Genomic DNA, 57,671 nt, shown 5'->3' with positions numbered 1-57,671 from the left:
TGGGCCGACCAGGTAGAGGAAAGGACGGTTGTGCTTGCAGATCAAGCGGTTGATATGAGCGTAAACGAATGCGATGCCGGGGCAGGTACCCCAGTGACCGAGAAGACGGGGCTTGATGTCTTCATGCTGCAGGTCACGTTGCAGCAGGACGTTTTGCTTCAGGTAAATCTGAGCTACAGAGAGAAAATTGCTTGCGCGAACCAGTTTTTTCAGCGCACCAATTTCTTTAGCGGTTGCCATAATTACGTTGCTCCCTTACAAGTGATGCCTAAAGTTACATCGATATCCGAACGCGTTTTGTGACACGGACCCAACTTTTGTGAAATTAAATTACAAAAGAACGAAATTTAAAGACTGGTCGTCATTTCAAGGCGGCTGAATAAGGGTAGACCATCTGGTAGAGTGTGCGGACTTATCGAACCGGACCGTTTCAATGAAGTACAGCGACTTTGACCAGTACCCCTACCAATGGGTATTCAAGCGCCAGGATATGGCGGTGTCAGATCAGGATCTGACCCAGATCCGCCCCCTGACTCCCAGGGCCGCCGACGAGCTGTGGCAGGCGCAGATCAGCAAGAACAGCAACCACTGTACCGACCTGCGCAAAGGGGACTGGGCCCGTAACCAGCAAACCTGGCAGGAGACCCTGGGCTGGGAAGCCGCCTTCGACAGCGACAGCCGCGAGCTGCCCGACGGGGTGGAGTCCTTCCTGGGCTGGGATGACAACACCGTTATCTGGGTCTGCTACGGCAGCGACCATGTGGTGGAGAGCAACTGGGGCGTGTTTCGTCGCAACTGGAAGTGCTTCCTGTTTGCCGATGAAGCGGCGCTGATTATCGGCAAGCGCCGCCGCCAGGCCCTGTTCTTTGCCGATGAGCACAACCTCAAGCTGGGCATCCGGCCCCATTAGTCAGGGCGGCCCACCCCTGCGCAATACCCTGGCCCAGATGGCGAAGGCCCGATGCCAGTCCGGCCTGGCATACAGGTACAGCTGGTGGGCCAGCACCCGGTTCACCCTGGCGTCCCAGGGGGACAGCTCCAGCCAGTCGTAGCCCAGGGCGACCTGCTCAAAGCGGTCGCTGATGCCGCTGCCATCCACCCCGAAACTCATCAGCCCGGGGGGGCGATAGATCACCTCAGTCAAGGTGTTGGCCAGGCACTGGAGCTCTCGGCCAAGATCCGCCAGCCCCATCTGGTGCGCCAGCAGCAGGAACCCCACATCCAGGTGGCCGTGGTTGAGGTCCTCCGTCACCTCCCTGTCCGCCCCATTGGGATCGAACGCATAGCTCCAGCGGCAATGGCGCGGCGACTGCCGGCTGACGTTATCTCGCAGGAACCTCAGCAACTCCCCTGCCTTGGCGCGCAGATCGTCGCTGTCGCCGGCGTGCCGGTAGGCCAGCAGCATGGCGGTGCCCATGGCCAGGCTGTGGTTGTAGGGCAGCGGCCTGGTAAACAGGCCGTCGTCGCCGTAGCTGTCGTTCTTGTAGTTCACATAGTGGTAGCTGCCGGGAATGGCGCGGTTCTTGGTGTTGCTGTAGGAGCTGTCGTGACTGCGGATGATCAGCAGGGCCCGCTCCAGGAAGCGGTCCGCCGCCGCCATGAACCCCTGCTTGTGGTGGGTCTTGATGTGATCGACCACCCGCAGAATACCACTGAGGATCATGCCGTCGCTGAGCACCTCAGACCGCCAGCCCCGGAAGGCTCGGCGCCAGCCGGGCACCGCCGTTCCCGGATGGTTGAGGTAGTGCTTGGGCGCCACCTGGTAGGGCTCGGCGGTCAGGTCCAGCTCTCCCCTGGCCACGCGCTGTTCATCGGAGTAGGCCAGCATATGTTCCGCCAGCTCCACCGCATAGGTCAGGTAGCGGTCGTCGTCGAAGGCCGCCGCCATGTCCACATAGGCGCGCAACCAGTAGTGGCCCTCCCAGGCCAGGCGGTTATGATCATTGCCGTCGGAGAGAGTCATCAGTGGACGGGCATCCGGATACCGGGCGGCAAACTGGCTGTCCCACTCCTCCTGGGAGTCGATATGGGGCCTGGGCAGGGGCTGGGGCCGGGTCACCTCCAGCCAGCCGGACGGCACAGCGCCCACCAGCGTCAGGCTCCGAGACCGGGTACCGCGCTCAACCACCCCAAGATCGCCGTCAAAACTGTAACTGCGGGAGTTGTCCTTGTTGTGGCCGTCGAACAGCATCAGGGCCCGCAATCTTCCCGGCTGCGCCTCTCCGTCCAGCTGGTAGAGCCGGTCCCAGCGCAGCAGCTTGGGATCCAGTCGGCCCATCACCACCTCCCGCTCCGCCTGGGAGTCCGACACCCGCACCCGCCCCGATTGCAGCTCCACCAGCAGATAGCGGAATTGGTAGGGCGCCAGGCCGGTAACCGAGAAGGGCTGGCCCAGCAGGCGGCCGAACACCCGCCCCGGACCGTAGCCGATGAAATCGCCGCTGGCAGCGTCGCTGATCAGCACCGTGTCCACCTGCTGCTCCTTGGCCACCGGCTCAAGCCAAGCCAGGATGCGGTGCCACCCCTCGGGCGACCAGCGCTGCACCAGGCCGTAGTCCTCGATGCCGTCGAAGTGGACCGCCCGGCCATGGGCGCCGGTGAGCAGGTCGCTGTCCGGCACCGCCGGGAGGGATCCCGCCCACAGGGCGGCAACCGTCAGCCACCGGATCAGGATCCCTCCCCCGACTCTCCGCCCCATACCCCAGCCCAGCCCAGATGCCCATCGAAGTGACAAGTGTAGACAAGGGAGGGCCGCCCCCGCTGCGGTAAAGCCGTGTCTCTCCGGACTAGGCAATCCACCCTGCGGATTTCGGGCAAAAAAAATCCCCCGACCAGGCGGGGGATTCTCTCAGCGTGGCTTACAGGGCGTTGGCCGCCTCCACCACCTTGTCGACGGTGAAGCCAAACAACTTGAACAGCTCATCGGCAGGGGCAGACTCGCCGAAGCTGGTCATGCCGATCACCTTGCCGTTCAGGCCCACATACTTGTACCAGTAGTCGGCGATGCCGGCCTCGATGGCCACACGCTTGCTGATGGCGGCCGGCAATACCGACTCCTTGTACTCGGCGCTCTGGGCGTCGAAGGCATCGGTACAGGGCATGGACACCACGCGCACCGCCCTGCCCTGACCCTCCAGCACCTGGGCCGCTGCCATCGCCAGCTCCACCTCGGAGCCGGTGGCGATCAGGATCAGCTCGGGGATGCCGGCGCTGTCCTTGAGCACGTACCCCCCCTTGGCCACGTCGGCCAGCTGCTGGGCGTCACGGGCCATGGGCGCCAGCCCCTGACGGGAGAAGATCAGCGAGGTGGGGCCGTCGGTGCGCTCGACGGCGTGCTTCCAGGCCACCGCGGACTCCACGGAGTCACAGGGGCGCCAGGTGCTCATGTTGGGAGTCATGCGCAGGGAGGCGATCTGCTCCACCGGCTGGTGGGTCGGGCCATCTTCACCCAGGCCGATGGAGTCGTGGGTGTAAACGAAGATGGAGGGCTGCTTCATCAGTGCCGCCATGCGCACGGCGTTGCGGGCGTACTCCATGAACATCAGGAAAGTGGCGCCGTAAGGCTTGAAGCCGCCGTGCAGGGTGACGCCGTTCATGATGGCGCTCATGCCGAACTCACGCACACCGTAGTGGATGTAGTTGCCGGAGGCGTCAGCCGGGGTCACCGACTGGGAGCCGCTCCACAGAGTCAGGTTGGAGGGGGCCAGGTCGGCGGAGCCACCCAGCAGCTCGGGCAGCATGGGACCGAAAGCGTTCAGGCAGTTCTGGGACGCCTTGCGGGTAGCCACCTTGGTGGCGTTGGCCTGCAGGTCGGCGATGTAGGCGGCCGCCTTCTGTTGCCAGTCGGCGGGCAGGTCACCGGCCAGGCGACGCTTCAGTTCGGCGGCCAGCTCCGGGTAGGCGGCGGCGTAAGCGTCGAAGCGCTGGTTCCAGTCGCCCTCTCTGGCGGCGCCCACTTCGTTGGCGTCCCAGGCCTGCTTGACGTCGGCGGGGATCTCGAAGGGGGCGTGGGTCCAGTTCAGGAACTCTCGGGCGGCAGCGATTTCGGCGTCGCCCAGGGGGGCGCCGTGACAGTCGTGAGAGCCGGATTTGTTGGGGGAGCCGAAGCCGATGATGGTGCGGGTGCAGATCAGGGTGGGCTTGCCGGTTTCCGCCTTGGCGGCTTCGATGGCAGCCTTGATCTGCTCGGGGTTGTGACCATCGATGTCACGGATCACGTGCCAGCCGTAGGACTCGAAACGGGCCGGGGTGTCATCGGTGAACCAGCCCTCGACGTGACCGTCGATGGAGATGCCGTTGTCATCCCAGAAGGCGACCAACTTGCCCAGTTTCAGGGTGCCGGCCAGGGAGCAGGCTTCATGGGAGATCCCCTCCATCAGACAGCCGTCGCCCATGAACACATAGGTGTGGTGATCGACGATCTCGTGGCCGTCACGGTTGAACTGGGCCGCCAGCACCTTCTCGGCCAGGGCCATGCCCACGCCGTTGGTGATCCCCTGTCCCAGGGGGCCGGTGGTGGTCTCTACGCCGGGGGCGTAACCGTACTCGGGGTGGCCCGGAGTGCGGGAGTGCAGCTGGCGGAAGTTCTTCAGGTCGTCGATGCTCAGATCATAGCCGCTGAGGTGCAGCAGTGAGTACAGCAGCATGGAGCCATGGCCGTTGGACAGAATGAAGCGGTCGCGGTCTGCCCAGTCGGGATTGCCCGGATTATGCTTCAGAAAATCGCGCCACAGCACTTCGGCAATGTCCGCCATGCCCATGGGGGCGCCGGGGTGACCGGAGTTGGCTTTCTGGACAGCATCCATGGACAGGGCACGGATCGCATTGGCTAGCTCTTTGCGAGATGACATCTTGGCTCCAACTTGTATATGTAGGGGTTTTGCTCCGTAAATCTGGTGGCATATTTTCGCCATTTGTGACCCCCTTAGCAAATCATTCCCATAAAAAAACGGCCTTTCGGCCGTTTCAGATAGGGATACACTCTGAAAAAGCGCGTTTTTCCCTGTCAGGACTCCAGGTAGGTGTAACCCACCAGCCCCTGTTCCAGATCGATCAGCGCCTGCTCCCGGCGCCCCTCGTCCAGGTTGCAGCACTCCAGGCGGGCCCGATAGCGCTCCAGCATCCAGTCGGGATCCAGGTTGACGTACTCCAGCACCTCGTTGACCCGGGTTCCCGGCAGGTACTCCACCACCTCGATCTCGCCGTCGTCCTGCAGCTTGATGTCCACCACGTCGGTGTCGGCAAACAGGTTGTGCATGTCCCCCAGGATCTCCTGGTAGGCCCCCACCATGAAGAAGGCCACATGGTAGGGGTGCTCGGCACTCCAGGTGGGCATCGGCAGGGTGGTCTCGATCCCCTGGCCATCCACATACTGGTCGATGGTGCCGTCCGAGTCGCAGGTGATGTCCAGGATCACCGCCCGCCGGTCCGGCTTGCTGTCCAGGCCGGACAGGGGCAGCACCGGGAACACCTGATCGATGCCCCAGGCATCGGGCAGCGACTGAAACAGGGAGAAGTTCACGAAGAACTTGTCCGCCAGCTTCTCGTTCAGCTCATCGATGATGGGCCGGTGGGAGCGGTTCTTGGGTGACAGCTCCTTGGACACCTCGTAGCACACCTGCAGGTGCACCTGCTCCGCCCAGGCGCGCTGGGACAGGTCCAGCAGGCCATAGTTATACTTGGCGTGCACATCCGCCAGGTCGTTGACCGTGTCGTGGTAGGTCTCCCCCAGGGCGCGGGCATCGGTGTGCTCACGCACCTCCTGCAGGGTCTGCCACATGTTCTTCAGCACCAGCGGCGCGCCGCCTCCGGGCGGGGGCAGGGTCTCGGGCTCGTAGGCCTCCACCCCGATCACGTCACCGATCAGCACCGCGTGGTGGGCGGTCATCGCCCGGCCCGACTCGGAGATCAGCCGGGGGTGGGGCAGGTGGTACTGACGGCACACGTCGCCGATGGCGTACACCACGTTGTTGGCGTACTCCTGCAGCGAGTAGTTCACCGAGCAGTTGCTCTGGCTGCGGGTGCCCTCGTAGTCCACCCCGAGACCGCCGCCTACGTCCACCGTAGTGATGGGCGCGCCCAGCTTGCGCAGCTCCATGTAGAAGCGGCCGCACTCGGTCAGCCCCTTCTGAATGTCACGGATGTTGGCGATCTGGCTGCCCAGGTGGAAGTGCAGCAGCTGCAGGCACTCCAGCCGGCCGGCCGCCCTCAGGGTCTCCACCAGCTTGAGGATCTGGGCGGCGGAGAGGCCAAACTTGGACTTCTCGCCGCCCGAGGCCTGCCACTTGCCCTTGCCCTGGGAGGCCAGGCGGGCCCGCACCCCCAGCAGCGGCGACACGCCCAGAGCCTCGGCCTCCTCCAGCACCAGCTGCAGTTCGGACATCTTCTCGATCACCAGGAACACCTGATAACCCAGCTGCTGACCTCGCAGGGCCAGGCGCACATACTCCCGGTCCTTATAGCCGTTACAGACGATCACCTGGGCACTGTCCTGGGCCATGGCCAGCACCGCCAGCAGTTCCGGCTTGGACCCCGCCTCCAGCCCCAGGGACTGGCCGCCGCCCGCCAGCAGCTCCTGCACCACGGTGCGCTGCTGGTTCACCTTGATCGGGTACACCGCCAGGTATTGCCCTTGGTAACCGTACTCGCTGATGGCGGTGGTAAAGGCGCTGCACAACCCCTGAACCTGGGAGTGCAGGATCTGGGGAAAGCGCACCAGCATCGGCAACTGGGCACCCCGGTCCTGGACCAGCTGTTCGGTCAGCCTGGACAGCGACAGGCTGATCTCCGGGTTGGCCGGGTTGGGGCGCACCTCCACCTGGCCTTCACTGTTTACCCCATAGTATCCCCGCCCCCAGTAGGGGACGTTGTACAGCTGATGGGCGTCGCGACTACTCCAGCTCAATGGCCTCTCCTCCGTCAGCTCACCTTGGCCAGGCGATCCACCAGGTATTGCGGCAGGGCGAAGCTGCCCAGGTGGATGCCGGGGTTGTAGTACCTGGTGGCGATGCCGGCCTCGGCAAAGCGGGCAGAGAGGGTCTCCAGGTCCACCTTGCGGGCCTCGGCGTTGTCGGTCGCCCAGGCGAAGCTCATCACACCGCCGATGTAGGTGGGCACCGCCGCCACGTAGAAGTGGCGGTCACCGAAGTAGGGAGCGAGCCGCTGGTAGGTGGTCTCGGCCTCACCCTGCTGCATGAAGGGTACGCCATTCTGCGCCACGAAGATGCCGCCGTCGGTCAGGCACTGCTTGCAGCCCCTGTAGAAGTCGGACTCGAACAGGGCCTCTCCGGGGCCGATGGGATCGGTGCAGTCGGAGATGATCACATCGAACTTCTCCTGGCAGTTCAGCACGAACTCCTTGCCATCATTGATGACGATCTCCACCCGGGCATCGTCGAAGGCTCCCTGGCTGTGGTTGGGCAGGTGCTCCTTGCACATCTCGATGACGGTGTTGTCGATCTCCACCTGCACCACTCGCTCCACACCCCGATGCTTGATCACCTCACGCAGCATGCCACCGTCACCGCCGCCGATGATCAGCACCTTCTTGGCGCTGCCGTGGGCCAGCAGAGGCACGTGGGTCAGCATCTCGTGGTAGATGAACTCATCGGCTTCGGTGGTCTGGATGATGCCATCCAGGGCCATCACCCGGCCAAACCGCTCATTCTCGAAGATGATCAGTTCCTGGTGCTCGGTCGGCGCGCGAAACAGCACCTTATCCATGCCGAACTCCTGGCCATAACCAGGGTAGAGAGTTTCTTTGTAGTGCTTGTCGCTCATTGCGCTGTCTCCGAACCAATTCGTGACTGCCCCGGTTGCCGGGCAGGCTCATGTAGAAAGAGTGTAGATAAAACGGAGATTGAGGGTCGCGACCCGGACCCGAAGGGTCCGCAAGAGGGGGATATCATCATAGTTGTGCTAAATCCTACCGGGTGCCGCTTCAACAGGGTGTATCACGTTGAGCGGCTTATGCCACGAGAACCATAAAACCTCAGTTTATTGAAATCTGTTTGGGGCCAGTTGCCTCCGAGCGCTTTATACCCCCTTTGCCGGGATTGCGCCAGAGAAACCGATGAAGAAATTTTGGGCTGAGGAGTTTCTCACCACTATAGCCGTCAGCCGCATGGAATCGGTGCTGGCGGAGAGCGGATGTAACGCTCATTTCACGGCCAAGGCAAAAAAATACCCCCGACATCACTGGATTTTGGGTGGCAAATACATAAAATAGCCGTCTAGATGTAGATGCGTCCAACCAACCGTTCCAGAGCGTTGTGTGCTTAATGGTTGAAATTCCGCATCTTTCCCCTATTTCCAATGTGAGAGTTGATTGCCATGGCACGTCATCTGTTTACCTCTGAGTCCGTCTCTGAAGGCCATCCCGATAAGATCGCCGACCAGATCTCCGACGCCGTCCTGGATGCCATCCTGGCCCAGGACCCCAAGGCCCGTGTGGCCTGCGAAACCTATGTGAAGACCGGCATGGTGATGGTCGGTGGTGAGATCACCACCTCCGCCTGGGTGGATATTGAAGAGATCACCCGCCAGACTGTCCGTGACATCGGCTACATCCACTCCGACATGGGCTTCGATGCCAACTCCTGTGCGGTCCTGTCCGCCATCGGTAAACAGTCCCCCGACATCAACCAGGGTGTGGACAAGACCGATCCCCGCGAGCAAGGCGCCGGTGACCAGGGCCTGATGTTCGGCTACGCCAGCAACGAAACCGACGTGCTGATGCCCGCCCCCATCACCTACTCCCACCGTCTGGTGAAGCGTCAGGCGGAAGTGCGCAAGAACGGCACCCTGCCCTGGCTGCGCCCCGACGCCAAGTCCCAGGTGACCTTCGCCTATGAAAACGGCAAGATTGCCGGTATCGACGCCGTGGTCCTATCCACCCAGCACTGCGACAGCGTCTCCACCGAGGATCTGCGCGAAGCGGTGATGGAAAACATCATCAAGCCGGTGCTGCCCACCGAGTGGATTAACAAGGACACCAAGTTCTTCATCAACCCAACCGGTCGCTTCGTGATTGGCGGCCCCATGGGCGACTGCGGCCTGACCGGTCGTAAGATCATCGTGGACACCTACGGCGGCATGGCCCGTCACGGTGGCGGCGCCTTCTCCGGTAAGGATCCGTCCAAGGTTGACCGCTCCGCCGCCTACGCCGCCCGCTACGTGGCCAAGAACATCGTGGCCGCTGGCCTGGCCGAGCGCTGTGAAATTCAGGTGTCCTACGCCATCGGCGTGGCCGAGCCGACCTCCATCAGCATCGAAACCTTCGGCACCGGCAAACTGCCGGAAGAGAAGCTGATCGAGCTGGTACGTCGCCACTTCGACCTGCGCCCCTATGGCCTGATCGAGATGCTGAAGCTGGAGCGCCCCATCTACGCGCCCACCGCCGCCTACGGTCACTTCGGCCGCGTCGAGTTCCCCTGGGAGCAGACCGACAAGGCGGAAGTCCTGCGCGCCGACGCCGGCCTGTAATCCGGACGGCTCAGCCAGACCGAAGAGGTGCCCAAGGGCACCTCTTTTTATTCGGCCGTGCCGGCCTTGCGGTTGATTTCAGCCAACCCCCAAAGAGAAGCGGCCCTAGCCGCCCCCGACCCCTTCTGTGATACCCTGACTGCCAAAAGCGAGAGATAGGGAGATCCCGATGCGACTTTTTGCCCTGCTGGCCACCCTCAGCCTGACCCTCAACGCCGCCACCCTGGATCCGGAGGAGCTCAGGGTCGCCCGGGTCGAAGCCGAGCTACCCCGACTGCTGGCCCCCCTGGCCCCCATTAGCCGGGGCACCATCGACCAGCACCGCCTCGCCGCCGACGAGCAGCAGCACACCGCGGCCATCACCGACGCCGGCACCCGCCTGTGGCGCCACGCCGTGGCCAGGGTGCAATCTGGCGACCTGGATGACCGCCCGCTCTACTGGAACCGGTTGCTGGTGCGCCGGGAGATGAAACGGCAGGCCGCCGGCTATCCCCAGGCCCAGTGGCAGCGGCAGGTGAGCCTCGACAGTTTCGAACGGGCCTCCCGCGGCATGGGCGACATCCGCTTCAACAAGGGGACGGACCTGAAGATCCTGGTGACCGGTTTCGACCCCTTCTTTCTCGATCGCCACCTGAACCAGTCCAACCCCTCCGGCCTGGCGGCCCTGGCCCTGGACGGCCAGGTACTGAACCTGGATGGCCGCACCGCCCAGGTGGAAGCGGCGATGATCCCAGTCCGTTTCGAGGATTTCGACCGGGGGCTGATCGAGGCCCTGCTGACCCCCTACCTGGAACAGAACCGGGTGGACATGCTGGTCACCCTCTCCATGGGCCGGCGCGATTTCGACCTGGAACGCTTCCCCGCCCTCAACCGCAGCGCCCAGGCACCGGGCAACCGCAACCGTCTCACCGGCGCCACCAGGGAGGCCCCCCTGCCCCCCAGGCTGATGGACCAGGCCCTGACCGGTCCCCAGTTCGTCGAGTTCTCCCTGCCGGTGGCCACCATGCAGCGCGCCAGGGGCCCCTGGAAGATCAACGACAACCACCGGGTCGCCACCCTGGAAAGGGGGGAATTCGAACCTGTCACCCTGGCGGATCTGACGGGACAGACCTCGGTCTCCGGCTCCGGCGGCGGCTACCTCTCCAACGAGATCAGCTACCGCAGCCTGCGCCTGCGTCATCAGTTGAACTCCGGCGTACCAACGGGACACATTCACACCCCGAGCATCGCCCAGTATGACGCCGACACCGAAGAGGCGATCGTCGCCCAGATCCGCGCCATGCTGACCCAGGCTATCGCCGCCCTCTGACAGCGACAGTGACAGTGACACCATGAGATACCACACCCACAAAGAGCGCATCTTCGACATCATTTTTGGCACCGACACCCCGGCAGGCAAGGCGTTCGATCTGTTCCTGCTGGCGATGATCCTGCTCAGCGTGCTGGTGGTGATGCTGGATTCCATCGACGCCTTTCACAGCCAGTACGGCCAGCTGTTCTGGTACGCCGAGTGGGGCTTCACCCTGCTGTTTTCCACCGAGTACCTGGTGCGGCTGTGGGCCTCGCCCAAGCCCGGCCACTACGCCCGCAGCTTCTACGGCATCATCGACCTGCTGGCGATCCTGCCCACCTACCTGCAGCTGCTGCTTCCGGGGACCCAGTACCTGCTGGTGCTCAGGCTATTGCGGGTGATGCGGGTATTCCGGATCGTCAAGGCGATCCGCTACCTGGCGGAAGCCAACCTGCTGTGGCGATCCATCAAGGGGTCGCTGCGCAAGATCACCGTGTTCTTCACCTTCATACTGCTGCTGGCCTGCATCATGGGATCGGTGATGTACATCCTCGAGGGGCCGGTGCACGGCTTTACCAGCATCCCCAAAGGGATCTATTGGGCAATCGTCACCATCACCACCGTCGGCTATGGCGACATCAGCCCCCAGACCCCCCTGGGGCAGCTGGTGGCCTCGGTCACCATGATCCTCGGTTACTCGGTGCTGGCGGTCCCCACCGGCATCTTCACCGCCACCATTCACCGGGAGATGAGCCTGCGCCGGGATCTGCGCCGCTGTGAAAACTGCGATCGCAGTGGCCACGACCACGACGCCCGCTTCTGCAACCACTGCGGTACCGAGCTGGAGGAGCAGGTGTGACCGGAGTACCGCCGGCGCTGAGAGAGCGGGTGGAAGCCTGCTACCGCACCGCCGAGCAGGCCCTGGCTCGGCGCTTCCCCCGTCCGGAGATTAGCCTGAGGCTGAGGGGACAGAGCGCCGGCGCCGCCCACCTGCAGGAGAACCGCCTGCGCTTCAATCCGGTGCTGCTGGCGGAAAACCCGGACGCCTTCCTGGCCGAGGTGGTGCCCCACGAGGTGGCTCACCTACTGGCCTGGCAGATCCATGGCCGGGTGCGCCCTCACGGCCACGAGTGGCAAGCCCTGATGAGCCGGGTGTTCGGCTGTGATCCCCGGGCCCTCCACAGCTTCGACGTCAGCTCGGTGGCCCCGGCGACGTTCCCCTACCGCTGCGGCTGCCAGGAACACGCCCTGACGGTGCGCCGTCACAACAAGGTGCGCCGGGGTCAGGCCCGCTACCTGTGCCGTCATTGCAACCAGCCGCTGATCCCCTTGTGAGTCACCCCCGGTCGGCAGTACCCTAGGCCGGCACAGGTTTTACGACTCAATTAAATGAAATCACTACTGTTTTTACTAATGGCTTCCGCCTCCGTGGCGGCGGCCCCCTCCAGCTTCAACGCCGCCAAGAAACAACTGGTCTCGGTCTACGACCAGTTGCCCGGCGCCACCACCTTCTACTGCGGCTGTGATTACCGCCGCAAAGGCAAAAAGCTGTTACCGGATCTGCACAGCTGCGGCTACCGGGTGCGCAAACAGAAGACCCGAGCCGACCGCATCGAGTGGGAGCACGTGGTGCCCGCCTGGGCCTTCGGTCACCAACTGCAGTGCTGGCAGGAAGGAGGCCGGAAAAACTGCCGAAAAGACCAAAGATTTAAAGTGATGGAAGCGGATATGCACAACCTGGTGCCCGCCCTGGGTGAAGTCAACGGCGACCGCGCCCACTACCGCTTCTCCGACATGGGCCAGACCCCGTTCCAGTACGGTCGCTGCGAGATGGTGGTGGACTTCAAGGGGCGCCGGGTCCAGCCCCCGGAGCGAGCCCGGGGCGCCATCGCCCGCACCTACCTCTATATGCAGGAGCAATATCGGGTTAAGCTATCGGGATCTCAACTGAAGCTGATGCAGAGCTGGGACAACCTCTACCCGGTGACCACCCAGGAGTGCGAACGCCACCGCAGGGTCAGTCAACGACAGGGGTGGCCCAATCCCCATGTTGCCCAGCAATGCCAACAACTGGAAGCCAATGCGAATCCCTAGAATCTATCAACCCGGTCCCCTCACCCCAGGCAGCCTGGTGGCGCTGGAGGAGGATGGGGCCAACCACGTCGGCCGGGTGCTGCGGATGCAGCCCGGCCAGGCCCTGGAACTGTTTAACGGCGACGGTCACCAGTACCCCGCCGAGATCACCCAAGCCAGCAAGAAGCAGGTGGAGGTTCGGGTGCTGGATCGGCAGCAGGTGGAGCGAGAGTCTCCCCTGAACCTGCACCTGGGCCAGGTGATCTCCCGCGGCGACAAGATGGAGTTCACCATCCAGAAGTCGGTGGAGCTGGGGGTCAACACCATCACCCCGCTGTGGTCCGAACGCTGCGGCGTCAAGCTCCAGGGGGACCGCCTGGAGAAGAAGCTGGCCCAGTGGCAGAAGATCGTCATCAGCGCCTGCGAACAGTGCGGTCGCAACACCGTGCCCGAGGTGCGCCCGGTGATGAAGCTGCAGGAGTGGCTGGCGGAGGAGACCGGCGCCACCAAGCTGAACCTGCACCCCAGGGCCCCCTACAGCATCCAGACCCTGCCTGCCCCCATGACTCGGGCCCGGTTGCTGATCGGCCCCGAGGGGGGACTGAGCTCGGAGGAGATCGAGGCCGCCAGCCAACACCAGTTTATCGACATTCTACTCGGCCCCAGGGTTCTGCGAACGGAAACCGCCGCCCTGACCGCCATTACCGCCCTGCAGACCCGCTTCGGCGATCTGGGCTAGAAGGAGCACAGCGTGATCAAACTCGGCATAGTGATGGACCCCATCGCGGAGATTAACCTGAAGAAGGACAGCAGCTTTGCCATGCTGATGGAGGCCCAGGAGCGGGGCTACGAGCTGCACTACATGGAGATGGCCGACCTCTACCTGGAGCAGGGGGAGGCCAAGGCCAGCATGCATCCGCTGACCGTACGCAATGAGCAGGGTAACCACTTCGATCTGGGGCAGGCGGTGGAGCGCCCCCTGGCGGAGCTGGAGGTAATCCTGATGCGCAAGGATCCGCCGTTCGACACCGAATTCATCTACGCCACCTACATGCTGGAGCGGGCCGAGGAGCAGGGCACCCTGATCGTCAACAAACCCTCCAGCCTGAGGGACTGCAACGAGAAGCTGTTCACCGCCTGGTTCAGCGAATACACCGCCGACACCCTGGTGACCCGTAGCGCCGAGCGCATACGTCGCTTCCACGCCAAGCACCAGGACATCATCATCAAGCCCCTGGACGGCATGGGCGGCGCCTCCATCTTCCGCATCAAACCGGAGGGGGACAACATGGGGGTGATCATCGAGACCCTCACCGCCCACGGCAGCCGCTACACCATGGTGCAGAACTACCTGCCGGAGATTAAGGACGGCGACAAGCGAATCCTGATCATCGATGGCGAGCCGGTGCCCTACTGCCTGGCGCGCATCCCCCAGGGAGGCGAAACCCGGGGCAACCTGGCCGCCGGCGGTCGCGGCGAGGCCCGTCCCCTCTCCGACAGCGACTGGGCCATCGCCCGGGCCATCGGCCCCGAGCTGAAGCGCCGCGGCCTGATCTTCGTTGGCCTGGATGTGATTGGCGACAAGGTCACCGAGATCAACGTCACCAGCCCCACCTGCATTCGCGAGATCGAGGCAGCCTTCGAGGTGGAGATCACCGGCCGGCTGTTCGATGCCATCGAAGCCAGGCTGGCCCAGGACTGAGCGCCGCTCCCATCATCGACAAGCCCCCGCAGTGCCGGTGCTTTCTCTCTCCGCCCCCTGACGGACGCTAACCGCGGCTGCCACTCAGGGGGTGAAACACCGCCTGCAGCGACTCGATATGCTGCCACTCCAGGGTACAGCCCAGCTGGCGGATCAGCTCCACCACCTGCTGCTCATCCAGGGCCGGCGAAAACAGATAGCCCTGGGCGTGATCACAGCCCGCCCTCAGCAGGTACTGCAGCTGGTCGTGACTCTCCACCCCCTCGGCGATCACCGTCCTGCCCAGGTTGTGGGCCAGATCGATCACCGAGCTGACGATATTGCGGTCCACGTCTGAACTGTCCAGATCCCGCACGAAGCTGCGGTCAATCTTGAGGATATCGAAGGGCAGCTGCTTCAGGTAGCTCAGGGAGGAGTAGCCGGTACCGAAATCATCGATGCCGATGCGCACCCCCATCCCCTTGAGGCGCTCCATGGTGGCCAGAGCCTGCTCCAGGTTTCTGATCAGGCTCTCCTCGGTGACCTCCAGCAGCAGGCGGCCGGGCGTCACCTGCAGCTCCTGCAGCAACTGCTCGATGCGTTGCCCCAGCCCGGCGTGCAGGTACTGATGGGGTGACAGGTTTACCGCAATGTAGAACTCACGGTTGCCGGAGAGCCGGGTCAGCTTGAGCAGCAGCTTGAGGCTGCGCTTGAGCACCCAGTCACTCAGAGCCAGGATCTCGCTGCTGTCCTCCAGATCCTGCATGAACTCCGAGGGCATCAACAGGCCGCGACTGGGGTGATACCAGCGCACCAGCGACTCGAACCCCACCACCCGCTGCTCGCGGATGGAGAGGATCGGTTGCAGGCAAAGGGCCATCTGCCCCTCCTCCAGCGCCCGCCTCAGGTCCCCCTCCAGCATCAGCTTGCGGCTGGCCAGCTCCAGCATCTGGTCGTCGAACACCCGGTAGTTGGAACGGCCCGCCTGCTTGGCCTGGTACATGGCCAGATCCGCCCGCTTGAGCAGCTCCTCGGGGCGCTCCATCGGGTTGTCGCAGAACACCACGCCGATGCTGGTGGTGACGATCAGGGTGTGGCGCCCCAGTTGCACCGGCTGCTGCAGGGAAACGAAGATCTGGTGGATGATACGGTGGATGTTAGCCCCCTCCCCCAGGCCGCGGATGATCACCGTAAACTCATCGCCGCCGAGACGACAGACGGTGTCCATGGAGCGAACGCTCTTCTTCAGGCGGTTGGCCACGGTCTTCAGCAACTCGTCCCCCACATCGTGTCCCAGGGTGTCGTTGATCCGCTTAAACTCGTCCAGATCCAGGAACAGCAGGGCGATCTTCTCGTCGGTCCGGCCCAGGCTGCTCAGGGATTTGCTCAACTCGTGGTGCATCATGGTGCGGTTGGGCAGGCCGGTGAGAGTGTCCATCATCGCCAGCCGCTCCAGCTCGTGGGTGTACCTGTCCACCTCCTCGTGCAGCTGCTCCAGCTGATCGGCGGTCTCCCCCACCGCCTCCTCCAGCCGGTCCACCTCGTCCCTGAAGCCCATGCCGGCGGGGGCCAGCCGCTCACGGAACCGCTTGTAATCCCGACTGGGCAGCAGCGGCAGCAGCCGTTGCAACGCCTGAATCCGGCTGAGAGGACGCCACAACAGCCAGCCCCCCAGGAGCGTGGTCGCCACCACACAGAGCAGCATCAGTCCAACCAGGTCGGTCAGGTAGGCCCGCTGTCCCAGCTCCAGTTCACTGACGTCGGAGAACAGCAGCAGGTGGCCGCCGTCGATGGGCCAGCGGGACAGGCTCCATTGACGGCCACCCTGCGCCACCATCCGGGGGCGATCGGTCAGCTGCTCCAGCGGGAACTCGGCGGCGGCTGCGATCAGCACCGGATAGTTCCTCTCCCGGTTGGTCAGGCTGAGGATGGCGCGGTTCCAGGGGTTGAGGCTGTTCTGCTGGGGCGGGCCCAGGATCGCCAGCTCGGTGGCATGATGTTCACTCAGGACCTCCATCACCCGCTCCAGCGGGGTGGAGAGCACCAGCAGGTGCAGCTTGCCCCGGAGGGTGATGGGGGTGGCCAGCTCCAGGATGCAGCCCGGACGGCAGCGAGTGCGGCTGAGCTGCTGATCTTTGGACTCGATACCGGCGAGCCAATGATCGTCCGGCGGTGGGTAACCGCCCAGAGAGAGCAGGTTCCCTCCCTGGATCTGGTGCAGGTGCAACCCGGACAACTGCCACAGGGAGCGCAGCTCTCGCCATTGGCCCCTGAGCTCCGACTGGGGATCGAGCAGTGAACCCAGGCGCAGGTTCAGCTCCCTGGCCACCGAGGCCAGCTGCTCCACCAGCATCTCCCTGGTCTGCAGGTAGTCCCGCCGCAGGAATTCCGACTGCTGCGTCAGAACCAGCGACCGCTGCTGGCCGAAATGGCGCAGCGCCAGATGACCCAGCGACAGGGTCAGCAGGGTCATGATCACCGCCAGCACCAGCAGAAACTTCCAGCGAAGGCTGACGAACGGAAGGGCCCATGAACGGCTCATCGTCTCTCCTGAAGGACAGCGGGCCCGGCCCCCTCGGGGCAGGCCAACTCACTGTGTATCCATTACCCAACCTGCTCCGAAGAACATCCCTTTAGCCTCAAGTGTAGATCAGCGAGGAAGCCCCACTGGAAGAGACTGAAAAATTTGTTGAACACTCCTCCTGGCAGTCAGCTGCCCGGTGCAGTGCTATACTGGCGCCCCATTTAACCGGCAAGTAGCACCATGACCCTGACCAACCCCAGCCGCCTGATAGACAAGTACGCCGACGAGCTCGGCCCCCGCCTGCTGATGCTGAACCCCATGGCAGACGGACTGATCCCCCGGTTGCAGCGCCAGGGCATGACGGTGACCACCCTGACCCATGACTACCTGGTGTATCGCCAGTTGCGGGGGCAGGGGGCCACCGATCTGCATTTCGGCTGCGACCTGACCACAGACCTGCCGGAGGTGGACGCCGCCATCATGGTGCTGCCCGGTGCCAAAGCCCTGGCCAGCCACCTGATGCAGTGGCTGGCCGCCCGACTCCCCGAGGGCACTCCCTGCTTCCTGGTGGGCGACAACAAGGGGGGGATCAGGAGCGCCCCCAAGCTGATGAAGGCCCACTTCGACCCGGTGAACAAGTACGCCACCGGCGCCCACTGCCAGATGCTGCAGGGACTGAGTCGCCAAGCCGACCGGCCGCCACTGGCCGCCACCGAAAGCTACCGTGCCGGTGAGCCCCCTGTGAGCGTCTGTGCCCTGCCTGGGGTGTTCAGCCAGGGGGAGCTGGATGCGGGCACAGCGCTGCTGCTTGAGCACCTGCCGCCCCTCAAGGGCCGGGTACTGGACTTCGGTTGCGGCGCCGGCGTCATCGGCAGCGCCATCAAGGCGGCGGCTCCCGACTGCCAGGTAGAGATGGTGGACATCAACGCCTTCGCCCTGGCCTGCAGCCGCGCCACCCTGGCGGCGAACGGCCTGGATGCTCGAGTCTACCCCTCCGACGGATTCAGTGATGTGAAGGGCGAGTTTGATCTCATCATCTCCAATCCCCCCTTCCATCACGCAGGCAAACAAACCTTCTCCACCGCCGAAGCCTTCATTGCCGACGCCCGCAAACATCTGAAGCCCGGAGGCCAGCTGCTGTTTGTCGCCAATCACCATCTGCCCTACGGTGACGCCCTGGAGAAGGCCTTCGGCAGGGTCAACATCGCCGCACAGGATAAAAGGTTCAAAATCTACGCTGATCTCAGAGTTTCGGATTAAAATTTGCGCGAACAAAAAACTATTTGAATAATGGTGTTGACGGAGCGCGGAATCTCTCTATAATGCGCCTCCGTACCGATGAGGAAACGCAGAGCAGAAGTGGCGGAATTGGTAGACGCGCTAGCTTCAGGTGCTAGTGTCCGCAAGGACGTGAGAGTTCAAGTCTCTCCTTCTGCACCACTCATCGATACCACGGCTATACGCAGAAGTGGCGGAATTGGTAGACGCGCTAGCTTCAGGTGCTAGTGTCCGTTAGGACGTGAGAGTTCAAGTCTCTCCTTCTGCACCACTCTTGTTGAGTGGTGAGCCGAGAAAAAATAAGACCTGAATCGATTATTCGATATTTGCAGAAGTGGCGGAATTGGTAGACGCGCTAGCTTCAGGTGCTAGTGTCCGTTAGGACGTGAGAGTTCAAGTCTCTCCTTCTGCACCAAATTTTTGAGCCCTGACCTATGGTCGGGGCTTTTTGCTATTCCCCCTTGTCAACAATCCGGTATACTCCCTAAACTCGCCTGATAAGCATAAGTAATGGCGCCATGATAGGACCGGACCTCCTCTTTTTCGACGAAGAACACCAGACCCTCTGCGTGGATCTGATCCCCGAACAACACGCACAAGTGGATTTGGGACAGATCAGGCACCTGGTGGACTGCTCCCCCTATCGGCAATGCGCCTTCCTGGACAACGACGTCCGCAAGGCGCTGCAGTTGCTGAAGCATCAGGCCAAGGGCACCAACAAGGCCCAGGTTCAGCGCATCCCCCTGGCAATGAGGGTGGATGGCCAGTGCCAACTCCAGCTCTCCTCCGACAAGATGGAGGTCACCGCCACCCTCACCGCCCCTCAGGGCGGCCGTCCCATCGGCTTCCAGGAGCTGGTGCAACAGCTGCAATCCCTCGCCATCCGCAACGGTCTGCTGAAAAACGCCATTCACACCCTGCTGCTCAAGCTGGAGAAAGCCCCGCCTGGCGAGAGCGTCAGCGCCACCATTGCCAGGGGCAGGCCCGCCCGCCATGGCCGCGACGCCCGACTGGAGCGGCTGGTCAAGCTCAACCGCGAGCGGCTGTTGCAACCCCGGGTACTGGACAACGGCAAGGTGGACATGAGGGATCTTGGCGAGATCGTCACCGTCAGCTGCGGTGACGAGGTAATGCGCAAGCATGAGGCGGAACCCGGCGTCGACGGCTACAACGTCGTCGGCGAGGTGCTCAAGGCCAAATCAGGCAAGGACAGCAAACTGAAGGCGGGCAAGGGCACGGTCGTCTCCGACACCGACCCCAACCTGCTGCTGGCCTGTGCCGACGGCCAGCCGATGGAGGCCAAGGACGGGTTGGAGATTGTCGAGGTGCTCACCCTCAAGGACGTCAACGTCGGTACCGGCCACATCAACTACCACGGCAACGTGGTGATCAACGGCAACGTGGATGAGGAGATGCGGGTCACCGCCGGTGGCGATATCACCATCAACGGCTTCGTGGACGGCGAACAGCTCAAGGCCGGCGGCGACATCGTCGTGGGCAAGGGGGTGATTGGCCACCTGGTGGACAATCGCAAACTCAGCACCTCGCTGGAGGCGGAGGGGGAGATCCACGTCGCCTTCGCCCAGTACGCCCACCTTAAGGCGGGGGGTGACATCCTGGTGCAGACCCAGATGGTTCACTGCCAGACCCAGTGTGGCAACAACCTCACCGTCGGCGTCCCCAACGGCAAGAAGGGGGACATCGTCGGCGGCGTGACCCAGGTGGTCCACTCCATCAACTGCATCAATCTGGGTTCCCGGGCCGCCACCCAGAGCCGAATCCGTGCCGGGCTGGGGATTCGGCAGCTGCGCGCCCTCGCCAAGGAGTACCATCAGCGGGAGCAGGCACTGCTGGCGCAGAGCTTCAAGCTGCGCCAGGCAATCAACAAAGCCACCATGGCCGCCGACAAGAGCGAGGCGGAACGCAAACGCCTGGTGGAGCAGTTCACCCAGGCCCAGCAGCAGAACAGCGCCCGGCTGGCGGAGGCCCAGCTGCTGCTGGCGGAGACCGACGAGAGGCTGGCCAACTTCTTCGACAAGGTGTCCATCAGCGTCACCCACAGCCTCTACTCCCAGGTGGAGGTGGAGATGGGCCCCCACAACCTCACCACGGATCGGGAACATGGCCCCAGCAAACTGCACAGCGATGGCAACACCATCCAGATAGAGCCCCTGGTCGCCCCCTGAGCCTTGGAAGCTGGCACCCCTTTTGCTTTACAATGGGGGTTACCCGTTAACGCCAATTTTTCGACGCGAGGATCCACCCCATGGGAAGTCGGGAGTCTCAGTTCCATGCCCTGACCACAGCCCCCCTGTACAAACTGGCCCTGTGGCTGCTGGTCACCAGCCTGGCGCTGCTGTGGCTGCCGGTGCAGTGGGCGCAATCCCTCTATCTGCAGCAGTGGGTGAGTCACTATGCCTCCTGGCTGGGGCTGACCGTGGTCGCCAGTGCCGCCTACCTGGCGACCCTGGTGGGCCGGCTGCTGTTTCAGCGGCTGATGCAGCAGCGCCTGGCGGCTCAGCAGAAACTGATGGTGGAGGAGAAGGTCCAGACCCTGGACAACACCGAACGGGCGATCCTGCGTGAATTCATCCTGCAGGGGCGCGGCAGCGTGCCCATGCCGCTGAACCATCACGGCGTCAGCGCCCTGGTAGACGCCGGAATCCTTGCCCGTGCGGGCTCGGTGGAGGAGTACGCCATCGAAGGACCGGTGGCGCCGCTGAAGATCACCGCCATCGCCAGGGGGAAGATAACTCGAAAGGTGCTGAGGCTGCCCGAAGGGCAGCTCAGTGAGGAGCAGCGGGAGCGGCTGCTGGCCAGCCGACCGGAGTTTGCGGCCAATCTGAGCCGGAGCAGCCGCCACGCCGCCTAGGGCGTGCCGGTAGGGCCGCTAGAAGACGGCGGTAAGATCGTGCTCCTGATCCAGGGCGATCAACTGCTCCTCCACCGCCTTGATCACCCGATCGCGGGACTCAGGCAGCAGGCCGACGCGCCAGTTCAGGGTGCCGGTGATCAGCGCCAGGCTGTCATACAGCTTGTGGATCTGGTCGAAGTTGAGGTTCTGAGCGATCATCGGGTTGTTGATCATGGTAGTGGCGCCGCGCTGACAGGCCACCATGGTGGCATGGGCCACCTCGATCTCGTGATCGTCAGACACCAGCTGTCCCTCGATGCGCGCCGCTTCCACCACCCGCTTGGCGGTAGAGCAGGCCTGATCGACAAACATCTGCATCTCCTGCAGGCGGTAGTCACTCACCTTATCCACGATCCCCTCGGCACCGGCCAGGGCGTTGAAACCCAACGACCAGCTGGTGTGGGCCACGGCCATGGCGCCGTACAGGTGCATCGCCAGCCAGCGTTCGGCGTGATTCAGCTCCGCGTTCATCAGCTCGGGCTGCCGCTCGGTAAGCAGCTCCACGTGCTTGGCGAAGATGGCGACCAGCAGATCCTCTTTACAGTTAAAGTGCTTATACAGCGTCCCTGCACTGCACCCAGCACGGGGTGCCAACTCGGAGAAGCGGAAGGAGACAATGCCCTGCTCCTTCACCAAACTCTCCCCCAATCGCAACAGTGCCTGATCCCGCTGACGAAAACGGGCGTGCACCGGCGAAGCCCAATGGCTTGAATTGAGCCCGGACTTGGCTTCCTGCTCCATATCAATGAACTCCTTAAAACGCAAATCTGGACCCACTGTACGCCTGAACACCACGCTCGAATGTTAGCTGCGCCACGTTTAACGAAAGAGAAAAACAAAAACTTTGAGCGTTAGCACGTTAACTTTAAAAATGCAGACAGAATCGACCTCCCTCGCCAGGACGCCGCTCTCATGGGGATCGTTGGAATCGACACACTGAATCCCAATAATTGGAAATCTGCCGCCGCCAGCCGACCGGAATCCCGCCGCGATGGGGTTCAGGAGACCGTGATGACGCCGTGATCCCGCTCACCTCGCACGGCTTACTCGGACCTCACCACGGGTGTGAAATAGCAGGCCACTTAATTAATTAACATATTTCGCCCGACATTAACTCCGGAGGTTATTAATTAATTTCTGGCCAATTTCCATCGCGAGCAAATAAGTTTCCCTCCGTTTTAGTCAATAAGGGGTTTTGATTACTGAACCATAAAATCCACTAATTGGCATCACCCATCGCCCGCCGGATGCCACGGACGGCGCGATGAAACCAAGAAAAATCCGTCACTCCCCCTGGATGGCCGCTTCCACGACCGCAACGATCCGGGAGACTCCGGCCTGGGCTAATGCCCCGGGGGACACCAGCCGAAGCTGCCCAGCGGACGGGCCAGCCCTTCGGCTTCCAGCCGCTGCAGCAGCGGCTGACCATCCAGAATGACTTCGGCCACCACCCCGGTCTCGGTCACCGCCATCCCCTCCAGCTGCATCACCTGCCCAGCCAGCTGTTCGTTCAGGTACACCACCAGGGCCCTGGCCAGATTGCGCTCCAGCGGGCAGCCGGCACTGACCGACGGCAGCATCACCTCCCTGGGGGCCAGCAGAACCTGGGGCGCAATGCCCACAGGCCTGGAAGACAGGGTCAGCCACAGCCGGTCCCGCTCCATGCCGAGCACCCGCTCCACCCTGGCCTGGTCTGCCTTCAGCGGCGGCGGCGGCGGCAGCGGCGGCGGCGGGCTGGCCTGGACTTCGTCCAGGGGGGCATAGGGCTTGTTGAAGGTGGTATTGAGGCCACTGCAGCCTGCCAGGCAAAGCAGTAGAAAACCGAACACTGTCCGCGACATGAGGGTCTCCTTAACCCGTTAGCTGATCCCAAGATAGCCAAGTTGGCCGTCGACGTCGCCTCGACTATTGTTGCAGATGAAACAGGGGACGCCGGCCAGCGGGCGCTGGCTGGCTGAGAGGGGTGGAGAAACTGGTGCGGACGACGTCCGCACCCGCTCGAGCCCCTCCGGGCCCCCATCGCCAGGGGGGGGATCAGTTCAGCTTCAGCTTGGGCAGGCCGGCATCGACCCTGCTGAATGTCCCGGGGGCGGTCTCCAGCAGCTTGGGAGTGCTCTTATGGCCGCAGCACTTGCTGGGCTTGGGCTTGCAGGGGCGGCCCTGGGCCGCATCGGTCAACGACAGGGTGGTGACGCTGCCCTCCAGCACCTGGGCAATGGTGGCGCCTCGGGTCAGTCGCTCCACCTCAATGCCGGCACTGAGCAGCCGGGCTAGGGAGCGCTCGCCGATGTTACGCAGCACCACCCGGGTCACCTGCATCTCTTTGAATACCTTCACCAGACGCTTCTTCTGGCCGCAGCCTCCCTCCTGGCTGTTGTCGATGCGGATCAATTGCCCCTCATCGCTGTACACCGCGAAGGCGGCGGCCTTGGCAAAGTGTCCGGCCACCTGGGCCCTGTCGGTTACTGGCATGGCAATGGCCATCACTACTGCTCCTCTTGCTCGGGGTCGAAGGGCAAGCTCGACTCCATCTCCAGCGCCTGGCCCCGGACCAGGGCGGACACCACCTTGCGGCGGGCCGAAGTCACTATGTTGCCCAGGGTTTGTCGGGATACTCCCATCTCCTGTGCCGCCTGCTGCTGACTCATCCCCTCCATGTCGGTGAGTCGCATCGCCTCCAGCTCATCGGCGCCCAGGGGCAGCTTGATCAAATCTTTGCCGGGCACCCCATTGGGCTTGTACAGGCTGAAGGGCGCGCGACAGCGCACCTTGCGGGTCAGTTTGGGTCTGGGCATATCCACCTCATAATTGGCATATGCCAATTAATCTAGCGCGAGTAACTGGCATATGCCAGTTACAAAGGGAGAAATGTGATCCGATTATCGCTTCGGAGTCGGTGGCTCAACGCGAGGGCGGCCCCTTCGTTTCGGCCAGCCCGGTGTCCGGCTGGAACGGACCCTGGGTCTGGTGGGAACAGCCGAGGTTGTCAGTCGCCGGTGTTGTGGTGGTCGTTGTGGGCGGGGTTGGGGTGGCTGTGATCGCTCTCCAGATCCCGCTTGGGGTGGATATGCAGGTGGCTGTGGGTGTGCTGGTGGGGGTGGCTGTGCATCACCGCCTCCAGCAGCTCGCCGTCCTGGAGGATCACCGCCCGGTTGGCCAGCTTCTCGATCACCGACTTGTCGTGGGACACCAGGATCATCGCCAGCTCAAGCCCCTGAAGGCGCTCCAGCAGCCGGGTCTGCGCCTGCTCATCCAGGCCATTGGTGGGCTCATCCAGCAACAGCACCCTGGGGCGCATCGCCAGCACCGAGGCCAGGGCCACCAGCCGCTTTTCGCCGCCGGAGAGGCGATGGGTTATGCGTTCGGCGAACGCCTCCAGCCCCAGGCTGGCCAGGGTCTCCCGGGCCAGGTCACTGGCGGCCTGCTGGCTCATCCCCTGGTTGAGAGGTCCGAAAGCCACATCCTCCAACACAGTGGGGCAGAACAGCTGGTCATCGGAATCCTGGAACAGCAGCCCCACCTGACTGCGCATCCGGTGGAAATCCGCCTCATCCCGGCAAGGCTCACCGAAGGCCAGCACCTCCCCGCGTCTGGGGCGGCGCAATCCCACCACCAGTTGCAACAGGGTGGACTTGCCGGCGCCGTTGCCCCCGACCAGGGCCAGCCGCTCCCCCGGGTTCAGGGTCAGGTTGACCCCTTGGAATACCGGCCGCTCACCGTAGCCAAAGGCCAGGTCACGCAGTTGAATCAGGGGATGGCTCATAACTGGGTCTCCAGCAGTTTCAGGCTCAGGGCCAGGGAGGTAAACAGCGCCAGATGCAGGCTGTCCACAGCCTGCCACTGACCCTTATGGATCAGGTAGAAACGCCCCTGGAATCCACGGCAACGCATCGCCGCCAGCACCCGGGAAGCGCGCTCCATGGAGCGGATCAACAGCATGCCGATCAGCCACCCCAGGGTACGCCAGGTGTGCAGGTTGCTGCCGGGCCGGAAGGCGCGGGCCCGCATCGCCTGACGAAGACGCCGGTACTCATCCAGCAGCACGAACAGATAGCGCACCGTCATCAGAAACAGGTGCACCAGCTTGTCCGGCACCCCGAGACGGGCCAGGGCATGGCCCAGGCGCTCCGGCTCCATGCTGCCCAGCAGGGTCAGCATCCCCACCACCATGGTGTTGGCCCGAAGCAACACCACCAGCGCCCGCTCCAGCCCCTCGGCGCTCAGGACCAGCCCGTGCCACTGCCACAGGGTTTCGCCGCGGACGGTGAACGGCAGGGAGATCAACAGCAGAATCATCAGCCCCTCCACCGCCAGCAGCCGCTTGAGCAGGACCTTGAAGGAGAGGCCCACCACCGGCACCAACCCCAGGGACAGGGTCAGGGCCAGCATCAGCGGCAGCGGGTGGCTAAGCCCCAGGGTCACTGCCAGCAATACCAGGGCACACAACACCCTCAGCCGGGGATCGCTGCGCTCCAGCCAGCGGGGCTGCTGGGCCCTGAGCCAGAGGCCATCGTTCACCGGCGACCCCGCCACCACATCGCCAGGCCGGCGATGCCGAAGATCATCCCCAGGCCACCAAGGATGTCAGACAGCCGCGCTCGGTCCTGGGCCTGCTGCAGCTCCTGGCGCAGGGGACCCACCTGGCGGGCCACCGCCTGCTCGATCAGCCCCAGCAGTTGCCGCTGGTCGGACTGGGAGGGCTCGGCCGCCATCACAGGTTGGGAGGCCGGGTGTCCGCCGGACAGCTCTTCGGCGCGCACCGGCCAACGGATTTGGTGACCGTCGCCGGTATCCACCAGCAACTCCAGATCCCTGGGCCCATCGGGGGCATAGACAAACTCGCCATTGGCATCCGGAGTCAGGGTGGTCAACAGGGCACCATCGATGCCCAGCACCTGGACCGAGGCCCCGGTGGCAGGACCGCCGCCGGCAAAGTAGACACTCCCGTGTACCCGGCCTCCTTCACCATAGGCAAACACCTTCAACAGGTGCGCCTGAGCGGCGCAACTCACCACCAGGGCCAGGCCCAGAATCCACGATCTCATCAACACTCTCCCCGGGCCAGCAGCTCAGGCGCCACCCGTTTCATAAAACTCAATGCCCAGGCGGTCACCACCGCCTCCACCAGCAACAGCGGCAAATAGGTCACCAGGATTACCCGTCCGGCAGGCAGGTATTCGGGACCGCTGGCCACCAGTGACAGCATCACCATCACCCCGGTCAGCCCGACTCCGATGGCACCGGCCACGGCCCCCCAAAGCAGCACCGCACGTCCCCGGGCCGTCCTCAATCTGGGAGCAATCACCCAGGCACACAGCAGGGCCGGTAGCGCCAGGTTCAGGGCGTTAACCCCCAGCACCGACAGGCCGCCGTAACCGAAAAACACCGCCTGCATGCACAGGGCCACCAGCAGGGCCGGTACCGCCGCCCACCCCAGCAATACCCCCATCAGGCCGTTGAGGATCAGGTGGACACTGGAGGGGCCCACCGGCACCGTCACCAGGGAGGCCACGAAGAAGGCCGCCGCCAGCACCGCCGCCTGGGGGATGCGGTCGTAGTCCATTCGCTTTACCGCCACCAGGGTCAGGGTCGCCGCCGCCACCCCCGAGGTGGCCAGTACCGGCAGGGCGAGGACGCCATCTGGGATGTGGGCCATACTCTGCCTCCTAGTTCATGTCTCGGGCATGCACCCAGATGAGGCCGCCCAGCTCCACCGGCACCGGTTCGCCCTGGGGGTTGGTCATCGGCTGCTCCGCCTCCAGCAGGGCAGCAAATCCCCACCAGCCGGATCTGGGCATGGCGTAACTGAACACGCCGTTGGCGTCCGCCTTGATCACCTGGGTGACGTAACCATCCGAGGGAGGCGTCACGCTGCCGTCGTTGCGCCACTCCACCTCCACCTCGGCGAAGGGCACCGGCTCACCCTGATGGCGCACCAGCCCCTGGAACAGGTTGCCGCGCCACAGGCTGTAGGGGCGGCTCAGGGGCTCAATCTCCACCGGCAGGCCCACGGGCTGGTCCCAACCCTCCAGGGCGCCGAACCCCTCCACCACCACCTTGGTGTAGTGGATGATCATCTTACCCTCACCGGGCTCCCAGTAGGGCGCCGGCTCCAGGTAGAACAGGTAATCCCCCGGACGGGTGACCCGGTAGTCCGCCAGGTAGGCCTGCTGGCCATCCACCCCGGTGGAGGTCAGCCTCTCGAGCAGGTCCTGCCGCCCCTGAGGCCCGACCACACCGAACTGCACCGGCTGGCCCATGGCCATCGCCGGGCCGCGCTCCATAGGGTGGGTGAAGGTCAGCGACAGCTGCACCTGGCCGCCACTCTGGGGAGTCAGGGTGTCGCTCTGAGGGATCAGCTCCTGGAAATGGGCACAGGCGGCCCCGCTGAACAGGGCGGCGGTCAACAGACCGGCGCGGAGAGACAGGGACATGATGAACTCCAACGATGAGTAAATGAGCAAAATATTACTCTTTTAAAAATCGTCATACAATCATCCAGGCCCCGACAGGGAGCAGCAACGTCGCTAAGTTTGATCTTCCGCAAGCTTAGGCGATGCTCTCCAGGCTGCACTGGTGACAGCAGCAGCAGTTTCGGCCGTCGCTCTTGGCTTGGTACAGGGCCACGTCCGCCAGCTCCAGCAGTTTACGCGCCGGGTCCCCCGGGGTCGGCACCAGACTGGCCACGCCGACGCTGATGGTGACGTTGCCAGCGGTCGGTGAGCTGCGGTGGGGTTTCTCCAGGGCATCAACACACTCGCGGATGCGGTTGGCGACCTCGATGGCCCCGCTGCAGTCGGTCTCCGGCAGCAGCACCGCAAACTCCTCGCCGCCGATGCGGGCGGTCTTGTCCATGGCCCGCATCGGGATCTTCACCAGGGTGGCGGCCACCTCCCGCAAGCAGTCGTCGCCCACCTGGTGGCCATAGGTGTCGTTGTAGGCCTTGAAGTGATCGATGTCCATCAGCACCAGAGAGAGCGGTCGACCGGTGCGACTGCCGCGCTTCCACTCCTCGTTGAGCAGCTCATCGAAGCGGCGCCAGTTCAGCAGCCCGGTCAGACCGTCGGTGGTGGAGAGCATCAGCAACTGTTCGTTGGTCTCCTCCAACTGCTGTTGCAGCTCCTCCAGCTCCACCAGCTTGCGGTCAAACTCCAGGGTCTTCTCCGACAGGGCCTGCCGCTGCTGAAACAGTTCGATAAACACCCCGACCTTGCTTCGGAACACCATGGTGTTGAGCGGCTTGAGCAGGTAGTCCACCGCCCCGGACTCGTACCCCTTGAAGACATGCTCCGATGCCTTGTAGGAGGCGGTGACAAAGATGATGGGGATGTGCTTGGTCTTGCGGTTGCCCCGCATCAGCTCCGCCACCTCGAACCCATCCATCCCCGGCATCTGCACATCCAGCAGGATCAGGGCGAAATCATGATCCAGGGTATGGGCCAGCGCCTGTTCCCCGGAGGTGGCCCGTACCAACTCGGCATCGAACCCCTCCAGCAACCCCTCGAGGGTCAGCAGGTTCTCTGGTCTGTCATCCACGATCAGTATCTTGGGAGTGCCCATAGCTATTCATTACTCAGTGAATTTAAAAAGTGGCCGATCTCACTCAACGGCAATTGGTGGTCTACCTCGACCCGTTCCAGCACCGCCAGTGGCATCTGTGGCGCCTCGGCGCTCTCGGGAGTCTGCACCACCAGCAGTCCCCCCCTGCGCTTTATCCGCGCCATCCCCGCCGCCCCATCGCTGTTGGAACCGGTGAGGATCACCCCGACCAGCCCCGGGCCGTAGGCATCGGCTGCGGTGTCGAACAGCACGTCCACCGCCGGCCGGGAGAAGTTGACCCTGTCGTCGGTGGAGAGGGCCAGGGTATGGGTCCGCTCCACCATCAGGTGGTAGTTGGGCGGGGCAAAGTAGATGGCCCCCGCCTCGATGGGCTGCTTGTCCTCCGCCTCATACACCGGCAGGGCACAGCGCATGCTGAAGTGGATGGGCAGATAGCTGTCGGACACCGGCCCCACGTGCTGAACGATCAGCACCGGCAGGGAGAAATCCGCCGCCAGCCTGGGCAACACCCGCTCCAGCGCCGCCATGCCTCCGGCGGAGACCCCGATGACGACGGCCTGGTACGCCCTGTCCGATGCCATTGTCACTCCCTGGGGAGGCGCTTCTTGCGGTAGATGCGCTCCCGTTCAGACACCACCTCAAACTTGTCTGCCACCTCGGAGAAGCGGAGGCTCTCCTTGGAGCCCAGGCAGAGGAAACCGCCGGGACAGAGGCTGTCGCAGAACAGCTTGAGGACCCGGCTCTGCAGCTCGCGGTTAAAGTAGATCAGCACGTTGCGGCAGAAGATCAGGTTCATCTCGCCGAACACGCTGTCGGTCACCAGGTTGTGGGAGGAGAACAGCACCTTCTCCCGCAACCGGCTGTTGAGCACCGCGCTGTCGTAGTCGGCGGTGTAGTAATCGGAGAAGGAGCGGGTGCCCCCCGCCTTCTGGTAGTTGCCGGTGTACTCCCGCACCAGGTTGATGGGATAGATCCCCTGGCGCGCCTTCTCCAGGATCCGCTCGTTGAAGTCGGTGGCGTAGATCTGCACCCGCTCCTTGAGCCCCTCCTCCTCCAGCAGGATCCCCATGGAGTACACCTCCTGTCCGGAGGAGCAGCCCGCATGCCACACCTTGACGAAGGGGTAGGTCTGCAAGTGGGGCACCACCACCTCCCGCACCTTCTGGTAGAACCAGGGATCGCGAAACATCTCGGTGACGTTGATGGAGAGATCCAGCAGCAGCTGATCGAAAAACGCCGGTTCGCGGATCACCTTGTGCTGCATCTCGGAGAAGCTGGCCATCCCCTCCCGGGCCCGGCGCAGATCCAGCCGCCGCTTGGTATGGGCCCCGGCATAGTCGCGAAAATCGTAGCCGTACTTGCGAAAGATCGCCTCCAGCAGCAGGTCGATCTCCAGTTGCTCGTCGGCCAACGTCACCATCTCGTTCATCAGTACAACCACACTCTCAACATCGACAGCAGCTTATCGGTGTCCACCGGCTTGGCCAGGTAGTCGCTGGCCCCCGCCTCGATGCACTTGCTGCGGTCGCCCTTCATCGCCTTGGCGGTGAGGGCAATAATCGGCAACTTGGCCCAGTCGCTGCGCTGGCGAATCCGGCGCATCGCCTCGTAGCCATCCATCTTGGGCATCATGATGTCCATCAGCACTCCATCCACCTGCTCCATCGCCTCCAGCTTCTCCAGCGCCTCGAAGCCGTTACGGGCGATGGTTACCGTCAGCCCCTTATCCTCCAGCACGCTGGAGAGAGCAAACACATTGCGCATGTCGTCATCCACCAGCAGGATCTGCTTGCCGCTGAGGGCCGCCTCCCTGTGGTGTATCGACTTGAGCATGCCGCGCTTCTCCTCGGGCAGGTCCGCCTCCACCCGATGCAGAAACAGGGCAGACTCGTCCAGCAGCCGCTCTGGGGATTTCACCCCCTTGATGATGATGCTCTCGGCATAACGGTTGAGCTCCTTCTCCTCCTCGCGGCTGAGATCCCGGCCGGTGTAGATGATGATCGGCACCCGGGCGGCGGTTTCGCTCCTGCGGATGCGGTCCAGCAGCTCGAAGCCGGTCATGTCCTCCAGCCCCAGGTCGAGCACCATGCAGTCGTAGCCGTGACTCTCCAGCTCCTCCAGGGCGGCCCGGCCGGAACCGACGGCGGTGATGCTGACGTCACCGTCGCCGATCAGCTCCTGGATGCTGTGGCGCTGCAGCTCGTCGTCCTCCACCAGCAGCAGCCGGCGCACCGGCTTGGAGATGATCTCCTCGATCTTGGAGAAGGCATTCTCCATCTGCTGCAGGTTCACCGGCTTGGTCAGGTAGCCAATGGCGCCCATGCGCATCGCGTCCAGGGTGCTGTCGTTGGCCGACATAAAGTGCACCGGGATGTGGCGCAGGGCCGGGTTCTCCTTGAGCCGCTCCATCACCGTCCAGCCGTCGATCCCCGGCAGGCCGATGTCCAGGATGATGGCGCTGGGCTTGTAGTAGTCGGCGAAGTGCAGGCCGGTCTCACCGTCGGCGGCGACGATACACCTGAATCCGCGCTCGCGACCGAAATCCCGCATCACCTTGGCGAACGCCTTGTCATCCTCGATGATCAGCAGGCTGCGCGTCCCCTCGTTCAGGGACCGGCGATCGTCGCTGATGAACTCGCTCTCATCCGCCGGACTGGCGGAGAGCGCGGACTCCGGCGCCGGAACGGCACTCTGCTGCACCGGCGCCGAGGTGGCCTCAGCGACCTGGCGCTCCTCGTCCGGCTCGGCGGTGTCGTGCCCGGCTTCCGGCCCGGCTTCTGGCAGCACCACGGTGAAGCAGCTGCCCTGCCCCTCTTCGCTCTCCAGGTGGATGGAGCCCCCCAGCAGGCGGGTCAGTTCCCGGGTGATGGAGAGCCCCAGTCCGGTACCACCGTAGGTGCGGCTGGTGCTGCCGTCCGCCTGCTGGAACGCCAGGAAGATCGCCTGCTGCTTGTCGGCGCTGATACCGATGCCGTCATCCTTCACCGCGAAGGCGATGCAGCCCTCGCCACGGATCCCCCGCTCCCGGCACCAATGGGGATCGGGACGGGACAGGGTAAGGCTCACCTCACCCTGGTGGGTAAACTTGAAGGCGTTGGTCAGCAGGTTTCTCAGCACCTGCTGCAACCGCAGGGAGTCGGTGTGCAGGGTGCGGGGCACCTCATCCTCGACCCGCAGCTGGAAATCCAACCCCTTGTCGGCGGCAATCTCCCGGTAGAGCCGCTCCAGGTCGCCGAACAGGGATTCGATCCCCACCTGCTCCACCACCAGCTCCACCTTGCCCGCCTCGATCTTGGACAGGTCCAGGATCTCGTTGATCAGCGCCAGCAGGTCGGAGCCGGAGGAGTTGATCGCCTGGGCCGCCTCGATTTGCTTGTCGGTGAGGTTGCCCTCCTTGTTGCCGGCGAACAGCTGCGACAAGATCAGGATGGCGTTGAGGGGGGTGCGCAACTCGTGGGACATGTTGGCCAGGAACTCGGACTTGTACTTGCTGGCCTCCTCCAGCTCACGGGCCTTGTCGCGCGCCTCCTCCTGGGCCTGTTGCAGCTGGCGGTTGCTGGCCTCCATCGCCTGTTGCTGCTCCTCCAGGGCCTTGGTGCGCTCCTCCAGCTCCTCGTTGGTCACCCGCAGCTCCTCCTGCTGCGCCTGCAGTTCGGCTTCAGACTGCTTGAGCACCTTGGCCTGCTCCTCCAGCTCCTCGTTGGCCACCCGCAGCTCCTCCTGCTGGGCCTGCAGCTCCCCTTCGGAGCGGCGCAGTGCGTCGGTCTGCTCCTCCAACTCCTCGTTGGTCACCTTGAGGGCCTGCTGCTGCTGCTGAGCCTGCGCCAGCAACCGGTCGATGACCCCGCGCGCCTGGGCGGCGCTGAACAGGATCCCCACGCTGACCATCACCTGATCGACAAACTTGCGCTGCAGGGAGGAGAAGGGGGTCACCGATCCTAGCAGCACGCAGCCCAGCTTATGACCGTCCACAGTCAGGGGGACCGCCATGAAATGCTCCGGCACCAGCTCACCGGCACCGTAATTGAGCGCCGGCGCCTGGCTGACCTTGGAGAAGCAGATCACCTCCTCCTCCACCAACGCCTGACCCACCATCCCTTCACCCAGGGCCAGTCGGTTGAAGTTGCCCTGACGATCGGTGAAGGCGTAGCTGGCCCTCAGTTCCAGCATCTGATCCTCGCCCAGCAGGTAGAGGGCGCCCAGCTGACACTGCATGTGTTTGCTGAACAGGGTAATGAAGCGGCTGGCCAGCTCCTCCACCTGCAGGTCGCCCCTAAGCTGATCATCCAGCGCCTCCTTGCCGGAGGTCAGCCAGTGGCGCTCCTTCAGATCCCGGGCCATACCGTTGAGGGAGCGGGCCAGGTCGCCCAACTCATCCCGCCGTCCCTCGGGCAGGTTGGCCCCCAACCTGCCGGCGGCGATGTCCCGGGCAAACTCCATGCCGTCGATCAGAGGGCGCGTCAGGGTGCGGGCGAAGGCGTAGGCGGCCACCGCGATGAACAGCAGCACCAGGGCGGCGGTCAGCACCACCTGGGTGTAGATGTTGAGAATCGGCCGGGTCACCTCATCTTCATTGACCTTGGAGATCAGGTACCACTGCAGCCCGGGGATCGCCAGCCGGTTGTAACTGACCAGTACCGGGGTGCCCGAACTGTCGGTAAAGGTGTCGTGCCCCCCGCGGATATCCGCCTCGACCGCCTGGCGCCAGTAATCCAGCGGCTGGGCCACGGCATGGCCCACCACGTAGCGCCCCTCCCCCATGGTGCGCATGTTGCTCCGGAACTCGAAGCGGTCCGATTCGGGGTGCACCCCCATCAGGTAGGACTCCCCGGTCTGGCCCATCCCCTCGCGGGAATCGACCACCTCGGTCACCGCCTCCGGCGACAGCTGCAGCACCAGCACCGTCGACGCCCCCCCCTTACCGGCGTCCATGGGGTAGGCCACGAAGGCAGTCTCCCGCCCCTGCTCCGGCTCGAACGGGGCAAAATCGATCAGCACCGCTTCCTCCCGGCGCCGGGCCCGCCGCCACGCCTGCTCCAGGCCACTGCCCTGCAGCAGCCCGGTGTTCAGCCCCCGCCCCGCCAGGTCCTTCAGCCGGAGGACGTACTCCACCCGGCCTGAACCCCCATCGAGCAGGTAGAGGTTGGTGTAACCGTAGGAGCGGAGGAAATCATCCAGTGCGGCATCGAACCGTTGGCGCCCACTCAGGTCCTCCTGGGACTGGGGGGCAGCCAGCCAGGCGCGCAGATCGGCAATCCGCTCCGATTCCGCCAGGACCCGGATGTCGGCCAGGCGCTCGTCGAAGTACGCCTCGATGTTGGTCTTGCGGATCGACTGAACCGCGTTGAGCTGGTCGAAGGACTGGTTGATCAGGGCATCGTTGGCCAGCCGGGTGGCGATGAGGGTGACGATCACCATGGGGATCACCCCGGTGACAAACAGCAGGGCGATCAGTTTGGGGCGGATTTTCAGTTCAGCCAGGCGGATCATGGATTCTCCCCCGCGGCTGAACGGCCAGAGACAACGGAGGCAGCCGCGGAGCCCTCCCTGCCATAGATCTTTCGGCTCTCAGCTATGTTCCGCTGCACACAGGCGGTTCAAACGGGCATAGATCGACCATGGTAGGCAAAGTTACCCCAGGGGATAATTAATAACTGTGAACTAAAACAAAATGTTAGGGAAACCACACTGCTAGTGTCGATTTTTCCGAATAAAATCGATGACCTCTTGAACCGCGCCCAGGCTCCACCAAGGCTTTCCGCCACCAGGTGGCCCCTTCGAGGGCTCCAGACACGCCAAACAGTGGGCCCCACGTAGGGGGCCAGAGTTATCCGTCAACCGGGAAGCAGGCTCAGGTTTCCCTTGTCACCGCTTGTGGTTGGGGTATTTGAAGGTATGACAGTCGGCGCACAAGGGCTCTTTTGCCATGTGCTCGCCATGGCATTCGGTACAGGGCACATCCTTACCGTAGTGCAGGTTGTCGTGCGGATTCTGGTGGACCTCCTCACCGCTGCGGGCAGTCTTTTGTGCCAGCTTGTCCGGGTTGTGGCACTTGTGGCAGGTGTCGTCCTCGGGGTAGCCATCTGCCTGGGCTCCGTGACAGGCCTTGCAGTTGTTGTTGCTGTGCAGCTTCTCATGGTAGCTGCGCCCGGTCATCTGATCGAACTCCTTGAGGGTGGACTCAGCCACCACTGCCGAGGAGACAGCCCCAATAGAGAACACCAACACACCAAAAAGCAGGGTCTTTTTCATGATCGCCTCCTAGGCCTCAGCCGTGATGTGCCGGGATGCGGTCATCCCCATCACAATACATTCGGGGATCGAACAACTGCCCAGGCGGCTGACCCCGTGAACCCCACCGGTCACCTCTCCCGCCGCATACAGTCCCGGAATCGGCTCACCGGTTTGGGAGTCCAGCACCTGGGCATCCCTGTTGATCATTACCCCGCCCTGACAGTAGTGCACCTTGGGCCAGAGCCGTACCACCATAAACGGCGCTTCCAAGTACTTACCCTTGGCCTTGGCCATGGACTTGCCAAACTGCTTGTCTACACCCGTCTCCACATAACCGTTGTACTCCTCCACCTGAGCCTTGAGAGGTTCCAAGGGGATCTGATAGTTCTTGGCCAGCTTCTCCAGGGAGTCAAACTTCCAGCCGACGCCATATTTGAGCACCTTCCTGGCATTGGCATGCTGGTTGGCGTGCTTGAAGCTGGTGATCATCAGCGCCGGATCCGGATTGCCCTGCTCATCCCGGTTGGCTAACTCAGCATCTGCCCGGGTTTTACGATCGGCAATCTCATTCATAAACCGACGGCCACTCTTACGCTCAATGGCAATCGAGTGAGGGAAATTGAAGATGGAGTAGTTGGACACATAACCAAACCCCCCTTCATCCGGCGATGCCCAGGGGCCGGACTGAATGTGGGCCATGTGCACCGGTATCGCCCCCAGCCTGAGCATCTGCAACAACCCTTCGCCGGTGGCGCCGGCGGCATTGGTGCTGCCGACGTCCGCAGTCAACGTCGGATCCTGGGCCATGCGCAGCCTGACGTTCTGGGAGAAACCACCAGTGGCCATAATCAGCCCCTGGGTTGCCCGGATATGGCGCTCAGGCCCCTCGGCCACATCCCGGTCATAGTAGTAGCGGGTATCGACGGTGATCCCCTCCACTCGACCATTGCCGGCACGAATGAAGCGCTTCAGCTTGGCCCGATTGACCAGAACCACCCCTAGCCGCTTGCACTCCTTGTAGAGCGGCTGAGTGATGCCGGCACCGCAGTTAACCGTGGTCTGATAGGTCCGCGGCACACTGTGCCCCCCCAGTTGCTGCAGGAAGGGGTGAAACTTAGCGCCCACTTCCAGGCACAGCTCCAACCCCTCCCGGGCGTGAGTGGCTACATGGCGCAACAGGGTCTCATCGGCAATGCCCCGCCCCGCCTTCATCTGATCCGCCACCATGATCTCCGGACTGTCCTTTACCCCCTCCTCCTGCTGCAGCGGGGTATCGGGCGCCGCGTAGAGCCCGCCGTTAATCGCCGAGTTGCCGCCAAATACCGGCATCTTCTCGATGATGGCCACCGACTTGGCCCCCTTGCGCTTGGCCTCAATGGCTGCGGCCAGACCCGAAAACCCCGAACCGACAATGACGATGTCGTAGGTTTGATCCCAAGTGACCTCATCACTGCTGGCCGCCAGGGCCGGCCCCGCCATCACCGCCAACCCGGCGACACCCGCCCCCTTCAGAAAACTCCTGCGCGCGCTGTCATGCCCAGACCTGTCCATATCTACCTCCCGTTCAGATTCAGGGCTGAGTATAGGAACGATGGGGTCGGTTCACCGGCGAATTGCCGATTTTTTACCCCCAAAGAGGTATCAGTCGGACGCCACGGCGAGAACGGTTCCGGGCCGGGCTCATGTCGCCCTTGGCTGACTATCTGACTTCATTAGCAAAAAGATGGAGGCAGGTTGCGCAAACGAAAAAGGCCCCGACTTTCGTCAGGGCCTTTTAGATACGGGTTGCCTACAGGGCATTGATCTCGTTCAGCCGCTCCAGCGCAGTTCGGTAATAGGCACCTTTTTTCCCCGCTGAATTCAGATATTGCTGGTAAACACTCCTCGCCTTATCGGTCTCATCCGTATGGAAGTACGCTTCAGCCTTGAAAAAACTCATGGAGGCGGGCAACTGGTAATCCATACGTTCCAGCAGGTCAAAATAGACCAGTGCTTCAAAGTACTTCTTGGACTTAAGGTAATGGGTCACGGCGACCTTATATTTATCCAAACGAATACTGCGATCTAAACCAACATCTTGCTTAAACGCTACCTCAGCTTGAATCTCAAACAGCCTGGCATCACGACGCCCTTTCATGTCAACACACTCCGTTGAGCTTGCTCCATACCTTTCATCGCACGAATTCAGCCAGGTCACGTAGGCAGATTTCATCAATGTGAGAGCTTTCTCCGGCTCACTGTCCCTGCCTTTTGGCGGGTGAAGATACAACTGGGAAAGGTTGAATTTCGATTCCGCACCAGAAGTGCCGCTCTTTTCGTACAGCTTCAAAGCCTCAAGATTTCTATCATTGTCATAAAGCCTATCGGCATAATAGCTGCAGTACTCGGCTTCGCCGCGTTTATCACACATCTCCTTGCTTATCGTAGTGCGTCGGGACTTATCCTTATCGTGCCGAGAGTACTCATTGTAAAAAAGCCAGAGCCCTCTCTTTGAATCATCAGTGCGGATCGCTTCAACTTTCTCGATAACCTTAACCTTGGCCGCATCATAGTGACTGGCCATGTCACCATGAATAAGATCTGACAAAGTCCAGAAGTAAACTTCACCCAGGTAGCCTGAATCCTTATACTGCCCTCCGGAGGTGCCCAGTATGGTCACTGCATAATCTACCCACTTGACGCACTGGCTTGGATTCTTATAGGTCTTAAACAGCTTGTAATACTCGCCCCTGCAATAAACCTTGGCAACCGTTGTCGCAGCAGCATCGCTTCCCGAAAGAGCTTTATCGATCTCTCTCTGAAAGCTGCGCTTTTCCGGCGGCAGAGAGGAACATGCAAGCATAAGGGAGCTCACGCCCAACAGAGCGATTACACCTAAACTGTTTCTAATCAGATTATTAACCCAAAAATATCTCATCGAAAACCCTTAGCAACTGCATGATTTTTTCACGGAACGAAAAGTCGGTTAGCCGTTTTTCCTGAATGCTGCCACGAACCGATCTCTGCCCCACTAATTGACATTATCCTGATACAGGTGAAAGCCACTTTTTAAACACTTTCCGTCCCCCAGATAGCGGCTCTTCGCCACCGGCCCGACAACCATTTCACCTGTCTCATCAATGATCGCAGCCATCCAATACTGGCGCGTGTTGCGGCAATCTCCTTTCTCATACCTGGTGTCAAATGTCACAACCGCCCGGCCTCCGGAGAATGGCATCGCCGAATCAAATTGGGGCTGGATCAACCATTCTCCATCGCGGCCAATGTACCCAAAGAGTTGATCTTCCGCCCTGCGCACTGCCGCCTTGCTTTCAGAGAATGGAGCCGGCGAGATAAAAGAGGGCTGGATAACCCAGAACCCATCAGAATCGATATACCCATATAACCCTCCTCGGCTTTTCTGAACCGAGGCCAGCCCTTCAGCAAAGTCCTCTGCCTGCGCATAGCTGGGCTCTACCACCCAGCGTCCATTAGGACCAATAAAGCCATAGCCTTTATCCCTCATCCACACCCGGGCCCTCCCTTCGGAAAAAGGGTGGGCTTCATCGAATCTATTGTCAAACACCCTGTCACCGCTGGTATCGATATACTCTTCACTGGCGTAGTCGCCGGGTCGCCGCTGCACTTCGGCCAGCCCTTCGGAAAACTCGCCCAACTCGGCAAACCCTGGCCGAATCACCCACTCTCCATCGGTGTTGATCACCCCCCACTTATAGCTAGATTCTACGCGCGCCCGGCCATCCACAAAGTCTCTGGCATCATCAAAGGCCGGCGCAATCACCCACTCTCCCTGAGTATCGATAAAACCAAATTTGCTGCCGCCATACCGTCCTTTTCCAACAGCAGCAGCCAGCCCCTCGGAAAATCCTCTGGCATTCTCAAATTGTGGTGCAATAACCCAGTCTCCCTCAGGATTAATGAACCCATAGCGACGGTCTGTGCCTTTGCCCACCGAGGCCAGCGCAAGCCCCTGGCGAAAATCACCTGCGCCATCAAACTGAGGCTGAATGACCCACTCCTGATGAACAACACTTCTCTTGAAACCATACAGGCTGCGCTTCTTATTCGCGCCCTCATCACGCACAGGCACCAAGGTCTCCCCCGGCAAAACTCGGTTTTGAATCTCCCGAATACGTTTTGATAACAGAGCACTCTCCTGACGCCCCATCTCCAGCAACCTTTGTCGCCGTCGTTCTAACTCCCCTTGCAGGTTTGACTCTTGTGACTGCATTTCAGCCTCTATGTTGCTGGTGATGTAATCGCGTTCAAACTCCGCGAAAATGTCATCTTCTTCCGGCTGTACGGCAGTACTGACTGCAACATCAATGCGGTCTGCTTTAACCCGGTTTAGTTGCTTTTCGGATTCGAGGCGTCGCTGCTCAAGCAGATACTCGGTAAAGTGGTAGAAGGTCGCTGAAAAAGCGATGGAATAGGCGCGGACATGCTGCCTCTCACTCAGCTCAAACCCGGTCTGAAACAGCGCCTGCGCCTCGCCCTCCGGCAGATAGGATAACCGCTCAATACCAAGGCGCTTCTGACTGGCAGAGTACATATTGGAGACCACAGCCCTGCTCCAAAGGGGGCTGCCAGGTGTATTAAAAGAGAGTTCTGTCTGGGCGATGTCCACCAGTGATGTGTCCACCAGCACCCCGGGATCCAGAATCAATCCGTTAGCAGCCATCAGCTCTGATGCTGGCACGGTTTTTTGGGCAGGGCGCAATATCGGTATCAGCATCTTTAGCTGAATGGGCTTGATGGTTCTGGCAACGGAATCCGGAAGACAATCGTAGGTCTTCCTCTTCGCGCAAAGACCAAACCAACGCAGTTCTCCAGAAACCCGATCGATCAACTCCAAACCACGCAAACGCCATCGAGCCTCACTGTAGATCACCGGCTCCCCCATCAACACCCAGGCTTTCCAGTGCAACTCAAGGTCCATCAACATGCCAACGTCGGCATCGAGTAGCGCGATATATTGCTTCGGAGAGTTCAATCGTTCGAAAAGAATAACCCCCTCTGACTCTTGACCCATCGCAGAGAAACAAACAATCAGGAGGGTGAACACAATACACCGGAGAGGATTAGCCAAGGGTTACCCACTTATCAATGCAATGTTAAGAGATGGTGTCAAGTCTATCTCCGGCGCAGCCTTCACCTTTTGACTCAGATCATCAGTGTTATCAGGTCATTGCCTTGATCTACAGCACCACAGGTCCGATAGAGGCGGAAACGAAAAAGGCCCCGACTTTCGTCAGGGCCTTTCTCTGTGTTTGGTACCGAGAGAGGGACTTGAACCCTCAAGGTGTCACCACCGGCGGATTTTGAATCCGCTGCGTCTACCAATTCCGCCACCTCGGCATAGAGGGTTTGCATTATAGACCCCTTGCGTTTCGGCGCAACCCCCTTTGCATCAACTGGATAGAAATCGGCCATGGCCCGCCCGAGGCCCCGGGCCGGGCGGCAGCGGATGCCATCGGTCCCATGCAGCCGCGACACAAAAAGGCCCCGCACCGGGCGGGGCCTGTAGGCCGGGGGAGGGGCTACACCCTGAACTGCCCCACCAGCTGGCGCAGCGCCTGGCCGGACATCCCCAGCTGTTCGGAGATCTGCGCCGACTCCTCACTGGCGTGCACCAGCTCGCCGACGATGTCGCGAATGGCCACCATGTTGCGGTTGATCTCCTCGGTCACCGAGCTCTGCTCGGTGGCGGCGGTGGCGATCTGGCTGGTCATGTCGTTGATCTCGTTCACCGCACCGGAGACCGCATTGAGGCTGGTGGTGATCTCGGAAGAGGCACTCACCGTGGTCTCACAGTTCTGCTGGCTGTTGCCCATGGTCTCCACCGCCTTGGAGACCGACTGGTGCAGTTCATCGAGCATCTCCTTGATCTCCAGGGTGCTGGTCTGGGTGCGGCTGGCCAGACCCCGCACCTCGTCCGCCACCACGGCGAAGCCCCGGCCCTGATCGCCGGCCCGGGCCGCCTCGATGGCGGCGTTGAGCGCCAGCAGGTTGGTCTGATCGGCGATGTCGCCGATCACCCCGAGGACGCTGTGGATCTTGGTGGATTGCTCGTTGAGGCGGTCGATGTGCTGGGCCGCCAGGTCCACCTCGCCCACCAGGGCGTTGATGGAGGTCACCGAGTGTCCCAGCTTGGTCTGGGCGGTGCCGGCGTCATCGGCGGCGGCCTGGGTGGCGTCCGCTACCTGGTTGGCGTTGCCGGCAATCTGGGCGGCGGCGGTGCTCATCTCGGTCACCGCGGTCACCACCTGTTCGGTTTCGTCGTTGTGGGTCGCCAGCTGACGGCTGATGGTGGCGGTCTGATCGTTGATGTTGTCCACCGCCATCCCCACCTGTTCGGTGGCCTCGGCCACTTCGCGGATGGTCTCCTGCAGCTTGGAGGTGAACTGGTTGAACGCTTCGGCCAACTGGGCGATCTCATCCTGCCCCTTGACCTCCAGCCGCTTGGTCAGATCCCCCTCGCCCTGGGCGATCTCCTGCAGGCTGGCCAGCATGGCATTGACCGGCGCCAGGGTACGGCGGGACACATAGACGATGGCGATCACCACCAGCACGATCACCACCAGCGCCACCACCAGGGTGGTGGCGGTCTCCTTGGCCGCCATCGCCTCGGCATTGGCCCGGAAATCAGCCACGGCGTTGTCGATCTCATCCACATAGACCCCGGTACCCAGCCACCAGCCATGCTCGTTCAGCGGTTCAACCCAGCTGATCTTCTCCACCAGCTTGTCGCTGCCGGGCTTCTGGTAGAAGTAGGAGGAGGTGCCGCCACCGGCCTTGGCGGCATTGATCAGTTCGACAATGAAGGGAGTGCCGTTGGGATCCTTCAGGTGGATCAGGTTTTTCCCCTCCACCTCCGGCTTGAGGGCATGAAACAGGTTGGTGCCCTCCATGTCGTAGACGAAGAAGTAGCCGCCGTCACCAAACTCGATCTGAGTCAGGGTTTCACTCACCACCTCCAGCGGATCCCGGTCCGGCTGGGCCTTGATCTCGTTGCGAACCACACCCACGGCAATGGCCACTGCGTCCTTCACCTGCGCCATCTTCTCGCTGCGCAGATCCTCATTGAAGGTGGCCACCTGCTGATCGAGGGTCTCCCCCTTCAAATAGATGGAACCAACTGTCACCAGAGCCATGGTGACCACCAGGGGCAGGGTTGCCAGCAGCAACAACTTTCCCATCAAACCGAGTCGCTTCATATATCTTCTCCACCTACTGCAGCAACTGATCCAGTGACACGACCGACGGACACGGTGAGGTAGCCTCTCCTCTGGGTCGATCCCTTGGGGTGATCCATTCGACAGAAATCGCCAAAATCACGGATACAGGGTCTCTGTGTGATTTTTGGCGACTCAGTGCTGGGCACATCCTTGGTATCGGCCGCCGAACCTCGTTCTTGACAGAGATCCAACCAGCTAACCTGCCCCATTTTGGGGTGCCCAGGCGAGGGAAATATCTTCCACATCTAAATCAATTGCTTACCAAGAGATCATCCAGTAAAGGAAAAGCGACTTAACTCAGACTTAATTTTAATGATGAAGTAAAGTTGCACTCGACATGGATGAAATGTGGGCGATTGTCGGCAGAAGTTATTCACTGCGTTAAGAGAATGTCATGTTTTTTTGGGGCCGCAACCTGCTTCATTGCGCCCTCGGCCCGGGATCACGGAATCACCGATTCCCCAACCTGCCTCACACCAAGCGACAGCCATGCGTGCGCCACGTCACAACCTGCCAATGCCGGCTTTCTCTGGTACACTGCCGCCAGCCTCTAATTAGGATCTGTTATGCACTCCCATGCCAATGCCCCCAGGGCCAGCCTGAAACGCCGCCTTGCCACCCTGCTCTACGACGCCCTGGTTGCCCTGGCCATCTACATGACGGCCGGTGCCCTGTTCTTCCTGCTGTTCGGTGCCCTGGTGGCCAACGGCCTGGTGGACAACCTGGGGCAGAAGCACGCCATCGATGTCCTGCAGCACAGTCCTCTCTGGACCCTGGTCAACGAGCTGTTCAAGCTTGGAGGCGTGATGCTGTTCTTCTGCTACTTCTGGCAAAAATCCGGCCAAACCATCGGCATGCGCGCCTGGCGGCTGAAGCTGCAGAACACCGATGGCAGCCTGATCAACTGGCGGCAGGGGGTGATTCGGGCCCTGACCTCGCTGTTTGGCCTGATGTCCCTGACCATGCTGCTGCGCGCCGACCGGCGCGCCCTGCACGACTGCTGGAGCGACAGCGAAATGGTGGAGTTGACCCTGGAACAGAATCGGGCTCGCATGGGCTCCTGAGCAAGCTATCCTTAAGGGTGGCGCGCCGGTGACTCGTCGCGCTTAAGGAGAGGTCCCATGGTGATCCTGACCTGGATAGTGGCCGGTATTTCGGTAGGCTACTGGGCACTGTGGACGATGAGGGGGACGCGGGGGTATGGTCTCCCGCTGGCGCTGGGACTCGCCGTAGGAGGCGCCATCTCCGGCGGCTACCTGGCCGAGCTTCTTCAACTGACCGCCGACGGCAACGGCCTTATGGGAACCATGGTCGCCCTGACGGGCGCCGTGACAGTAATGATCGCCTACCACAAAATGACTTAAATCCAAGAGGGAGCCCCAGGGCTCCCTCTTCCAGTTCCGGGGTTCGAAGGTCGGCCCTAGCGCCGCTGCAGCAGGTAGATGGCCACCCCGGCAAACAGCATCGCCGGCAGGAACGCCCCCAGGAAGGGCGGCAGGTTGGCCACCAGGCTCATAGGACCAAAGATCTCGCTGACCAGGTAGAAGCTGAAACCGGTCACCACCCCCAGCAGGATCCGCGCCCCCATGGTGACGCTGCGCAGCGGGCCGAAGATGAACGACAACGCCAGCAGCATCATCACCGCCACCGTCACCGGCTGCCCCACCTTGCGCCACAGCGCCAGCTGATAGCGGGTGGGGTCCTGCTGGTTCACCTTGAGGTAGTCCAGGTAGTCCAGCAGGCCGCTGATGGAGAGGGATTCCGGATGCACCGTCACCACCTGCAGCTTGTCCGGCGTCAGGGTCGACTTCCAGCGGCCCTGTTCCCGCTCGCTCACCGTCACCTGCTTCTCCTCCATCAGGGTGTCGGTAATGTCGATGATGCGCCAGGCGTCACCGTCAAACACCGCCTGCTTGGCGAAGGTTACCTGGTCCAGGTTGCGGGACTTGTCGAAATGGTAGATGGTCACGTTCTGCAGGTGGCCGGTGTCCTGCACCGTACCGATATTGACAAAACTGTCACCATCCTTGGCCCAGGAGCCTCTTGCCCCGCCGATCAGGTTGCCGCCGGAGATCTTCTGCGCCTTCATCTCTCGGGCGGTGGCTTCGGAGGCCGGCGCCACATACTCGCCCACCAGCATGATGGTCAGCATCAGCGGCACCGCGGTCTTCATCACCGACAGGGTGATCTGAAACTTGGACATCCCCGCCGCCTGCATCACCACCAGCTCCGAACTGGAGGCCAACATGCCGATGCCGATCAGGGCACCCAGCATGGCAGCGATGGGAAAGAACATCTCGATGTCCCGGGGTACCAGGAACAGCACGTACAGGCCCACATCGAAGATATCGAAATCCCCCCGGCCCACGTAGCGCAGCTGATCGACGAACTTGATCAGTCCCGACAGGCCGCTGAGCACCAGCAGGCACAGGGCGGAGGTACTGATGATGGTGCGGCCGATATAGAGGTCAAGGATCTTGATCATCACTTGCTCCTCACCAGCTTGGCGGCGATCTTCTTGCCCGCCGGACGCCCCTTGCCGACCAGCACCACCCCGATGGCCAGGGCGGCCAGGTGGATGCCCCACATCCCCAGGGCGGCGGGGATCACCTCATCCTCGATCGCCTTACGGCCCGCCATCATCAAGGCGAAGTAGCCCAGGTACATCAGTATCGCCGGCATCATCTTGGCAAACTTGCCCTGGCGGACGTTGGTGCGGGCCATGGGCACGGCGATCAGGGTCAGCAGCGGAATGGCAATGGGCACCGCCAGCCGCCAATGGATCTCGGCCCAGGCGTGGGGAGTGCCCTCATCCACCAGCTGCTGCATGGAGTAGGCCGAGAGCTTGCGGCGCTTCTTGTCCACCTCCTGCTCCTTGATCTCCATCTGGTAGGTATCGAAGCCGATCTGGTTGGACTCCGGCGACCCGGCAATCATGTTGTAGCGGGTGCCCTGACTCAGCTGCAGTCGCTGGGAGCCGTCGCGCTCCTCCACCATGGCGCCGCCGCTGGCCATGACGATGGAGGTTTCGCTGTCCGGCTGGTCGCTGGGAGGCAGCATCGCCACGAACACGTTCTCCAGCTTGCCCTTGGACAGCCCCTCAACGTAGATCACCGCCTTGCCGTTGGAGGCTTGCTGGAACCGGCCCTGCACCAGTGCCGCCAGCCCCGCCTCGGACTCGGCCTTCTCCAGCACCTGGTATTCGGTCTCCTTGGCCCAGGGCGCCACCTGGATGGAGATAAAACCGGACAGGATGGCCATGATCAGCGCCAGCACCAGGGTCACCCGGGTCACATACCACTCGGAGACCCCCACCGCATGCAGCACCGTCATCTCGCTGTCGGCATAGAGACGGCCATGGGCCAGCAGGATCCCCAGAAACAGGGAGAGCGGCAAGATCAGCGCCAGCAGTTCGGGCATGTTCAGCGCCACCAGGGTGGTGATCAGCTTACCGGGAAGCTGCCCCTCGGCGGCGTCCGCCAGGATGCGAACGAACTGTTGACTTACAAAAATGGAAACCAGCACGGCCAACACGGCGATCTGTGCTCTGAACGCTTCCTTCAACAAGTAGCGAAAGATAATCAAAGTCTGTGCTCAACTAGCAAACTTGTAATTTCTCTGGAAACGAGACGTTATTTAAGTAAACTGGTTACTTTCGGATGTTTTTGTAACCAGCCCGGGCCCTTATACCCTATCATATTAGGGGGCAACATCGGGGCGGACCCCAGTTTAGCAGATGGAGTTCCGCAATGATGCTGTCAGGAGCCGATAAAGGGACCATTATCTAACAATTCATACGCTTTGTCTTTACGAAACCGGGAGATGGCATGGAGTTCAGTGTAAAAAGCGGTAGCCCAGAGAAACAGCGCAGCGCCTGTATCGTGGTCGGCGTGTTCGAGCCGCGCCGCCTGTCCGCTGTAGGAGAACAACTGGATCGCATCAGCGACGGCTACATCAGCAATCTGCTGCGCCGCGGCGATCTTGAAGGAAAACCCGGTCAAATGCTGCTGCTGCACCACGTACCCAATGTGCTTTCCGAGCGGGTGCTGCTGGTGGGCTGCGGCAAGGAGCGCGAACTGGATGAGCGCCAATACAAGCAGATCATCGCCAAGACCATCAACACCCTCAACGAGACCGGCTCCATGGAGGCGGTATGCTTCCTCACCGAGCTGCACGTCAAGGGTCGTGACACCTACTGGAAGGTGCGCCAGGCGATTGAGACCACCCAATCCACCCTCTACACCTTCGACGCCCTGAAGAGCAAGAAGGATGAGACCCGCCGCCCCCTGCGCAAGATGGTGTTCAACGTGCCCACCCGCCGCGAGCTGACCGTGGGTGAGAAGGCGATCGCCCACGGTCTGGGTGTGGCCGCCGGCAGCAAGCTGTGCCGCGACGTGGCCAACATGCCGCCCAACATCTGCAACCCCGCCTACCTGGCCAGCCAGGCCCGCCAGCTGGCGGAGCAGTACGACAAGCTGCGGGTCGAGGTGATCGGCGAGGAGCAGATGTCCGAACTGGGAATGAACTGCTACCTGGCCGTGGGTCGCGGCAGTGACAACGAGTCAATGATGACCGTCTGTCACTACCAGGGCGGCGACCAGGACCAGCGCCCCATCGTCTTGGTGGGCAAGGGCCTGACCTTCGACTCCGGCGGCATCTCCCTCAAGCCCGGCGAGGCCATGGACGAGATGAAGTACGATATGGGCGGCGCCGCCGGCGTGCTGGGCACCCTGAAGGCGGTGTGCGAGCTGGATCTCAAGGCCAACATCGTCTTCGTCCTGGCCGGCTGTGAAAACATGCCCGATGGCAAGAGCTACCGTCCCGGCGACATCCTCACCACCATGTCCGGTCAGACCGTCGAGGTGCTCAACACCGACGCCGAAGGCCGCCTGGTACTGTGTGACGCCCTCACCTACGTGGAGCGCTTCGACCCCGAGCTGGTGATCGACACCGCCACCCTCACCGGTGCCTGCGTCATCGCCCTGGGCAAGCACGCCTCCGGTCTGCTCTCCAACCAGAACTCCCTGGCCCACGACCTGCAGCACGCCGGCGAACAGTCCGGTGACCGCTGCTGGCGTCTGCCCCTGTGGGAGGACTACCAGGAGCAGCTGAAGAGCCCCTTCGCCGACATGACCAACCTGGGCGGCCGTCCCGCCGGGACCATCACCGCTGCGGCCTTCCTGTCCCGCTTCACCAAGAAGTACAGCTGGGCCCACCTGGACATCGCCGGCACCGCCTGGGAGAGCGGCGCCAACAAGGGCTCCACCGGCCGCCCCGTGCCGCTGCTGACCCAGTTCCTGCTCTCCCGCACCGGTGAGCTGGACGTCGAGTAGGGGCTGAGGCCCCAAGACGACAAAAGGCGGGGATTATCCCCGCCTTTTCTGTTTCTGTCGCCGCCCCGACGCGCTAGAATACGCCCTTCGCCCTTTGGTCGGGACCAGGAGCCGAACTGCATGGCCAACGCCACCTTCTATCTGATCGATGCCAACGCCGACGACGCCGAGAACGCCCACCTGCGCCTCGCCTGCCTGCTGGCGGCCGATTGCTACCGGCAGGGCAAACCGGCCTACCTCCACTGCGAGGACCAGGCCCAGGCCGAGCAGATAGATGAAACCCTGTGGCAGTTCGACGCCGATCGCTTCGTTCCCCACAACCTGGTGGGAGAGGGTCCCCGGGGTGGCGCACCGGTGGAAATTGGTCATAATGGCCAGTCCAGCTCAAAAAAACGGCCGGTTTTGATCAACCTGGCCGCCAAAGCGCCCCAATTTGCGGTAGAATTTGCGCAAATTTTCGATTTTGTCCCGGCTGCCGACGATGCCAAGGCCCTGGCCCGTGAGCGTTACCGCGCTTACCGCCAGATGGGGGTGGAACTGACCACCCAGGACCTGGCTGCGCAGCCGCTTTAGTTTTCACTGAATTTCGGAACACCCATGGATAAGACTTACAACCCCAACGCCATCGAACAGCGCCACTACCAGCGCTGGGAGAATGCCGGGTACTTCAAGCCCCACGGCGACACCAGCAAAGACGCCTACAGCATCATGATCCCGCCGCCGAACGTCACCGGCAGCCTGCACATGGGCCACGCCTTCCAGGACACCATCATGGACACCCTGATCCGCTTCCAGCGGATGGAAGGCAAGAACACCCTGTGGCAGGTGGGCACCGACCACGCCGGCATCGCCACCCAGATGGTGGTGGAACGTCAGCTGGCCGCCCAGGGCGTCACCCGCCAGGAGCTGGGCCGCGAGACCTTCATCGACAAGGTGTGGCAGTGGAAGGCCGAGTCCGGCGGCACCATCACCAAGCAGCTGCGCCGCCTGGGCGCCTCGGTGGACTGGGATCGTGAGCGCTTCACCATGGACGAGGGCCTGTCCAAGGCGGTTCAGGAGGTGTTCGTTCGCCTGTATGAAGATGACCTGATCTACCGCGGCAAGCGCCTGGTGAACTGGGATCCCAAGCTGCACACCGCCATCTCCGATCTCGAGGTCGAGAACAGGGAGAAGAAGGGCTTCATGTGGCACTTCCGCTACCCCCTGGCCGACGGCGCCAAGACCGCGGAAGGCAAGGACTACATCGTGGTGGCCACCACCCGTCCTGAAACCATGCTGGGCGACACCGGCGTGGCGGTCAACCCGGAAGATCCCCGCTACCAGGATCTGATTGGCAAGGAGATCATCCTGCCCATCGTCAACCGCCGCATCCCCATCGTCGCCGACGAGCACGCCGACATGGAGAAGGGCACCGGTTGCGTGAAGATCACCCCGGCCCACGACTTCAACGACTACGAGGTGGGTAAGCGCAACAAGCTGCCGATGATCAACATCCTCACCTTCAACGGCGACATCCGCGACGCCGCCGAGGTGTTCGATCACAACGGTGAGGCCTCCGAGATCTACACCACCGACCTGCCAGAGAAGTACCACGGCATGGAGCGTTTTGCCGCCCGCAAGGCGGTGGTGGCCGAGTTCGAAGAGCTGGGTCTGCTGGAGGAGATCAAGGACCACGTACTGCAGGTGCCCTTCGGCGACCGTGGCGGCGTGGTGATCGAGCCGATGCTCACCGACCAGTGGTACGTCCGGGCCGCGCCCCTGGCCAAGACCGCCACCGAAGCGGTAGAGAACGGCGACATTCAGTTTGTGCCCAAACAGTACGAGAACATGTACTTCAGCTGGATGCGTGACATCCAGGACTGGTGCATCTCCCGTCAGCTGTGGTGGGGCCACCGCATCCCCGCCTGGTACGACGAATCCGGCAAGGTCTACGTAGGCCGCACCGAAGCCGAAGTGCGCGCCGCCAATGGCCTGGGTGCCGATGTGGCCCTGCGCCAGGACGACGACGTTCTGGACACCTGGTTCTCCTCCGCCCTGTGGACCTTCTCCACCCTGGGCTGGCCAGAGAACACCGAAGAGCTGAAAACCTTCCACCCCTCCGACGTGCTGGTGACCGGCTTCGACATCATCTTCTTCTGGGTTGCCCGGATGATCATGATGACCATGCACTTCATCAAGGATGAGAACGGCAAGCCTCAGGTGCCATTCAAGACCGTCTACGTCACCGGCCTGATCCGCGACGAGAACGGCGACAAGATGTCCAAGTCCAAGGGTAACGTTCTGGATCCCCTGGATATGATCGACGGCATCGACCTGGAGTCCCTGGTTGAGAAACGCACCGGCAACATGATGCAGCCTCAGCTGGCCGCCAAGATCGAGAAGAGTACCCGCAAGCAGTTCCCCGAGGGAATCGCCGCCCACGGCACCGACGCCCTGCGCTTCACCCTGGCAGCCATGGCCTCCACCGGCCGTGACATCAACTGGGACATGAACCGCCTGGAAGGCTACCGCAACTTCGCCAACAAGCTGTGGAACGCCAGCCGCTACGTGCTGATGAACACACAAGAACACAACTGCGGCTTCAACGGCGGCGAGATGGAGCTGTCCCTGGCGGACCGCTGGATCCTGGCCCAGTACAACGACACAGTGAAGCAGATCCGCGAGGCGATGGAGGGCTACCGCTTCGACATGGCCGCCAACATCGCCTACGAGTTCACCTGGAACCAGTTCTGTGACTGGTACCTGGAGCTGACCAAGCCGGTACTGAACTCCGGCAGCGACGCCCAGCAGCGCGGCACCCGCCACACCCTGCTGACCGTGCTGGAGGGGATGCTGCGCATGCTGCACCCGCTGATGCCCTACATCACCGAGGAGATCTGGCTGACCGTCTCCAAGCTGTGCGGCATCAACGAAGAGACCATCATGCTGCGGGAGTTCCCCAAGTTCGACCAGACCCTGGTGAACGACCAGGCCCAGGCTGACCTGGAGTGGCTCAAGCAGTTCATCGTGGCGGTGCGCAACATCCGCGGCGAACTGAACGTGGCCCCGTCCAAGCCGCTGAACGTGCTGCTCAAGGGCGCCAACGACGCCGATCTGGCCCGGGTGGAAGCCAACCGCACCTTCCTCAACCGCCTGGCCAACCTGGAGTCCATCGAACAGCTGTCCGGTGACGCCCCCATGTGCACCACTCAGTTGATCGGTGAGATGGAGCTGCTGATCCCCATGGCTGGCCTGATCGACGTGGACGCCGAAATGGCCCGCATCGACAAGCAGATCGCCAAGCTGGCCCAGGACGCCGAGCGGGTGGAGAAGAAGCTCTCCAACCAGGGCTTCCTGGCCAAGGCCCCCGAGGCGGTGGTCGCCAAGGAGCAGGCCAAGCTGGATGATGCCAAGCGCGACATCGCCAAGCTGGAAGAGCAGAAGCAGCAACTCAGCACGCTGTAAGCTCTAACCCTTGACACAGAGAAGCCACCGCAACTGCGGTGGCTTTTTTCATGTTGGATGAAAGACGCTGGGTACCGGCGTTCGCCGGCATGACCGTGCGAAGGGAAGCTACATGGGCTGGATTTAGGCTCCCCCGCGAATCTGCAGCCGCGAGCAAAGGCAGCGACGGAGTGTTCCCTTATCCTTTGGCACCATCGTCTCCCCGGCGCAGGCCAGGGGCTGTGCCGCCCACCTTCAAAACCAAAGGCGCTGGATAGCGGCGTTCGCCGGCATGACCGTGCGAAGGGGAGCCACATGGGCTGGATTTAGGCTCCCCCGCGAATCTGCAGCCGCGAGCAAAGGCAGCGACGGAGTGTTCCCTTATCCTTTGGCACCATCGTCTCCCCGGCGCAGGCCAGGGGCTGTGCTGCCCACCTTCAAAACCAAAGGCGCTGGATAGAGGCCTTCGCCGGCATGACAGAAAGAACGAAGTCCGCAACTTTTGACAGGAAATTAAAGTTCCGGAAAAGATCTGTCGCCTTAGCCCACTCAGTGGGCTAATTTTCAGGAAACCGCAATGCCACAGGCCAAGATGAAGTTCGCCATCGACGATGGCTCCACCAACGTAAAAATCAGCTGGATCGAAAACGGGCTGGTGCGCAGCATCACCTCCCCCAACTCCTTCCGCAAGGAGTGGAAGAGCGCCGCCCTGCTGAGCGACAAGAAGGTGTTCAACTACCAGGTAGGCAGCACCAAATACACCTACGACGCCACCTCGGACAAAGCCCTGTCCACCACCCACGTGGCCTTCCAATACGACGACCTCAACCTGCTGTCGGTGCACCATGCCCTGCTGCAGACCGGTATCCAGCCCTGCCCGGTGAGCATCCTGGTGACCCTGCCCATTACCGAGTACTACAACGCCGACGACTGCCAGAAGAACGAGGAGAACATCGCCCGCAAAAAAGCCAACCTGATGCGGGAGATCAGCCTCAACAAGGGTGAGCTGTTCCAGATCGTCGACGTCCAGGTGCTGCCGGAGAGCCTGCCGGCGGTACTCACCACCCTGATGGACTCCGGCGTCAACCCCTACACCAAGTCCTTGGTGATCGACTGCGGCGGCACCACCCTGGATATGGGGGTGATCGTCGGCGAGTTTGACGATGTCTCCGCCGTCTATGGCAATGCCGACATCGGTGTCTCCATGGTCACCGACGCCACCCGCAAGGCCCTGGCTGCCGCCGACAGCGACGCCAGCTACCTGGTGGCCAATGAACTGATCAAGCGCCGCCAAGACCGCGACTTCGTCGGCGATGTCATCAACGACCTGAGCAAGGTGGACTGGGTGCTGGGCAAGATCGACGAGAAGATCGCCGAGCTGGGCAGCGCCGTGGCCTACGAGGCCAAGACCTTCGCTCGCAACCCCAACCGCGTCTACCTGGTGGGCGGCGGCGCCAGCCTGATCGAACCGGCCATCCGTGACGCCTACCCCAGCCTGGGGGACAAGATTGTGCTGGTGCCAGAGCCCCAGGAAGCCCTAAGCCGGGAGATCTGCTGCTACCACGCCGCCGACCCCCAAACCGCCGACGCCGTCTGAGGCCACCATGCGCATACGTTGCAGTTTCACCCTGGAGCCGGAACAGCACCGGAACCACCAGTACGCCGTGGAGCGGCTGCGTCAGTGGCAGCAGCAGGAAAGGAGCCTGGATGGCGACAGCCAGACCCGCCAGGCCCGGCGGAACGCCTTCCACCGGGATCTCTACCTCAGTGGCCTGTTCCTGCATCAACTCGCCCCCCAGCTGACCTCTCAGCTGAGCGCCCGCCTGGGAGAGGCCGATGCCGCAGCGGCCCTGCAACAGTGCCTGGCCAGTTCGGGCTTGGCCAGGGGAGGCGAGGCAGCGCTGTCCGACGATCAGTGGCAGCGACTGACCACCATGCTGAAGACCGCCATGGCCGCCCCAAAGCCTGAAGTCGGCCTCGACCTCTCGCCCCTGACCCAGAAACTGGCGCAGATGGAGCACCAGCTCCAGCGCCCGCCGGCACCCGCCGACACAGCCACGGATCTGACCGCCATCGAGGCCCAACTGGCACTGCTGGCTCAGGGACAGCAGGCGTTGCTGGCCCGGCTCGACGCCCTGCCCGTTGCCGAACAGGCGGATCTCGGCGCCCCGCTGCTGCAACTGAAGCAGGGGCAGGAGAAGCTGCTGTCGCAGATTAAGGGGCTGAAGGGGCAGCTGGGGCAGCCGCTACCGGCGCCGCCGGAAGCGGAACAACCCAAGCTGGAAACCCAGCTGGAGAAGGCCAGCCGGGTGAAAGCCAAGGGGATCTGGTAGCCGCCGCTGGAGTCAGGGCAGGGTATGGCCGCGGCCAATTACCGTCCAGGGCGGGGTACGGCCATCGTCCACCACCAGACAGTTGCGCCCGCGCGCCTTGGCCCGGTAGAGGGCGGCGTCGGCCCGGCGCAGCACATCCTTCAGGTGGCGATCCTCGATCCCCTGCTGCACCAGCCCCAGGGAGATGGTGATCTGCTCCGGGCGATCCTCCTCCTCCCCCGACGGGGCATTTAGCGGCCGGCGGATGTAGAAGGGGTACTCCGCCACCCGGCGGCGCAGCCGATCCAGGGCGTTGGCGCAGAGTCCGCGGCAGCTGGAGCCGAACAGGATGACAAACTCCTCGCCCCCGAGGCGGTAGACCCGACCGCCGCACTGCACCTCGGCCAGCAGCTGGGCCACCAGTTTCAGCACCTCGTCCCCAACCTCATGACCATAGGTGTCGTTGAACTGTTTGAAGTGATCCACATCGGCAATGGCCAAGTGGAAGCCGCGGGGCAGATCATTGAGCATCGACTCCAGGCTGCGGCGATTGCGCAGCCCGGTGAGGGTATCGAAGAAGGCCAGGTGGTAGCTGTGCAGCAGCAGCAGCACTATGGTGGCCAGCCCCACGGCGGAGAACGCCACCTCCGGCATGGTCGGCACCCGGAAGCCACACACTCCAAAGCCCAGCCCCAGCAAGGCCATCAGCGCCACCAGGTCCACACTCTCGCTTCGCTGCACCATCATAAACAGTGGCACCATCATGCTGGTGGCCAGCAGAATCAATCCCGCCAGCGGCGGGCTGCCCGACTCCATGCCCGGCAGGCTGGAGAGCAGCACCTCGGAGGGTTCCGGCACCTTGACCAGCATCATTGCCCCCAGCCCCAGGGTCATAGCCACCAGCAGATAGCACTTCCAGTTGCTGGATTCCCCCGCCATGGCGTCGGGAATCAACTGGAAGGTGAGGATCAGCGGCGGCGCCATCAGGCACATCAGCCAGATCATCAGCTCGTTGTTGGCGTCGGTCAGCAGGTGGTTCAGGTAGAGCTGCAGCACGCTGTAGGACAGCAGAGACACCAGCAGGATAAAGCTGACCTTGGGTTGCCCGAACAGCCGGCTGACGCCCCAGGCGGTGCACAGCAGCAGCCAGGGCAATAGGGCAACCGCCTGCAAGACAACGGGGTGGGAATCCTGCAGCCAGGTGGGCAGCAGCAGCGCCAGGGTGCAGACCGCCACCGGCATGGCACCCTGCACCGTCCGAATCAACATATCAACATCCTGTTCCTCGTCAGGAGCGGTCCGGCACTCCCATTGGTTGGCATTCACCAAAGAGGATAGTTGACACGGCGCGACTACGCCTAAAGAGATAGCGCGGAAATTCGGTCGCTTAGGCCACGGCGCGCCGACGTGTTGGCCGGCGGCTGACGGCAACGTCGGCACGGATGCAGTTGCGCCCCGCCTGCTTGGCCTGATACAGCAGCTCATCGGCGCGGCGGATCACCGCCTCGGCACCGGTCTCGTCAAACCTGGCCTGAGCCAGCCCCATGGACACCGTGATGGTCTGGGGCGGGATCTTCGGCGCACTGGTGCGATGCCGCCGCCGGGACGACCCGCCGGGCTGGCGGTCGCGCACCTGGAAGGGGTAGTCGGCGATGACCTGACGGATCGCCTCCAGGGCCGCCAGGCAGCGCCTGCGATCACGGCTGGGAAACAGGATGGCGAACTCCTCACCGCCGTAACGGTAGACCCGGCCTCCGGCTCCCACCCTGGACAGGCGCTGGGCCACCAGCCGCAGCACATCATCGCCGACATCGTGGCCAAAGGCGTCGTTGAAACTCTTGAAATGATCGACATCCACCATCGCCACCTGGTAGCGACCCCGGATCCCCTTCAGCCTGGCGTCCAGGCTGCGGCGGTTGCGTACCCCGGTCAGCAGATCGTAGAAGGCGAGGCGGTAGCTGTGGAGCACCAGCAGCAACAGCAGCGCCAGTCCCAGGCAGGTAAACATCAGCGAGGAGATCGCCGCCACATCGAAGTTGAAACAGGTCAGCGCCAGGGCCATCAGGCACAGCAGGGAGGCGGAATCCCCCCGGTCCTGGCGGCGACTCTGCCCCAGGGCACAAGCGCAGAAATAGCCGGCCATCGGCAGCAGCGTCAGCCAGGGCGCGGGGTAGCCCCCCAGCAGCTCGAACCAGCCCGCCAGCGCCGCGTGACTGCCCTGGGGATCACGGCCGAGCAGACCGTAGACCAAAGCGCAGGGGATCAGGGCCACCATCAGGGCAGACAGGTGATAACCGCCGAACAGCCAGCGTTCCGGCAACTTGTCGTAGAGGAGAATCAACAGGGGAGCAACGAGACACAGGGCCCAGAAGATCAGCTCGACGTTGCCCTGGGTGAGCGGGACCTGCAACTGGGTGCGGATCAGGGCGTAAGCTCCCAGGCACACCAGCACCATGAAGCCGAGTTTGTTCAGACCGTAGACAAAGCTGACTAGGCCAGCCGCGCCCAGTAACACCCAGGGCAGGTACTCCAGCAGCCAACGCACTTCGTCGTCGGCCGAGGCGAGCCATCCCGGCAACACCGCCATACTCACGAGCATAAACAGCGCCAGACCAAGCTGGATCAGGCGATGCGACATCCGATATCTTCCCCTAATTGACTGTCGGCACCAGGTGCCCGCATTTCCATCTGCCATAGGGTACCTGAAATCGCTTCGCGGCGGGATAGACTCCCTTGCGAATCCATCGCCAGAGGCGACCGCTCCCGCCGAAAACTTTAAACCGCCTGTCGTCAGGCCAGGCTGACGATGCTGTCCCAGTAGAGCTGCAGCAGACGCTCATTCTCCACCCCGACGCACACGTTCTGGGCGCGGCTGGGGGACCACTGGTCATGGTGATAGAACTGATCGTCGCTCTTCTGGATGGTCATGCCGATGGCCGGGCCCTCGGTCACCACCCGCACCGGCCCCTGACGGGTGATGAACAGGCTGGGATCGGCCACATAGGCCACGGCGGAGGGGTCGTGTACGTGGCAGCCGTCGACGCCGATTCGCTCGGAGTAGAACTTCAGGTAGAAACGGCTGACATCCCAGATGAACTGACCCACGTCACCGGCACCGTCGCGCAGCTTGTCCAGGTAGTCGCCGCTGAAGAAGCTCTGGTGGGTCACATCCAGACCGACAATGGTCACCGGCCAGTCGGCGGTAAACACCAGGTCGGCGGCATGGGGGTCGTCGTAGATGTTGGCCTCCGCCACCGGGGAGATGTTGCCGCGGTGGCCGTTCTCGCCGAAGGCGGCCCCCATGATCACCACCTCTTTCACATAATTGACGATCTCAGGATCATACTCCAGCGCCAGCGCCAGGTTGGTCAGCGGGCCGACCGCCACCAGGGTGATCTCACCGGGATGGGCCCGGGCCATCTCGCTCATGTAGACCGGGGCGGAGCGAGGGTCGATGTTAATGGGCTGATCCGCCGGTGCCTCGATGGTGCCCAGGCCATGCTCACCATGCACCACCGTGGTGGGGCCAACCGGATCCCGGGTCAGCGGGCCTTCGGCGCCGCGCGCCACGGTGGCGCCCATATTGAACCTGTCGTTGAGGTAGCAGGCGTTGCGGGTGCAGTCTTCGATGGTGCCGTTACCGAAGACGGTGGTGATGCCCACCATGTCGATGTTGGGCAGGGCGTGGGCAAACAGCAGGGCCATGGCATCATCGATGCCGGGGTCGGTGTCAAAGATAATCTTCTGGGCCATAGGGGTCTCTTTGTTGTTCTGACTGTGGCGCAAACGGGCACAGTGTGGCGCACATTATCGATCACAGCGAGGGTGAAAACTGCGCGGCCGGCCTCGTTTGACTGAATGGAGTATACCGTCCCAAGCCCACTGATGGAGCACATTATTTCTCAACCGGGCCTCGCCGAAGCCACTGTCTCTGCCGGTGGGCAAAGACAGTGGATACCGGCATTCGCCGGCATGACAGTGGTATGGGTTCTGGATTCTAGCGTTCGCGGGAATGACGGAGGGTGTTGAGTCTCTCCGGCGCACGCCGGGGTCCAGAGGCTTTGCTGCTCGGGGTCATCCACAATCAAAGGCACTGGATACCGGCATTCGCCGGCATGACGGTGGTATTGGCTCTGGATACCGGCGTTCGCGGGAGTGACGGGGGGTGCTGCGTCTCCCCGGCGCACGCCGGGGTCCAGCGGCTTTGCTGCTCGGGGTCATCCACAATCAAAGGCACTGGATACCGGCATTCGCCGGCATGACGGTGGTATTGGCTCTGGATACCGGCGTTCGCGGGAGTGACGGGGGGTGCTGCGTCTCCCCGGCG

48 protein-coding genes and 4 tRNA genes (1 of these 52 running past the window's edge) are annotated in these 57,671 nt (G+C 62.5%); 22 read left to right on the top strand and 30 right to left on the bottom strand.

Annotated elements, in window-relative coordinates; genetic code table 11:
- Positions 1-240: the start of a phosphoketolase family protein gene (locus FCL40_RS10810; RefSeq protein WP_136853318.1), read on the bottom strand. Its footprint begins 2,127 nt before the window's first position; 240 of the gene's 2,367 nt are visible here — the first part of the coding sequence; its start codon is at positions 238-240; its stop codon lies off the left edge, out of view.
- A 193-nt stretch (positions 241-433) separates the two neighbouring features.
- Here FCL40_RS10810 and FCL40_RS10805 point away from each other — a divergent pair, with 193 nt between their 5' ends.
- On the top strand, positions 434-910 hold the full coding sequence (locus tag FCL40_RS10805) for a DUF2947 family protein (RefSeq protein WP_136853317.1): 477 nt from the start codon (positions 434-436) through the stop codon (positions 908-910).
- On the opposite strand, the gene FCL40_RS10800 is transcribed toward FCL40_RS10805, so the two are convergent.
- The 4 genes from FCL40_RS10800 to speE form a co-directional block, all read right to left on the bottom strand.
- Positions 911-2,698: a hypothetical protein gene (locus FCL40_RS10800; RefSeq protein WP_136853316.1), complete on the bottom strand. Its 1,788-nt coding sequence runs from the start codon at positions 2,696-2,698 to the stop codon at positions 911-913. It abuts the gene before it with no gap.
- Positions 2,699-2,858: 160 nt separating this feature from the next.
- A complete protein-coding gene (gene tkt, locus FCL40_RS10795; RefSeq protein ID WP_136853315.1) occupies positions 2,859-4,850 on the bottom strand; it encodes a transketolase in 1,992 nt (663 codons plus the stop codon).
- Between the two features lie 155 nt (positions 4,851-5,005).
- A complete protein-coding gene (speA, locus tag FCL40_RS10790; protein WP_136853314.1) occupies positions 5,006-6,904 on the bottom strand; it encodes a biosynthetic arginine decarboxylase in 1,899 nt (632 codons plus the stop codon).
- A 14-nt stretch (positions 6,905-6,918) separates the two neighbouring features.
- The gene (gene speE / locus FCL40_RS10785; protein WP_136853313.1) at positions 6,919-7,779 is read right to left on the bottom strand and encodes a polyamine aminopropyltransferase; all 861 of its coding nucleotides are present in this window, start codon (positions 7,777-7,779) and stop codon (positions 6,919-6,921) included.
- A gap of 292 nt (positions 7,780-8,071) precedes the next feature.
- Here speE and FCL40_RS18590 point away from each other — a divergent pair, with 292 nt between their 5' ends.
- The 8 genes from FCL40_RS18590 to gshB all read left to right on the top strand — a co-directional run bounded on the left by FCL40_RS18590 (position 8,072) and on the right by gshB (position 14,549).
- Positions 8,072-8,227 carry a hypothetical protein gene (locus FCL40_RS18590; protein ID WP_169307082.1) on the top strand — a complete coding sequence of 52 codons (156 nt, stop codon included), beginning with the start codon at positions 8,072-8,074 and terminating at the stop codon, positions 8,225-8,227.
- 104 nt (positions 8,228-8,331) lie between these two features.
- The gene (gene metK / locus FCL40_RS10780) at positions 8,332-9,483 is read left to right on the top strand and encodes a methionine adenosyltransferase (RefSeq protein ID WP_136853312.1); all 1,152 of its coding nucleotides are present in this window, start codon (positions 8,332-8,334) and stop codon (positions 9,481-9,483) included.
- Between the two features lie 169 nt (positions 9,484-9,652).
- Entirely contained in the window at positions 9,653-10,792 is a 1,140-nt protein-coding gene (locus FCL40_RS10775) for a hypothetical protein (RefSeq protein WP_136853311.1), read from the top strand.
- Between the two features lie 22 nt (positions 10,793-10,814).
- On the top strand, positions 10,815-11,633 hold the full coding sequence (locus FCL40_RS10770) for an ion transporter (protein ID WP_136853310.1): 819 nt from the start codon (positions 10,815-10,817) through the stop codon (positions 11,631-11,633).
- On the top strand, positions 11,630-12,109 hold the full coding sequence (locus FCL40_RS10765; protein ID WP_136853309.1) for a SprT family zinc-dependent metalloprotease: 480 nt from the start codon (positions 11,630-11,632) through the stop codon (positions 12,107-12,109). The genes FCL40_RS10770 and FCL40_RS10765 overlap by 4 nt, the downstream gene beginning before the upstream one ends.
- Before the next feature lie 54 nt (positions 12,110-12,163).
- The gene (locus FCL40_RS10760; RefSeq protein WP_136853308.1) at positions 12,164-12,868 is read left to right on the top strand and encodes an endonuclease; all 705 of its coding nucleotides are present in this window, start codon (positions 12,164-12,166) and stop codon (positions 12,866-12,868) included.
- Complete coding sequence (rsmE, locus tag FCL40_RS10755) at positions 12,855-13,586, top strand: 16S rRNA (uracil(1498)-N(3))-methyltransferase (protein ID WP_136853307.1); 732 nt, start codon at positions 12,855-12,857, stop codon at positions 13,584-13,586. Before FCL40_RS10760 ends, rsmE begins: the two co-directional genes overlap by 14 nt.
- A gap of 12 nt (positions 13,587-13,598) precedes the next feature.
- Entirely contained in the window at positions 13,599-14,549 is a 951-nt protein-coding gene (gene gshB / locus FCL40_RS10750) for a glutathione synthase (RefSeq protein WP_136853306.1), read from the top strand.
- Between the two features lie 67 nt (positions 14,550-14,616).
- On the opposite strand, the gene FCL40_RS10745 is transcribed toward gshB, so the two are convergent.
- Positions 14,617-17,070 (bottom strand): putative bifunctional diguanylate cyclase/phosphodiesterase, encoded by a 2,454-nt coding sequence (locus tag FCL40_RS10745; RefSeq protein ID WP_136853305.1) that lies wholly within the window; start codon positions 17,068-17,070, stop codon positions 14,617-14,619.
- A 222-nt stretch (positions 17,071-17,292) separates the two neighbouring features.
- Between FCL40_RS10745 and FCL40_RS10740 the strand changes: the two genes are divergently transcribed.
- The 6 genes from FCL40_RS10740 to FCL40_RS10715 all read left to right on the top strand — a co-directional run bounded on the left by FCL40_RS10740 (position 17,293) and on the right by FCL40_RS10715 (position 21,202).
- Positions 17,293-18,312 (top strand): class I SAM-dependent methyltransferase, encoded by a 1,020-nt coding sequence (locus FCL40_RS10740; RefSeq protein ID WP_136853304.1) that lies wholly within the window; start codon positions 17,293-17,295, stop codon positions 18,310-18,312.
- A 93-nt stretch (positions 18,313-18,405) separates the two neighbouring features.
- A tRNA-Leu gene (locus FCL40_RS10735) sits at positions 18,406-18,492 on the top strand.
- 22 nt (positions 18,493-18,514) lie between these two features.
- Positions 18,515-18,601 (top strand) — tRNA-Leu (locus FCL40_RS10730).
- A gap of 57 nt (positions 18,602-18,658) precedes the next feature.
- A tRNA-Leu gene (locus tag FCL40_RS10725) sits at positions 18,659-18,745 on the top strand.
- 103 nt (positions 18,746-18,848) lie between these two features.
- On the top strand, positions 18,849-20,516 hold the full coding sequence (locus tag FCL40_RS10720; RefSeq protein ID WP_136853303.1) for a DUF342 domain-containing protein: 1,668 nt from the start codon (positions 18,849-18,851) through the stop codon (positions 20,514-20,516).
- Between the two features lie 80 nt (positions 20,517-20,596).
- Positions 20,597-21,202 (top strand): superinfection exclusion B family protein, encoded by a 606-nt coding sequence (locus FCL40_RS10715; RefSeq protein WP_136853302.1) that lies wholly within the window; start codon positions 20,597-20,599, stop codon positions 21,200-21,202.
- A gap of 18 nt (positions 21,203-21,220) precedes the next feature.
- Here the strand turns inward: FCL40_RS10715 and FCL40_RS10710 are convergent, their stop codons facing one another.
- From FCL40_RS10710 to FCL40_RS10620, 19 genes are all read right to left on the bottom strand, one after another.
- Positions 21,221-21,985: a TetR/AcrR family transcriptional regulator gene (locus FCL40_RS10710; protein ID WP_136853301.1), complete on the bottom strand. Its 765-nt coding sequence runs from the start codon at positions 21,983-21,985 to the stop codon at positions 21,221-21,223.
- Between the two features lie 602 nt (positions 21,986-22,587).
- A complete protein-coding gene (locus FCL40_RS10705) occupies positions 22,588-23,085 on the bottom strand; it encodes a hypothetical protein (protein ID WP_136853300.1) in 498 nt (165 codons plus the stop codon).
- 193 nt (positions 23,086-23,278) lie between these two features.
- The gene (locus tag FCL40_RS10700; RefSeq protein WP_136853299.1) at positions 23,279-23,728 is read right to left on the bottom strand and encodes a NifB/NifX family molybdenum-iron cluster-binding protein; all 450 of its coding nucleotides are present in this window, start codon (positions 23,726-23,728) and stop codon (positions 23,279-23,281) included.
- A gap of 2 nt (positions 23,729-23,730) precedes the next feature.
- Complete coding sequence (locus FCL40_RS10695) at positions 23,731-24,039, bottom strand: DUF134 domain-containing protein (RefSeq protein WP_136853298.1); 309 nt, start codon at positions 24,037-24,039, stop codon at positions 23,731-23,733.
- Between the two features lie 191 nt (positions 24,040-24,230).
- A complete protein-coding gene (locus FCL40_RS10690) occupies positions 24,231-25,007 on the bottom strand; it encodes an energy-coupling factor ABC transporter ATP-binding protein (RefSeq protein WP_136853297.1) in 777 nt (258 codons plus the stop codon).
- Positions 25,004-25,762 carry a cobalt ECF transporter T component CbiQ gene (cbiQ, locus tag FCL40_RS10685; RefSeq protein WP_136853296.1) on the bottom strand — a complete coding sequence of 253 codons (759 nt, stop codon included), beginning with the start codon at positions 25,760-25,762 and terminating at the stop codon, positions 25,004-25,006. Before cbiQ ends, FCL40_RS10690 begins: the two co-directional genes overlap by 4 nt.
- Entirely contained in the window at positions 25,759-26,289 is a 531-nt protein-coding gene (locus FCL40_RS10680; RefSeq protein WP_229360317.1) for a hypothetical protein, read from the bottom strand. The genes cbiQ and FCL40_RS10680 overlap by 4 nt, the downstream gene beginning before the upstream one ends.
- Complete coding sequence (gene cbiM / locus FCL40_RS10675; protein ID WP_136853294.1) at positions 26,289-26,900, bottom strand: cobalt transporter CbiM; 612 nt, start codon at positions 26,898-26,900, stop codon at positions 26,289-26,291. Before cbiM ends, FCL40_RS10680 begins: the two co-directional genes overlap by 1 nt.
- A 10-nt stretch (positions 26,901-26,910) precedes the next feature.
- On the bottom strand, positions 26,911-27,678 hold the full coding sequence (locus FCL40_RS10670; RefSeq protein WP_136853293.1) for a DUF4198 domain-containing protein: 768 nt from the start codon (positions 27,676-27,678) through the stop codon (positions 26,911-26,913).
- 115 nt (positions 27,679-27,793) lie between these two features.
- Positions 27,794-28,780, bottom strand: coding sequence for a diguanylate cyclase domain-containing protein (locus tag FCL40_RS10665; RefSeq protein ID WP_229360316.1), 987 nt, complete (start codon positions 28,778-28,780; stop codon positions 27,794-27,796).
- 26 nt (positions 28,781-28,806) lie between these two features.
- Positions 28,807-29,385 (bottom strand): chemotaxis protein CheB, encoded by a 579-nt coding sequence (locus FCL40_RS10660; protein WP_136853291.1) that lies wholly within the window; start codon positions 29,383-29,385, stop codon positions 28,807-28,809.
- 2 nt (positions 29,386-29,387) lie between these two features.
- The gene (locus FCL40_RS10655; protein WP_136853290.1) at positions 29,388-30,233 is read right to left on the bottom strand and encodes a CheR family methyltransferase; all 846 of its coding nucleotides are present in this window, start codon (positions 30,231-30,233) and stop codon (positions 29,388-29,390) included.
- Positions 30,233-34,294 (bottom strand): response regulator, encoded by a 4,062-nt coding sequence (locus FCL40_RS10650; RefSeq protein WP_136853289.1) that lies wholly within the window; start codon positions 34,292-34,294, stop codon positions 30,233-30,235. The genes FCL40_RS10655 and FCL40_RS10650 overlap by 1 nt, the downstream gene beginning before the upstream one ends.
- 375 nt (positions 34,295-34,669) lie before the next feature.
- Positions 34,670-35,056: a cytochrome c3 family protein gene (locus FCL40_RS10645; protein WP_229360315.1), complete on the bottom strand. Its 387-nt coding sequence runs from the start codon at positions 35,054-35,056 to the stop codon at positions 34,670-34,672.
- 9 nt (positions 35,057-35,065) lie between these two features.
- Positions 35,066-36,589: a flavocytochrome c gene (locus FCL40_RS10640; RefSeq protein WP_136853288.1), complete on the bottom strand. Its 1,524-nt coding sequence runs from the start codon at positions 36,587-36,589 to the stop codon at positions 35,066-35,068.
- Between the two features lie 238 nt (positions 36,590-36,827).
- Entirely contained in the window at positions 36,828-37,955 is a 1,128-nt protein-coding gene (locus FCL40_RS10635; protein ID WP_136853287.1) for a hypothetical protein, read from the bottom strand.
- A gap of 93 nt (positions 37,956-38,048) precedes the next feature.
- Positions 38,049-40,103: a WG repeat-containing protein gene (locus FCL40_RS10630; protein WP_136853286.1), complete on the bottom strand. Its 2,055-nt coding sequence runs from the start codon at positions 40,101-40,103 to the stop codon at positions 38,049-38,051.
- Positions 40,104-40,309: 206 nt separating this feature from the next.
- A tRNA-Leu gene (locus FCL40_RS10625) sits at positions 40,310-40,396 on the bottom strand.
- A 182-nt stretch (positions 40,397-40,578) separates the two neighbouring features.
- On the bottom strand, positions 40,579-42,255 hold the full coding sequence (locus FCL40_RS10620) for a methyl-accepting chemotaxis protein (RefSeq protein WP_136853285.1): 1,677 nt from the start codon (positions 42,253-42,255) through the stop codon (positions 40,579-40,581).
- Between the two features lie 587 nt (positions 42,256-42,842).
- Between FCL40_RS10620 and FCL40_RS10615 the strand changes: the two genes are divergently transcribed.
- Together FCL40_RS10615 and FCL40_RS10610 are read left to right on the top strand one after the other, a co-directional pair.
- Entirely contained in the window at positions 42,843-43,340 is a 498-nt protein-coding gene (locus FCL40_RS10615; protein WP_136853284.1) for an RDD family protein, read from the top strand.
- Positions 43,341-43,397: 57 nt separating this feature from the next.
- Positions 43,398-43,640 carry a GlsB/YeaQ/YmgE family stress response membrane protein gene (locus FCL40_RS10610; protein ID WP_136853283.1) on the top strand — a complete coding sequence of 81 codons (243 nt, stop codon included), beginning with the start codon at positions 43,398-43,400 and terminating at the stop codon, positions 43,638-43,640.
- A gap of 56 nt (positions 43,641-43,696) precedes the next feature.
- Here FCL40_RS10610 and lptG read toward each other — a convergent pair whose 3' ends face one another.
- Together lptG and lptF are read right to left on the bottom strand one after the other, a co-directional pair.
- On the bottom strand, positions 43,697-44,758 hold the full coding sequence (gene lptG / locus FCL40_RS10605) for an LPS export ABC transporter permease LptG (protein WP_136853469.1): 1,062 nt from the start codon (positions 44,756-44,758) through the stop codon (positions 43,697-43,699).
- A 2-nt stretch (positions 44,759-44,760) separates the two neighbouring features.
- Positions 44,761-45,861, bottom strand: a complete 1,101-nt coding sequence (lptF, locus tag FCL40_RS10600) for an LPS export ABC transporter permease LptF (protein ID WP_136853282.1) — start codon at positions 45,859-45,861, stop codon at positions 44,761-44,763.
- 242 nt (positions 45,862-46,103) lie between these two features.
- On the opposite strand from lptF, the gene pepA reads away from it, so the two are divergent.
- From pepA to FCL40_RS10575, 5 genes are all read left to right on the top strand, one after another.
- On the top strand, positions 46,104-47,609 hold the full coding sequence (pepA, locus tag FCL40_RS10595; RefSeq protein ID WP_136853281.1) for a leucyl aminopeptidase: 1,506 nt from the start codon (positions 46,104-46,106) through the stop codon (positions 47,607-47,609).
- A 120-nt stretch (positions 47,610-47,729) separates the two neighbouring features.
- On the top strand, positions 47,730-48,182 hold the full coding sequence (locus FCL40_RS10590) for a DNA polymerase III subunit chi (protein WP_136853280.1): 453 nt from the start codon (positions 47,730-47,732) through the stop codon (positions 48,180-48,182).
- Between the two features lie 24 nt (positions 48,183-48,206).
- On the top strand, positions 48,207-51,053 hold the full coding sequence (locus tag FCL40_RS10585; RefSeq protein ID WP_136853279.1) for a valine--tRNA ligase: 2,847 nt from the start codon (positions 48,207-48,209) through the stop codon (positions 51,051-51,053).
- A 556-nt stretch (positions 51,054-51,609) separates the two neighbouring features.
- Positions 51,610-52,629 carry a plasmid segregation protein ParM domain-containing protein gene (gene parM / locus FCL40_RS10580; RefSeq protein WP_136853278.1) on the top strand — a complete coding sequence of 340 codons (1,020 nt, stop codon included), beginning with the start codon at positions 51,610-51,612 and terminating at the stop codon, positions 52,627-52,629.
- Between the two features lie 7 nt (positions 52,630-52,636).
- Complete coding sequence (locus tag FCL40_RS10575) at positions 52,637-53,365, top strand: hypothetical protein (RefSeq protein ID WP_136853277.1); 729 nt, start codon at positions 52,637-52,639, stop codon at positions 53,363-53,365.
- Between the two features lie 12 nt (positions 53,366-53,377).
- Here FCL40_RS10575 and FCL40_RS10570 read toward each other — a convergent pair whose 3' ends face one another.
- From FCL40_RS10570 to FCL40_RS10560, 3 genes are all read right to left on the bottom strand, one after another.
- Positions 53,378-54,613, bottom strand: coding sequence for a GGDEF domain-containing protein (locus FCL40_RS10570; RefSeq protein WP_136853276.1), 1,236 nt, complete (start codon positions 54,611-54,613; stop codon positions 53,378-53,380).
- A gap of 118 nt (positions 54,614-54,731) precedes the next feature.
- The gene (locus tag FCL40_RS10565; RefSeq protein WP_169307081.1) at positions 54,732-55,982 is read right to left on the bottom strand and encodes a GGDEF domain-containing protein; all 1,251 of its coding nucleotides are present in this window, start codon (positions 55,980-55,982) and stop codon (positions 54,732-54,734) included.
- Between the two features lie 152 nt (positions 55,983-56,134).
- A complete protein-coding gene (locus FCL40_RS10560; protein ID WP_136853274.1) occupies positions 56,135-57,097 on the bottom strand; it encodes a nucleoside hydrolase in 963 nt (320 codons plus the stop codon).
- Between the last annotated feature and the right edge of the window lie 574 nt (positions 57,098-57,671).

Source organism: Ferrimonas sediminicola, from assembly GCF_005116715.1.
GTDB lineage: Bacteria > Pseudomonadota > Gammaproteobacteria > Enterobacterales > Shewanellaceae > Ferrimonas > Ferrimonas sediminicola.
The sequence above is the reverse complement of the archived record's forward strand: the minus strand, read 5'-3'. Positions and strand labels throughout refer to the sequence as shown.

What these genes read in the sequence shown, in the direction of transcription:
- FCL40_RS10775 (WP_136853311.1), top strand. Translation starts at nt 9,653, where the DNA reads ATGCGACTTTTTGCCCTGCTGGCCACCCTCAGCCTGACCCTCAACGCC.
- FCL40_RS10620 (WP_136853285.1), bottom strand. Translation starts at nt 42,255, where the DNA reads ATGAAGCGACTCGGTTTGATGGGAAAGTTGTTGCTGCTGGCAACCCTG.
- FCL40_RS10805 (WP_136853317.1), top strand. Translation starts at nt 434, where the DNA reads ATGAAGTACAGCGACTTTGACCAGTACCCCTACCAATGGGTATTCAAG.
- FCL40_RS10680 (WP_229360317.1), bottom strand. Translation starts at nt 26,289, where the DNA reads ATGAGATCGTGGATTCTGGGCCTGGCCCTGGTGGTGAGTTGCGCCGCT.
- FCL40_RS10610 (WP_136853283.1), top strand. Translation starts at nt 43,398, where the DNA reads ATGGTGATCCTGACCTGGATAGTGGCCGGTATTTCGGTAGGCTACTGG.
- FCL40_RS10650 (WP_136853289.1), bottom strand. Translation starts at nt 34,294, where the DNA reads ATGATCCGCCTGGCTGAACTGAAAATCCGCCCCAAACTGATCGCCCTG.
- FCL40_RS10635 (WP_136853287.1), bottom strand. Translation starts at nt 37,955, where the DNA reads ATGAGATATTTTTGGGTTAATAATCTGATTAGAAACAGTTTAGGTGTA.
- FCL40_RS10565 (WP_169307081.1), bottom strand. Translation starts at nt 55,982, where the DNA reads ATGTCGCATCGCCTGATCCAGCTTGGTCTGGCGCTGTTTATGCTCGTG.
- FCL40_RS10690 (WP_136853297.1), bottom strand. Translation starts at nt 25,007, where the DNA reads ATGAGCCATCCCCTGATTCAACTGCGTGACCTGGCCTTTGGCTACGGT.
- pepA (WP_136853281.1), top strand. Translation starts at nt 46,104, where the DNA reads ATGGAGTTCAGTGTAAAAAGCGGTAGCCCAGAGAAACAGCGCAGCGCC.
- FCL40_RS10585 (WP_136853279.1), top strand. Translation starts at nt 48,207, where the DNA reads ATGGATAAGACTTACAACCCCAACGCCATCGAACAGCGCCACTACCAG.
- FCL40_RS10645 (WP_229360315.1), bottom strand. Translation starts at nt 35,056, where the DNA reads ATGAAAAAGACCCTGCTTTTTGGTGTGTTGGTGTTCTCTATTGGGGCT.
- FCL40_RS10700 (WP_136853299.1), bottom strand. Translation starts at nt 23,728, where the DNA reads ATGGCCATTGCCATGCCAGTAACCGACAGGGCCCAGGTGGCCGGACAC.
- FCL40_RS10760 (WP_136853308.1), top strand. Translation starts at nt 12,164, where the DNA reads ATGAAATCACTACTGTTTTTACTAATGGCTTCCGCCTCCGTGGCGGCG.
- FCL40_RS10800 (WP_136853316.1), bottom strand. Translation starts at nt 2,698, where the DNA reads ATGGGGCGGAGAGTCGGGGGAGGGATCCTGATCCGGTGGCTGACGGTT.
- speE (WP_136853313.1), bottom strand. Translation starts at nt 7,779, where the DNA reads ATGAGCGACAAGCACTACAAAGAAACTCTCTACCCTGGTTATGGCCAG.
- FCL40_RS10655 (WP_136853290.1), bottom strand. Translation starts at nt 30,233, where the DNA reads ATGAACGAGATGGTGACGTTGGCCGACGAGCAACTGGAGATCGACCTG.
- FCL40_RS10670 (WP_136853293.1), bottom strand. Translation starts at nt 27,678, where the DNA reads ATGTCCCTGTCTCTCCGCGCCGGTCTGTTGACCGCCGCCCTGTTCAGC.
- tkt (WP_136853315.1), bottom strand. Translation starts at nt 4,850, where the DNA reads ATGTCATCTCGCAAAGAGCTAGCCAATGCGATCCGTGCCCTGTCCATG.
- metK (WP_136853312.1), top strand. Translation starts at nt 8,332, where the DNA reads ATGGCACGTCATCTGTTTACCTCTGAGTCCGTCTCTGAAGGCCATCCC.
- FCL40_RS10615 (WP_136853284.1), top strand. Translation starts at nt 42,843, where the DNA reads ATGCACTCCCATGCCAATGCCCCCAGGGCCAGCCTGAAACGCCGCCTT.
- FCL40_RS10660 (WP_136853291.1), bottom strand. Translation starts at nt 29,385, where the DNA reads ATGGCATCGGACAGGGCGTACCAGGCCGTCGTCATCGGGGTCTCCGCC.
- FCL40_RS10640 (WP_136853288.1), bottom strand. Translation starts at nt 36,589, where the DNA reads ATGGACAGGTCTGGGCATGACAGCGCGCGCAGGAGTTTTCTGAAGGGG.
- parM (WP_136853278.1), top strand. Translation starts at nt 51,610, where the DNA reads ATGCCACAGGCCAAGATGAAGTTCGCCATCGACGATGGCTCCACCAAC.
- FCL40_RS10720 (WP_136853303.1), top strand. Translation starts at nt 18,849, where the DNA reads ATGATAGGACCGGACCTCCTCTTTTTCGACGAAGAACACCAGACCCTC.
- cbiM (WP_136853294.1), bottom strand. Translation starts at nt 26,900, where the DNA reads ATGGCCCACATCCCAGATGGCGTCCTCGCCCTGCCGGTACTGGCCACC.
- FCL40_RS10745 (WP_136853305.1), bottom strand. Translation starts at nt 17,070, where the DNA reads ATGAGCCGTTCATGGGCCCTTCCGTTCGTCAGCCTTCGCTGGAAGTTT.
- FCL40_RS10715 (WP_136853302.1), top strand. Translation starts at nt 20,597, where the DNA reads ATGGGAAGTCGGGAGTCTCAGTTCCATGCCCTGACCACAGCCCCCCTG.
- FCL40_RS10695 (WP_136853298.1), bottom strand. Translation starts at nt 24,039, where the DNA reads ATGCCCAGACCCAAACTGACCCGCAAGGTGCGCTGTCGCGCGCCCTTC.
- FCL40_RS10710 (WP_136853301.1), bottom strand. Translation starts at nt 21,985, where the DNA reads ATGGAGCAGGAAGCCAAGTCCGGGCTCAATTCAAGCCATTGGGCTTCG.
- FCL40_RS10560 (WP_136853274.1), bottom strand. Translation starts at nt 57,097, where the DNA reads ATGGCCCAGAAGATTATCTTTGACACCGACCCCGGCATCGATGATGCC.
- FCL40_RS10770 (WP_136853310.1), top strand. Translation starts at nt 10,815, where the DNA reads ATGAGATACCACACCCACAAAGAGCGCATCTTCGACATCATTTTTGGC.
- FCL40_RS18590 (WP_169307082.1), top strand. Translation starts at nt 8,072, where the DNA reads ATGAAGAAATTTTGGGCTGAGGAGTTTCTCACCACTATAGCCGTCAGC.
- FCL40_RS10590 (WP_136853280.1), top strand. Translation starts at nt 47,730, where the DNA reads ATGGCCAACGCCACCTTCTATCTGATCGATGCCAACGCCGACGACGCC.
- FCL40_RS10740 (WP_136853304.1), top strand. Translation starts at nt 17,293, where the DNA reads ATGACCCTGACCAACCCCAGCCGCCTGATAGACAAGTACGCCGACGAG.
- rsmE (WP_136853307.1), top strand. Translation starts at nt 12,855, where the DNA reads ATGCGAATCCCTAGAATCTATCAACCCGGTCCCCTCACCCCAGGCAGC.
- FCL40_RS10570 (WP_136853276.1), bottom strand. Translation starts at nt 54,613, where the DNA reads ATGTTGATTCGGACGGTGCAGGGTGCCATGCCGGTGGCGGTCTGCACC.
- FCL40_RS10575 (WP_136853277.1), top strand. Translation starts at nt 52,637, where the DNA reads ATGCGCATACGTTGCAGTTTCACCCTGGAGCCGGAACAGCACCGGAAC.
- FCL40_RS10705 (WP_136853300.1), bottom strand. Translation starts at nt 23,085, where the DNA reads ATGTCGCGGACAGTGTTCGGTTTTCTACTGCTTTGCCTGGCAGGCTGC.